Source organism: Rhizobium sp. RAF36, assembly GCF_052114105.1.
Lineage (GTDB): Bacteria > Pseudomonadota > Alphaproteobacteria > Rhizobiales > Rhizobiaceae > Rhizobium.
Genome location: NZ_JBFREC010000003.1, coordinates 391,809 through 447,608, shown reverse-complemented (window position 1 = coordinate 447,608; position 55,800 = coordinate 391,809). Strand labels below are relative to the sequence as shown.

Here is a 55,800-nt window from a genome sequence, read left to right as displayed (position 1 = left end):
TATCGATGACTTGATCAATTATCACCTTTGGTGCGACCTTGAGCGCACCCGCCGCCCGCTCGAACCTGCGTAATCCGACTAGATTTGGATCTTTCGTCCCTCCAAATTCCAGGGCCATCTTCGCATCACCATAAAGGAATGTCGGCACTATATCATAGGCGGGCGTCAGAGTTATTTCTCCGCTCCGGGGATACAAGAATGACCAGTTTTTCAAGTGAGCGTCGCCGTTTCCAAGCAGCAAATTGACCACGATACGCCGTACGCTCTCTAGAAGCTCACCCCTGCCGTCGTAGCAAAACCGCTGAACGATGTTCATGACGGTTGCCTCATTGGCCTTGGTGTATTTCTGATCCCCCATCGCGCCGACAATCTGGGCAAAGTCTTCGGACTGTATTCGTTGGCCCTCTGGTCCCCGGTCAAATCTCTCGAGGGAAAGGGAGTGCTGGCCTTTTAACAGATACTCGGCAGGGATTCCGTCTATCTTCTCCTGTGCAATCAAATCCGCGTTCGCGACGCGCACGCCGACGGCTGCAGCAAGTCTAAGCGCGGTCCACTCCGCTTCTGGAAGAAATGCGTGCTGGGGAGATGGGGTCTTGAGTATGAGATGGCCGTCTCCGGATTTCGCAGGGATTGTCAACGCAGCCCGATTTGTCGCTGAGAATTTCAGCTGCACACCTGCAAGAGAGAATCTGATCTCTTCAGAAGGAGCAGGTTTGGTCGCCGGTTGCTTGTCTACTCGCGCCGCAAGCGCTGGACTGCCTGCCTCCAGGCGAGCAATCAGCGCGCCGGGCAAGTCCTCGCCTAGTTTTGCCAACACATCGAAATTGTCAAACGCTCCAGCACCGAATTCCTTCTCGACGAGCTCCCGGAGCGCACCTTCTGGCAGAAGGTTTTGAAAGAAGGAAGGTAACGAGCCACCAAACATTACCTTATCTCCCGTCGCCCTCAAGCGAGCGACGGTTTCTTCCTCATTTGCACCTCGCCATGAGACACTGACAAGCGGACGCTCCTTGCCAAGAGCGATGTAACCATCGTCAACGAAGAATCTAACCGTCCCTGATGGCTCACGTATCAATGATCCAACTCGCAGCTCCTTCCCTGGCGCTACCGCGAACGTGATCCCTATCAACCCGGCCCGGTTAACGATCAGCATCGAGGCCTTCCTCGCCGGTTTCGCTGTCGTCGATGAATACTTCATCGAAAACAGTCGGCAGGTCGTAGGCCGGTGCTATCTGACGGTCACGAATACCAATTATTGCTTGCACATCGGCAAGTCTGTCATTTGGCACGAACATCAGCGTTAGCCCCAATGCTGCTCCGATCTCGTTGAGGAAGTCTACCGTGCTATTGGACTTACCATTTTCGAGCTCGCTGATACGAGCGGGGTTCTTTCCTGTTCTCTGTGCAAGATCGTGGATACGCAGCCCTCGCTTCCTGCGAAAACTCGATACCTGTCTTCCGATCTCAGTCTTGATACTCATTCGATAAGCCGAAAATATCATATAATATTTCTTTTTATCGAACACTCGTGTTTCTGTCAATTTCTATATAGAGAATCTTACGTGATATTTTTCTATAAAACGAAAAAATCTTCGCCGCATCGACCTGCTGCATCTTCGCGCGCCCCGCCCTACCCCTGCGGAGCACCTCTCTGTCAGATCGCCATCTTTAATCGAGGGAGGTCGTCGGGCAACACGTTCATCCCGGCCGCTTGAGCCGCTTCGACAAACGCCACCTGGATCACGAAGTTCGCATCGAGATCCGAGGCCGCCCATCAGTTCGCCTCCTCCGCGAGCGGCGCGGTCAGTTTCGGAGGCTCGCGGTGAACGACGTCTACTCGAAAGCGTCGCGAGTTCTCGACAGCGAAGAGCTGACGAAGGTCGAGCCAAACCACAAGAAGCGGACGGAGGTGAAGGCGATGATCGCGCTCGTCCAAGAGCAGCGATCACGCCTTGAGAAGTTGAGGCAGGAACAGGAGGACTACTCTGCCGCCCAAGACGAGTCGTGGGAGGCGGATCATTTTCCGGACGGCGTCTCGGCCTAGAGGCTAGGCCCCGAAGACGGCTCGATCCTAGACAGGTCAACCTGGCTTTGCATTGTTGATACCGCGCCGTGGCAGCTCATTTATTACAGCAAACTGCCTTGGCTCGGCTCGCTATCGACGTCAGCTACCGATGCTGCTCCTCGCCTAACCATCTCGGTTTCGGCGGTAAATCGGACATCTCGATCACGATCCATCAAGAACTGCTCGACGACCTTAGAGTCTATCAAATCCCAAGACTTACCGCGGTCAGGTCCGGATGGCACCCGGGGCAGAAGTCCCGGCTCAGCACTCCACGCGAGCAGCCGTTCAATTGACGACACGTTGAGCATGTCGCGAAGATGGTGCGCGGTGACGTAGGCGTCCGGCATAGCCCGATGAGCTGGAAGTCCTAGCTGGTGGATAAGGCCTTCAGGCATTCGCTGGTAGCGAAGCATCTGGTTCGAAAATCGTTGCAGATGCGGCCATAACCTCATCGCGCATTTCCACGTGCATATCCATTGCGCGCCGCCCGTCAGGCGTGGGGTGCAGTAACGCTGCTCGAAACTGGCGCGGTGGGCAGCCAACGCGACAACCGGTCGGGTGGGCTGAAGCACCGAAGCTGCGACTTCCTTCCATAGAGGCGCGCCCGCCACATCGCTATCACGGATATGGTGGACGGCCATCGTTTCGGCGGAAATCGGACGGCCTGGATTGACCAGGAGCGAACCGCGCTCGAGATCGAGCTGCCAGCGACCGTCGTCCGTTTGTATCACATCCTGCCAGCCGATTTCGCACACGTCATGCGGACCGTTGCCACTAGTCTCGAGGTCGATCACGCGGACAATGGTCTGTTTTGATATCTGGGCCATCCGCCATCCGAAGCACCTGCCGATCATAGCTGTTCTCATCGCACTCGAACCCAATCTTCGAGCGCGGTCGCCGCGTTCCTGAATTGAATTAGGGCCAGGCACGGTTTCCTACAAGTTCGGCTGCTAACCAATGTGGCCGCGCCAGGCATTGATGGCATCGCCGTCCTGTATGACTCGCCAGAAGTTGACGATGACTGACAAATGGTTCGGGATATTACTTCAGAGACTGGATGAAGAAAGCATGTGGGACGACACGGCTTTTATTGTCACCACCGACCAATGGGCACGACCTCGGCGAGCGTGGCGGTTATGGCAAGCAGTTTCCGCACTTCGATAGCCACGCCAACCTCCCGTTGATGGTCTGGCATCCCCATTTGAAATGCCATGAGGGCAGGATAGAAGCTTTAACGTCGACAGTCGATATCTTCGCTTCGGTCCTGGAGATGGGCGGCGTTACAGGACCAGCCAGGTCACACTTGCGATCATTTGTGCCGCTTCTTGGAGGCGACACTTCAAGCGCACGGGACGCTGTCATCTATGGCACATTCGGACAAGGGATTTGCTGCGGCGACGACCGCCGTCCCTGCCCTTGCCACGGCGACCGATCCGATGGCTGGCATGGAACGCGACATCCGCGACGCTGCTGTGGCATCGGTCCGCGCAGCGTTTACGGGCGACCAGACCAAGGCCACGGAAGCTAGCAATCCAGCCGCCGACGCGATCGCCAAGGCGCAGAACCACGAGCAGCATATAGAGGTGCTGTTTCCCAAGCAAAGCAGCAGGCTACCGAAGCTGCCCAAACGGTCACGACCGCAGTTTCGTCCGGTGCGGTCCTGGGGTTCATCGCCCTCGCAGTGCCGCGGCGGTTCGGTTGGCACCACCCACCTCACCCGCGACGACGACATATACGTCGCCCGTTGCTTGGTCGCAGCCCAATTCGCCGCTATTTCCAGGACAAATGTTTCGCTTTAACCAACTGCGCTTTCAATTTTGCTGTCTCAAGCCCGAGTTGGATGAAGGATCGTGCATGCTTCGAAAGTGCTACATTGTCGTCCCAAAGATTTCTCCAGATTGCAGTCTTCAACGAGAGATCTCTATCCACGATGCTGGTTGAAAAGGACTCGAACGTTACGTAGTCGTCCCAACCGATTGCCACGAGCGCATCGAAAATTGCCGGAAAATCGATGTTGCCTGTCCCAAGATACCCACGATGGCTTTCGCCAATGTGCATGTAGCCGATCTTGTCGGCTGCATTACGAATCGCGAGCCCAACGTCGGCTTCCTCAATGTTCATATGGAATGTGTCGAGATGCAGCAGAACATTCGACGCGCCGGTGTCAGCGATGTACGCCAATCCTTGCGCTGCGGTGTTTAGCATATTGCTTTCGAAGCGATTGACGATTTCCAGGTTCAACGTCACCCCCGACCGGCTGGCACGCTCGGCTACACGAGATAACGTCGTCACGCTTGTGTCCCAGCCCCGCTGTGTTAGCGCCTGTTCCTGTTTTCCATGAGCTGAGCTCAGAATCCCGGCGAGCTTGGATCCACCAAGTTCACTTACGAGTGCGACGGCGCGGTCAAGGATTGCTTCGCCGTTTGCGACGACAGACGGCTCTTCGCTGGATATGTCGCCATCAAGTGGAAGCCCCATGCTGACAGCTACGTCAAGGTCTAGTTCTTTGATGCGAGAAGCCAGCCATTTGACATCAACCTGCTCCGGGTCGAGATACGAGAACTCAACGAGCTTGAAACCCAATTCATGAGAGCGAACGAGCGTCTGCTCCAGCTCGTCTTTAGAGGACCCGGCACTCCAGACAAATGAGTGAACGCCTATTTTAGCCATCGAAACAATTCCTGTTCGTTCATGAATTCGTGACGATCCGCCGATGTCAAGCATCGGCGGATCGTCTGAAGGACGGGTTAGCGGGCTGCTGTCCAGCCCTTGTAGTCCTTGATGTTGTCAGCAGTGATGAGCTGCGGATCGAGAAGTACGGTGTCTTGGGCGGGCTTTTTGCCGTTCAGTACATCGACTGCCATCTTTAGCGAGTCACCGGCCATGGTGTACGGGTCCTGCGATGCAGATGCTTTGATCATCGAGTTACCGCTTGCGAGCGACTTTTCGATGTCAGGTGCGCCGTCCACGGCGGTGAAGAAGAATTCGTTGCGGTTCAGCTGCTTGGCTGCAAGTTCCGCACCGATAGCTGTCGGGTCGTTGATCGCAAAGACCGCGTCAATCTTGTCGAAGCGGGTGAGGAGACCCTGCATAACCGCAAGACCGCCATCGCGTGAGCCCTGAGCGTTCTGATCGTCCGACAGAATTTTAATATCAGGGCTTTTTGCAAGCACGTTCTTGCAGCCCTGGACGCGATCGATGATCGACGAGGAGGCCGGACCATTAATGATTACAACGTCACCCTTGCCCTTGAGCTGATCGACAATATAACCACAAGCCTCTTCACCGGCCTTGATATTGTTGGTCATGACCGTGACATCAGCGCCCGGCGCGGACACGTCGAAGGCGGCGACAATAACGCCGGCTGCCTGGGCCTTCTTGACAGCCGGGGCAATCGCCTTGGCGTCAACAGCGTTCAGCATGATGATGTCAACGCCGGCCGCAACGAAGCTGTCCATCTGCGAAACCTGTTTGTTGAGGTCATAGTCAGCGGAAACCGAGGTGACCTGAACATTTGGATTGATCTCCTTTGCGCGGTCTTCGATCCCCTTGATCGTTGCCACGAAGAACGGATTGCCAAGCAGACCGACGGAGATGCCGATCTTTTGGAGATCCTTTGCCGATGCCGGCATCGTAATCGCGGCCGCGATGGCAGTGCCCATGAGCAGTTTAGAGAACAAACGCATACTTTCCTCCATAATGGCGCTCCCTGCGCCCGTGATCCGGTAACCCCGGTCCCTCAAGCCGCACGTCATGTGCGGCTAAGTCCTTTCAGCCTGTAGCGGTCAAGTGCCACGGCAACGATGATGACAAGTCCCTTGATGATGTACTGCCAAATGTCCGAGACACCGACGAGGATGAGGCCGTTGGAGAGCACAGCGATGATCAGTGCTCCGATCAGCGTCCCCCAGATCGACCCGACACCCCCGACAAAGCTGGTTCCGCCGAGGATGACCGCAGCGATGGCATCGAGCTCATAGGCTTGCCCGAGCTGCAGGCCATTTGCGGCATAGAGGCGTGCAGCCGACATAACGCCGCCTACGCCCGACAGCAGGCCTGACATCGAATACACAAAAAGCAGAACTAGCGGAACTTTGATCCCGGTGAGCCGAGCAGCTTCGACATTGCCCCCCACGGCATAAATCCAGGTGCCAAGCACTGTCCGCTTCAGAATGAACCAGGAGATGACGATGGTTGCGAGGGCGATGATCGCCAGCCAGGGAATGCCGAGCAGCGAACCGTTCCCGATGAAGTCGAACGGAAGATCGGCGTTGAACACGGTTGTGTCATTGCCGAGAAGGCGCGCAATGCCGCGCATCGCGGTCAGCGACCCGAGCGTCACGATGAACGGTGGAAGCTTGAGAAACGAGATAATGACACCGTTGACGACGCCGCAGGCAAGTCCCACACCGATAGCGGCGGGAATGCCCAGCATACCGATATCGGGCCAAAGCGAAACGATGACGCCGACCATCGCCGACGCCGCCAGGATCGATCCGACGGACAAGTCGATGCCGCCAGTGAGGATGACGAACGTCATACCGGCTGCAAGCACCGTATTGATCGAAGCTTGCTGCGTGACGATGGACAAATTGTTGACGCTGAGAAACCGTCCGCTCAACAGATGAAAGCCGATCGCCAAGATCACTAGCACCGGCAGCATACCGAGCGCGGTCAATGTCGATCGAAACTTTGCCTTGTTGGCATTCGTCTGTTCAGTGGGTGTCGCGGTCATATTCTCATCCCGTCTTTTTGGTCTCAGGCAACTTTGGATACCGAACCGGTGGAGAAGGCCATGATAGCTTCCTGGCTGATTGGCTGGTCCCGCGTCGCCAAAACCTCTCCAGCGATGCGGCCCTCGCGCATAACGAGGACGCGGTCAGCAATGCCAAGGATTTCAGGCAAGTCGCTGGAGATCACGACGATGGCGATCCCGGTCTGTGCCAGTTCGTCGATGATCCGGTAGATTTCGGATTTGGCACCGACGTCGACACCACGTGTAGGCTCGTCGAAAATAATGACCTTTGGTTTGGTTTCCAACAACCGCGCGATCAGCGCCTTTTGCTGGTTGCCGCCGGAAAGCGCTCCGACGTTCACGCTTGCGCTCAGTGTGCGGATCGAAAGCGATTTTATTGCACGAGCAGCACGTTCCTTCGCAGCGGCAAAGTTCAAGATGCCTCCGCGGCCAGCATCCTTGCCAATGACACCGATATTGATGTTTTCGGTTATCGTCATGTCAAGGAAAAGGCCGAGACCTTTCCGGTCTTCCGTCAGATAGACAATACCCGCATCCATTGCGTCCCGCGGACCGCCGATTGCGAGTTCAACACCTTCGAGCGTGACCGTGCCTGTCGCCTTGCGATCGGCTCCAAAGATGAGGCGTGCAAGCTCAGTGCGTCCGGAACCGACAAGGCCGGCGATGCCAAGCACTTCGCCTGCCTTCGCGTCGAATGAGCAATCATGCACGCGGCGGCCGTCGCCCAAGCCCTTAACCGACAGAATGGTCTTGGCGGCTTGCTGTGGAGCGCCGTGCTCCTTCTTGTAAAACGAGGATAGGTCCCGGCCCACCATCATGGAAACGAGCTTTTCAGCCGAGAGATTCTCGCGCTCTAGCGTTCCGACATACGCGCTGTCCCGCAGGACGCTGACGCGATCGGCGAGTGCGTAGATTTCTTCCATTCGATGGCTAATATAAATGATGGCGATGCCGCGTGCCTTGAGCCCGCCGATGACTTCGAATAGCCGCTCCGTTTCCCTCGAGGTTAGGGAAGTCGTCGGCTCGTCCATGACAATGATTTTGGCATTCGTCGTCAAAGCACGGGCAATTTCCACCATCTGCCGCTCGCCAAGAGATAGCGTCGCGACGAGTTGAGACGGACCGAAGGAAATACCCAACTGCTTGAGGATCGGCGCAACCTTTGCGCGGGCGGCGGCCTTGTCGACAACGCCGTAACGAGAGGGCTCGGCCCCAAGAAACATATTTTGGGCAACCGTAAGATTGGGTGCGAGCGAAAGCTCCTGGTAAATGACAGAGATACCGTTGGCCTTGGCCTTGATCGGATCTCCAGCAACGATGGGCTTACCGTCCACCAGAACCGCGCCGCCGGGGTCGGCCGTATACGCGCCGGAAAGCACTTTCATCAACGTCGACTTGCCGGCGCCGTTTTCCCCCATGAGAGCGTGAACCTCACCTGGATATACTGTGAGCGAAACATTCGTCAGCGCCTTCGTGCTTGCGAAGGTCTTGCTGATGTTCCTCATCTCCAGCACAGGCCCAAGAGTTTTGGTGTCGGTTGCGCTCATGCGTGAAGCTCCTTCTTGGGCGTCGCCATATCGGGTCCTTCGATTTCCACCAAAGCGCGCCACGTGTCGGCATAAGCCTCAAGCCCGAAAAGTTGCAGCGGTTCAGCCATCTTCGTCTTGTTTGCGAACGGCTTTTTACTCATCGTTTCGAAGACCAGTGCAGCCGCACCGAACGCGCTGCCTTCGGCAGTCGCGCTGGTGAAAATGGCTTGGGAAGGCCGCAGTTGCGCGAGAAGCTCGGCATACAGACCTGTTTTTACAAGGCCGCCGTCGATAACGATCGGGTTAGTCGACCGGATCAGATCGAGTGAGAAATTGGTCATTAGTGCGACGTAGAGTAGCGCGGCGGCTGCACGTTCTTCACCGTCGATCTCAGGGCCGACAAATCGTCCCTCGCAACCTTGCATCGGGCCGCCAGGTGCAAACGATGGCAGTGCAAATACTCCCTTGGCGATAACCCGGGAGACCGCATCGATACTCACGGTCCTGTTCCAACCTCCGCTGGCAAGATCATACTCCCTGCCGCCCATGAACCTAATCGTTGGGGTAGGCTTGCCGTCTACAGTGACGTTGGCGAGCATGTCTCGATGTTCATCAAGCGCTTCTAGAGGACAAGCGGAATTGAATATGACCACCCAGGTGCCGGTCGATACCAGCGTGAAATCATCGAAGCCGATAGAGCGGTAGTAATAAAGAGCGGAGTTGCTGTCGTGGACGCCATTGTGGACCACTATTGAGCCGGCAGGTTCGCCTCTTTCAAGAGCGTCCCATTCGCCGAGCGCCGTCCCTGCCCGCTCGAAAGTCGGCATTTTTTCTCGCCAGCCTCGACTATCGACCAGACTGCTGAAGTCGTCCTTCAGCGGTGCCCACAGGTGGGAATGGCATCCGACGTAGGAAATTTCCGAGACCATCTTGCCGGAAAACTTCCAGGACCAGAATTGCGGATAAGGCAGGATAGCTTCTACGCGCCGGAAGTCGTCCGGGTTCCTAGCCTCCAACCAAAGCATATGTCGTCCGTAATTGAACCCAAGCGGCAACCGAGGAGAGTAGGTTTCGTTAAATGTTGGGACTAGCATGTCAATGCGACCTGCAAGCGGCTGTGGAGGTTCTTGCTCATAGTCGAGGATCGGGTGAACGAGACGACCCTGTTCCACGAGTGCAAATGTGCACCCGTGGCCCGAGAACATGACGTGCCCGACGCCATGGTCTTTAATCGCCTTCGATAGCGCTATCTTCATCCAGCTGAAAAGAGCATCGTCATCAAGCACGCGAAGGCCTGCATGCTCGATCCAAAGGGGTTTTGTGCGGTCTTCCGACAGCACTGACCCGTCCTCTCCGAAAATAAAGAGCTTGGAGTTCGTTTTGCCAAGATCGAATACCGCAACTGATCTGGAAGCCGTCATCACTGTCCTCCGAGAGTGGCGATCATGATCGTGACGCCGGCATCTTCAAGCATCTTCGCTCCGGCGTCGGAAAGTCCATCATCGATAACGATCGTACCAATCCTTGAAAGAGGGAGGACGATGTTGCGGGGCTGGATCGAAAGCTTCCTACTGTCGGCCAAAAGCACGATCTCGTCGGCGCAGCTGCTGAGCTCGCCGATGGCCTTGGTCAGGAGGGGATGCGATTCCAGAAGACCTTCGCTGCCAATGCCTTGCGTACCGAGAAAGAACCGCGAGGCAAAGAAGTCAGGCGCTCCGGCCGACGCGTCGTGGACGATGCCAGGTTCGCGGTACAGCACTCCGCCCGCCAGTGTCAGATTGCAGGTGCCGTGCTCGCCAAGGTAGGCCGCGAGCGGCATTGAATTGGTATAGAGCCGGACATTGCGGCGCGCCAACTGCAAGCCGAGTTGATAGCAAGTCGATCCCGCATGAACGATGATCGAGTCGCCGTCACGAACGAGGCTCGCGGCCTTCTCCGCAATCGCCCGCTTGGCATCGACTGCGATGTCCCGGTTCTCATCGTAGGGCCGCGCCGACAACCGTGCCGAAGCTGACGATTCATTCGCCGATATCCCACCATAAACTTTTCGAGCGACGCCGGTCTCATCCAGCTTGTCGATGTCACGGCGGATCGTCGCCGGAGAAACGCCAAGGCGCTCCTGCAAATCTCGGACAGACGCAAACGGCCTCTCGCGAAGTAGCTCCGTGATCAGACGATGTCGATCGGAATCGTTCAATTCAATCCTCCGTGACGCTTCTCCCTCAGCGTCAATGAGGAACATTAATCACAGCGTCGCTTACATCGCAATACCGAAGCTTACATTTCTTCACTGTTGACGACATTCAATCATATAAATAGGATCGCGAAAAAGTTTGCTCAAAAAAGCAGATGCCGGAGCGAGCATGTTTCAACTTGGGAGGAAAGAGACGTGTCAAAAACCGACTTGAGGGGTACAGCGCCTTTCAAAGCCTTCCTTCGCTTGTCGCGCGAGATTGGAAATGACATCCTCAAAACCCAAGGCGCGGGCGGGAACACGTCCATCAAGCAGGACGGCGTTATGTGGGTGAAGGCCTCCGGCACGTGGCTCTCCAAAGCCGAAGATCAAGACATAATGGTTCCCGTCGTCGTCGATCCGCTGGTGAGAGCCTTGCGCGATAGCGATCCGCGCGCGGAGAAATCCACCGATTTCATCGTTTCCGAGCTGAACTCGACCGGTTTACGACCATCGATCGAAACGAGTTTCCACGCTGCACTCGGCAGTCGGGTGGTCGCGCACTATCACTGCGTGAACGCGATAGCACTTTCTGTTCTAGAGGATCGCGAAGAAGAACTGAGTGCACGAATGAGCCTTCTCACGGACCTCAAATGGGGCATGATACCCTACCGGCGTCCGGGGACGCCGCTCGCACGCGAAATCGAGAAAGCCGCAGCGTCGAAGCCCGATGTTCTCATCCTTTTCAATCATGGCATAATCGTCTGCGGCGACTCGGTCGAAGACGTGGCGGCGAGAATCAAAAGGGTGACGGATGCTCTGACGTCTGAGCCACGTCAATCTGGTGGGTTGGATATCGAAGCGCTGACGACGATGGCGCAAGGATCGAACTTTCACCCTGCTCAAGACATTAGAAGTCACTCGATCGCTCTGTCGGAGACCAACCGATCGGCCGCGCTTGGCGGCTCCCTCTATCCTGATCACGTGATATTTCTCGGCACCGAAATTGGTGTGCTTGAAGACGGACAACGCGCGACGGACTATGAGGCCGCGTTGACACGAGAAGGACGCAATATTCCCAAAATGATCCTGGTTCCCGATAAGGGCGTCCTGCTCTCCAGCGCCCTTACCGCCGGTGGTGAAGTCATGGCCCGGTGCCTTGCCGAAGTCGTCAGCCGAATTCCGGAGGGCAAAGCCGTGGCCTATCTTTCCAAGAGTGACGAGCATGAGCTCACTCATTGGGAGGCCGAGCAGTATCGCCAAGCACTCGACCGCGACTCCGTGAGGCAGCCTGCGTGACCAAAAAATCGAGCCAGGCCGTTGCACTCGGCATCGACATCGGCACTTCGGGCGCCCGCGCCTGTGCCATCGACGGAGACGGCAATCAAGTCGCGTTCGCTTCATCACCCTTCAGATCGCCAGACGAACTTCGTCAACCAGAGGCATGGTGGATCCGGGTGCAGGAGGCGTTACAAGCCGTAGCCCAGAAGGTGGATTTCACCTCTCTAAAAGGTGTGGCCGTCGATGGCACCTCCGGGACCGTGCTGGCCCTCGACGCTTCGAACGAGCCCAACGGATCAGTGCTCATGTACAATGAGCCCTGCCCCGACATTGCGGTGGTTGAGCGGATCGCTGCAAACGCACCATCAGGGGCAACCGCGACCGGTGCGAATTCCGGTCTTGCACGCGCCGTCCACCTTTCGAAAGCTCCGGCTGTCGCAACCGTGGTGCACCAAGCCGACTGGATTTTGATGAAGCTCGGGTGCCCCGGGAGGATCAGCGACGAAAACAACGCTCTCAAGACGGGTTATGATCTGAACCGAGGCTTGTGGCCGGCTTGGCTTGAGGCCGCTGACATGGATATATCTAAACTTCCGACAGTTTATCGCGCAGGCGAGCCAATCGCATCGGTCGGAGGCTATCTTCACCAGCTTGGACTTCCGCAATCCGCCACATTCCACGCAGGAACGACGGACGGGTGCGCTTCATTTCTAGCCACGGGTGCGTCTAGTGTTGGCGATGCGGTGACCGCACTTGGATCTACGATCGTACTCAAACTCGCGTCTGACAAACCCATCAATGCCCCACAATACGGCATCTATTCCCATCGTGTTGGCGAGTTCTGGCTGGTTGGCGGCGCTTCGAATAGCGGCGGCAATGTCTTGCGCGCTCTGATCGGAGACGAACGCCTGGACGAGCTGACACGCACGATCGATCCTGAACGACGGTTGGGTCTGAATTTTTATCCGCTTCTGCGGCCCGGTGAGCGATTTCCGGTCAACGACCCGCACTACTTGCCGCGCCTCAGTCCTCGACCAGCCGACGAAGGTATGTTTTTTCAGGCTCTCCTGGAGGGGATGACGGAGATCGAGCGGCTCGGTTACGAACGGCTGCGCGAACTCGGTTCTCCTATTTTGGCAAGCCTCAGAACTGTTGGCGGCGGGGCGAAAAATCCGGCTTGGACAAGAATGAGGGAAAAAGCGCTGGGCATCGATATAGTGCCAGCCAAGTCAGTCGAAGCCGCGACAGGTACCGCCGCGATGGTTCTATCCCACCTGGACGACGAGAATGCGTGAACCGCTACCGATCACCCTGGAACAGCTATCGGACCGATACGATGTCTTTTTGGTCGACCAGTTCGGAGTACTAAGAGACGACACCGGTCCCTACGAAGGAGCTATCGAGGCGTTGTCTCGATTGGCTACCGCAGGCAAGATGATAGTCATCCTTTCTAATTCGGGAAGAAACGGCGAATACAACTCCGAACGCCTGGTCAAGCTAGGTTTTGCTGCGGACAGCTTCGACTTTTTTGTAACCTCGGGCGATGTCGCTTACGAGGTGCTTTCCTCCCCCGGATCGACGCTTGTTCGCGGTTCGACCTGCCTCACGATTTCAAGCGGTGGAGATCGAAATCTTGCCGATCGCCTTGGCCTAGTCTCCATGGACCACGCATCCGAAGCCCAGCTTATCATAATTTCGGGCAGCGAGTCTGAGCGCGTCGCGATGGATGACTACCGCGAAATGCTGCGTCCCGCTGCCGAGAAACACATTCCCTGCGTTTGTACCAATCCCGACATCCACAAGCTCCACAATGGAGCTACCCTCGCAGGAGCAGGGAGCATAGCCCGGCTTTACGAGGCATTGGGCGGAACGGTGACGTGGTTTGGCAAGCCACATCCCGAGATCTACGAGCATGCTGTACGCATCGCCGGGATTAACGATCGACGCCGCGTCGTCTGCGTTGGTGACAGCATCGAGCATGACATCCTCGGCGCGAAAAGGTCCGGCTTTGATTCCGCGCTTGTCCGTACCGGAATACTCGCGGAGAACACTGACGAGCAACTGGCGCATTTGTTCAATTCGGTTCGCGCGGACGCAACCTTTATAATGCCGGCTTTTAGGAACCTTGAGACATAGTCGGCAGCTAAGCGCTAATCAGGAGGTGCGAGCGCCTGTCCTGAGGAAAATTTCAGGCGGTTGATGGATCGGCAATTCCATACACCCTTACCGGCGACGCGAGGCCCCTAAGGGAATGCGACCCAAGCTCTACAAATGTTTCGGTCAGGCTAGCTGAATGCACGAAATCGGAAGATAGAAGGACGGGCCGCTCGAGCAATTTCGTAAGCTCCTCCAACCTGGATGCGACATTGACTGCAGGGCCAATCGCTGTGAAATCCAGCCGCTTTCGGGAACCGATGTTCCCATACATGACATCGCCGACGTGAACACCGATTCCATACCTTAGTGGCGTTTTCCCCCCACCTGTGAGCTTGAGATTTAAGTCGTCCATGCGCCTGCGACCGTCTTCGATGGATTGCAGGAGGTCTGCGCAGGCGTTCGGATTATCCAGTGGAAAGATAGCAAGGAGTCCGTCGCCCATGAATTTCAAGATTTCGCCGCCTCTGGCTTCTATGGGGTCGCATAAGGCATCGAAATAGCCATTGAGAATTTCGATAACGTCATCGCGCGGCCAAAGATCGGATAGCGCCGTGAAATCGCGGAGGTCGCAAATCATGATCGCGGCGCTCACAGTCTTGCCGCTGCCGCGCGTCGTGGCACCCGCAAGAATTTCGGCGCTCGCATGTGGGCCCACGTAAGTCTCCAACAAGGTGCGAGCCATAGCGTTTTTCATCCGGATTTCGCTGACCAAGGCGAGCGCGGGTAACAGATCCCGCAGGTAGTTCACCTCGTGTTCAGAGAACCCGCCAACTTGCCTGGTCGCGAAAGTTATGACATGGCGTTTGCCCAATGTGTGATCGATCGGCCAAGCGACATAGTCGGTGAACCCTTCTCGACGAAGCTCATCGAAGAGTTGAAACTGGCCCATGCCATCGTCATGCCGGTCGAGGCGTTGCCGAACTTCAGATGCTCCATTGTAAATTTCCGTGGCCGGTCTACGAAGGAACATCTCGGTAGTATCAACGTCGTAGTCGAACGTGTCGATATGGGCGTTTTGTACACCCGGCAGCCACAGGATCCTCGCACCTTGCCACTGCGGGTGCTGGATCCTGAGGTGAAGCGAAGACCTAGCGACCGGAACACCGCCAGCAACCAGACGCTCGCACAAATCGACGAGAAGATTGTCAAGAAATCGCTGGGAATAGGTCTCGTTTACGAGCCAGTCGAGAACCGCACGACGCTCTAAGGGCCATTTTCCGTCGGTCGTGCCTGGAGGGAAATGCGAAATATTGTACACCGAAATTCTCCTAAGACCACATTCTAGGCGCGTCACTTGATCGGGGAAAGAAAATTATGCCGGGCGTTTTGCTTCCGATCCTTTGCATACCAGCGTTGGCGCACGACTTTCGATCGGCAGCGCGCAGCTGCTAAGTTCGATACCGGATCGAGGATGGGGGCGCTGCATTGTTCGTTTGTCGGCGACACGAGCGAAGAAGCGCCGATTTCAACTGACGCGTGGAGCTCATGCTGCCGCGCGTCAATAAATCCAGGAAAATAGCGCCGGTGGAGGAGGCGCTAATGCTCGGAATTGAGCATAGGAGTGGACAGGAGGACGAAGACGGACCTGCGTCAAAAACCAATAGGTTGGTCTCGGCTCCTGGGCGCCGGCAGCGGTACCGGCTCCCTCGCTTGCCGGTGGAGCGGCCGTACCTTGCGTACGGGCCAGCAGCTGCTCTTGCCGTCGTTACACGAGACCGACGCCCCAGCATTTCGGCGTGAATCAATTTCCTAAGAAGATTCCATAAGCCATTGAAAAATGATTCGTTTTGAGGCGGAACGAATCACGCTCGCACGTCTTTGAGTCACGTATTAGTGATTCGGAGTATGGCGTATGGCATCGGGACATAGAGCGCAGTGGAAGGGATTTCTCAAGTTCGGCGAAGTAAGCTGTGGCGTCGCCCTCTATACCGCGGCCAGCACGTCAGAGCGCGTCACCTTCAATTCCATCAACAAGGTTACGGGCAACCGGGTCAACCGCGTCTTCATCGACAGCGAGACCGAAGAACGTGTCGAGCGCGAAGACCAGACTAAGGGGTTCGAGATTGAGAACGGCCAGTTCATCATCATAGACCCGGAGGAAGTTGCCGCAACAATCCCCGAGAGCAACAAGACGCTGGATGTTCAAGCCTTCATCCCGAGTTCGGAAGTCGATGATATCTATTTCGACAAGCCCTACTATCTGACGCCGGACAAGATGGGCGCTGACGCCTTCGCGGCCCTCAGAGACGGGATGAGGAAGTCGAAAGTCGCCGCTATCGCGAGGGCCGTGCTGTTTCGGCGGATGCGAACCGTCCTCATCCGGCCGCAAGGCAACGGTCTAGTGGCAACCACGCTAAACTACGACTACGAGGTCCGATCTTCCAGGAAGGCATTCGAGGATATGCCGAAGCTGAAGATCGAGGGCGAGATGCTCGCGCTCGCCAAGCACATTATCGGCACAAAGCGGGGCGAGTTCGATCCGGCGTCATTCGAAGACCGCTACGAGGCGGCGCTTGCCGAGTTGGTGAAGGCAAAGATCGAAGGAAAGGCGCTGCCGAAGCGCAAGAGCGTCGAGGTTTCCAAGCCGAGCGACCTGCTTGCCGCCCTTCGCGAGAGTGCGGGGTCAATGAAAACCGCCTCTCAAAAACCGAAACGCACTGCGGCCAATGCCAATGCTGGCACTGGCAGGCAGCGCGCCGCGCGCGGAGCAGCCGAGAAGGCCGCCTCCTCCAAGGCTGTTCCGCAGCGCAAAGCAAGTTAGGAGCTAAAAAATGGCACTCCGCCCCTACTGGAAAGGGTATTTGAAGCTCTCGCTGGTCACTTGCCCGGTGAACATGAGCCCGGCGACCTCGGAGTCGGAAAAGGTGCGATTCCACACGCTAAACAGGCTCACCGGAAACAGGGTAGTTTCGCAATATATCGACTCCGTCACTGGCAAGCCGGTCAAGGACGGGAACGATGCCAAAGGATACGCTCGAGGTGAAAATGACTACGTCATACTCACCGACGAAGACCTTGACGCGGTTGCACTCGAGACCGTCAAGACGATCGACATAGAAAAGTTCGTTCCCGCGGACAGTATTGCTTCCGTCTACCTCGAGAAGCCGCACTACCTTATGCCGGACAATTCGGTGGGCAACGAGGCTTTCGCCGTCATCCGCGACGCAATGAAAGCCGACAAGGTCGTCGGAATATCGAAGCTTGTTATCGGGCGGCGTGAGCGGGCCGTGATCCTCGAGCCCCGGGAAGACGGCATCGTCCTTTGGTCGTTGCGGTTCGGCGATGAAGTTCGCCCGGAAGAATCCTACTTCGAGGACATCGACAACGAGGCCGATCCCGATTTGATCCCACTCGTGCAGCAACTCATCAAGAAGAAATCCGCGCATTGGTCACCTGACATGGCCAGCGACCCCATACAGGATAGCCTTCTCAAGCTTATTGCCAAGAAGAAGAAAGCGATGAAGCCTTCCAACAAGACGGCAAGGGGCAAGCCGGATGCTTCGGCCAAGTCCAACGTCGTCAACATCATGGATGCACTTCGCAAATCAGTTGCGGCAGAATTGAAGTCAGGAAAGGCAAGGTGAGCGATGGACGACATCCTTGTGACGTCGATCAAGGAGATCGCCGTTGCCCTGCCCGGCAACCAGCATTTTGCGACCGCATCCACGATTTCAGGACTTTTGGGCATTCTGACTTCTGAGAAATGGCCGCGTCGAGTCAACGACATGTCATGGCGGCACGCATTCGCCGCCGGCTTGCGATCGCTACAAGGCGAGCTTGAGCCGGCGCAGGCCCGGAAGGCCTTCGTCGCTGCCGCTCGCGATGCACACCTCAAAGTCCTGCCTGACGACGAACAGCTAATCAGAAATCGGAGGGGTGCGAAGAGGAGACGTTCGCCGGTTAGCTGGAGACATCCTGAGGTAGGATAGGCAAGGCTGACAATTCTCGCCGTGATGAAAGGCGAACGAGAGGTATCTGACGGCCTTTCAGGCGGCAGACACCGAGGAGCGCGATCGCGAGCTGGCCAAGGAACCGCAACGCCGTTTCCGCCTCTTCCACCAAAATCATGTGTCCGACGCCCTTCACCACCTTCAAGGTCACATCAAACCCGGCCGCTTCCAGCTGGCGCGCGGCCGATGTCGAGGCGGTGGGTGGAATTGTTCGGTCCGCTGAGCCAGTAAGAGCACTGAGGTTCCGTGTTCGGAACGACCCAGATGGCGCGAGTGGCAAGTGTCCGGCGAAGTTCACCAAAGCGCCGATCTTCCACCGGCCAGACGCTACCGCATCGAGCGAAGGCGCCAGCGTTGAAGAGAACTCTTTGCCGCTGCGCTGGCCGAACTAGCACCCCACCCGGCTCAACGATCTTGACCCCGATGAGGAGAGCCGCGAGTTCGTAGAAATAGCGATTTTGAGAATCCCTCCAAGGCAAACTTTGAAGCGTTTTATAAGAAATCATAGGAAGGCCGACGACGCCAGCGCCCGAGCTTACGTTGATGTAGAGGCTTGAACGGTTTTCGCGAAAATGTGGAAGGGTTTCGCGAACAACGTCCATGACCCCGAACAAGTTGACGTCGGACTGCTCCTTCGCCCATCAATGCACGATCGTGATTACTCCCACGCCGACCTCTTCCGCGGCTTTGATGAGCGCCCGCCTCGCGAGTTCAGGGGCAACCTCACCGAGCTTAGCGTCTAGACACGCCTTGATCGCGATGACGTAGTCTTCACCGTCCTCGTCAGGCCATAGGTTAAGCAGCACTGTGGCCATGTCGTCGAGCGTCCTGATCTTGTACGCCTCGCGATCCTCCAGCACCAACATCAGCGTCGAAAACTCTTGCGAGCTGTACCGATTCATGACACTTGCGCTCCATCACCTTTACCGAATGGAAACCGTGCAAGAACCGTTCCCGTTGAGATCGACGCTGGACGAGATCGGTTTTGTGCCGGCGGCGAAACGGTGGTCATTCGCTCCCGCCGCAGTTCGAGCCATCGCAACCGGCCCCCGAAATCCTCTCCATTTGACAGCGAGTGTTGCCACTGCGCTATAGTCGATACGGTGACGGAAAGCTGGGGGAATGACATGGCGACGACCGATTGGCCGAGAGAGCCGTTGAATGCAGAAACGATGCTGATACTGGATCGCATCCTGTCCGATTGGTGCGCGGAGCGTTCTTGTGACAAGGGCAGCGACGAAGGTCAGGTCACAGCGAAGATGCTGGTCGACTGGTTCGAATTCGGCATCCACGATGAGCGGGAGTTGGCGCGGCTTGTTCGTGATGCCGCGATGCTGGACCTCAAGACGCCTGAGCGGCCTTGACGATGAGGGGCTTTTCCCTTTCATTCATTGCAGATCGCGATCACAACGCTGGCGGGACTTCCCGCACAAGCGCAATCGTCTCAACTCCATACCATGCTGGATAGGATCGCGGGCACTCTGGACGTGTCGAGCATGCTATACATGAAGGAAGGCAGTCTGTCGGGTTGCCAGCTCGTGTTCGATGCCATGATCCGCGACTACTCCTATCGACAGGGCCGCTTTATCAAAGTTTCCGGAGGTGTCGGCTTCATGCACAACGGCAGCCCCGAACCGCCGCTGAGATAGATCGTGAAGGTGGTCGTCACCGAGGTAGCGCAGGTGAATGGGGAAACTGGCAGCCGACCGCTTCGGCGGCGCGGCCGCCAAGGAGGCGTTTCGGAGCGGCAACCCGCTTCCTACGGCCCTTAGGAAATATCCTGAGGCCCATATCCGGATGAGAGACGAGTTCAGGCTGATGGCTTCAGGCATGTCAACATTCGACGTGCGAAAACGGGTAGATGCCACTTTGGGCGTCGAGTTTCGAAGGAAGGAACCAATTTGAGCAATCGCGCAAACGCCTCTGCGGACCTTTTTAAGCGGCGCGCTACCTTAGAGGCTCTAGCCCCTATTTTTTGCCATTCTAAAGGCTGCCTGTCCTGATCTACGTTGCCGACTGAGTAGATGGCAGCATCGAGGACACTGGCATGTCTCCGATGTAAGCGCTTGCGATGCGCGGCTTTTACGGTACCGATGCCCGTTTTCGGGCTGAGAAGGATTAAGCTTCGGGCTCTACGCCATTTCTGGGTCGATCCCTCATATCAGGATCGGGGGAACACAAATAGTTAGAGGTTTTCCCCGATTTTGCCACCCTCACCTTCACGCACCCTGGAGACTGAATGACCCTCGCACGCATTTTAACAGTTGACGACTCTGCTAGCATTCGCCCTACGATCAATGTCACACTTTCCAACGCAGGCTACTCCGTCGTCGAGGCCAGCGACGGCGCTGAAGGTCTAGCCGCAGCGCAACAGGACGTCTTCGACCTGATCATCACCGATCTAAACATGCCCGGCATGGACGGCTTGCAGATGATCGAAGCAATCCGGAAACAGCCAATCGGAGCGGGCGTCCCGATAATCTTCCTGTCGACGGAATCCGATGGCGATGTGAAGGCACAGGCCAAGGCGGCCGGAGCGACGGGGTGGTTGACAAAGCCTTTTGATCCCGAAACCCTGATCAAGATCGTGCGCAAGGTTATCGGTCGTTAGCGGCTAGCCGATTTCATCAAGTACGGAGTTAGCGTGCGACGCGTTCAGGTTTCAGGCCCGGCCACCGAATTGCGTATCCCGAAAATCGCCCTGACGGCCGTTGACGACTGAATCTTGCGTGCCTAAAAGGCCGGCGTTGCGCTTCGCTGAGAAGGCGACCACGGGGAGGTTCGGTTTTACGAGGAGACCGAACCTCTGCCGACCTTAGGCCGCTGGGCCACGGTTGCCGACCATCTCGGAACAGTGTCCAAGATAGCAGCGAAGGCCCTATCCAGAATGCTGGGCTAGCAGACACCCGCGCATGCTGGGCGAAGCGGTGGCGATGAAGGCACGCCGTTTACCAGCGCGCCTTCACCATTGTCAGAAATCGCCAAACTTCAGTGCGCGGTCGAGACTGAACGCTTGGCAGTCAAAAGGTTCAGAACGACGGCGATCAGGATATTGGCGGCAAGAGCGAGCAGGCCCGTGTACATCGTAAAGCTGACGTCCCCGATCGCGACCAAGTGGAGAGGCTTCCACCCCGCGTCCCAAACCAGATAAGTCCCCCCGAAGAACCCGACAAACCAACCTGCAAGCAAGGCCGGGGCACGGAACCAGTTCGTGTAAAGGCCGAAGACCAGCGCCGGGAGCGTCTGTAGTATCCAGATGCCACCGAGGAGCTGCAGGTCGAGAGCGAACTGCGTCGGCAGGAAGAGGATGACAAGCAGAGCGCCGATCTTGACGACCAACGAGGTAATCTTGGCGACCTTCGCCTCCCCCGCATCGCTGACATGGGGGTTGACGTAGGCCTTCCAGAAATTGCGGGTGAAGAGGTTGGCCGCCCCGATACTCATGACAGCCGCCGGTACAAGCGCGCCGATGGCGATTGCCGCAAAGGCGAAACCGGAGAACCATCCCGAAAAGAGGGTTTTGAACAGAGCCGGGACAACATCATTGGCGCTGTCAAGCTTGAGGCCGGCTGCGTGTCCCATATAACCGAGCAGGGCCAACAGTCCGAGCAGCAGGGTATAGGCGGGCAGCAGCACGGCGTTCTTTCGGATCGTATTGCCACTGTTGGAGGCGAAGATGCCGGTCAGCGTGTGGGGATACATGAAGGCGGCGAGCGCGGAACCTAGCGCCAGCGTCGCGTAGGCGACATATTGGTTGCCACCGAGCAGCAAATTGCCGGAACCCTTTGCCTGGAAGGCAGCGTCCGCCGAAGCGAAAACATTGGCATAGCCGCCGAGCTTCGAAGGAATGAGCGCAACGGCCGCGATCACCACGATATAGATCATGATGTCCTTGACGAAAGCAATCAACGCCGGAGCGCGCAGGCCTGCAGAATATGTATAGAGCGCCAGCACAATGAATGCGATCGCCAGCGGAAGCTCGCCGTGAAGGCCAAGCGCCTTAAGGACGGCGGTCATGCCGACGAGCTGAAGAGCGATGTAAGGCATCGTCGCGATAACGCCAGTGACGGCGACCGCAAGCTCAAGGCCTCGCGAGCCATACTGGCCGTGCACGACGTCACCTGCGGTCACATAGCCGAAGTCCTTGGCACGCTTCCAGAGAACCGGCATGACCATGAAGACGAAGGGGTAGACGATGATCGTGTAAGGCAGTGCGAAGAAGCCATAAGCACCGACCGTGTAAACGAGCGCCGGCACAGCGATCACGGTGTAGGCCGTGTAGAAGTCGCCGCCGACCAGGAACCAGGTGATCCAGGTGCCGAACGAGCGGCCGCCAAGGCCCCATTCGTCGATATGGGCAAGCGTTTCGGGCTTGCGCCAACGGGCTGCGACGAAGCCCATGACAGTGACCAGGATGAAGAAGAAGATGAAGACGGCCAGCGCCGTGGTGTCGATCTCAGTCGTCATGGCGCACGCTCCGATAGGCGATCCAGATCAGGAAAGCAGTGATCGGCACCCACGCGAGCTGGTACCAGTAGAAGAACGGAAAGCCGAAGAGCGACGGCTCACTGAAATTGTAGAAGGGCACCCATAGAAGCCCAATATACGGAATTACCAGCAGCCAGAGCGCTGCTTTACTGGTGGGTTTCGTGTCCACGTCATCGATCCTCTCGAAAACCGGCCCAAAATCAGCTTTGGCCGGAGAGGCACCGATCGTCAGCGTATCGGCCTATGGCCGCACGCAACGCGAGTTCCTCCCCAGGCACAGGTCCTCCCCCATGCGCATGTCATGGGCTAGCCCTTGGAGCGGTCAGATCGCAAGAGGCCGATCTGCCATTCTGCCCGGCGTCTACCCACTACTGGGTAGCGTAACCAGGCGCTCGGGATGTTCTAGGACGAAACGAACCAATTCTGCCGTGGACGAGACACCGAGTTTACGCTTGAGGTTTTTCCGATGTGTCTCGACGGTGGCCTCGGAAATTCCGAGCACCCCTGAAATGTCCCGGTTGCTTTTGCCGCTTGCGATAAGAATGGCAACCTCGTGTTCTCGTTGGGTGATCTTTTCCGGCTGCGCCTCTCTCCCCTGACTAAGCAAGGTTTCGCGAATAGCAGGCGAGAAGTAGGTCTCGCCACGGGCAACGGCTTCTATCGCCTCTACGATCTCTGCCGTTGGGACGTCCTTGAGGACGTAACCGGAGGCTCCGCGGAGGATCGACGACGAGATGTACTCGCGGGTGTCGTGCATCGACAGCATCACGACATGGGCAGCATGGTGGCGAGCCTTCACCATTGAGATGGCGTCAATCCCGCTGATCACGGGCATGTTGATGTCCAGCAGAACAACGGTCGGCCGTTTCTCGGCAACCAGGGGCAAGGCCGTCTCAACCTCGAACGCCACGCCAACCACCTCGATCCCGGAGTAAGTGTTCAGCACTCCGCGAAGGCCCTCGGCGACAACGGGGTGGTTGTCGATCAGGATAACCGATATTGGCCCAGTCACGCTGCTGCCCCGCTGTCAGCGACCGGCTGGCTGGCGGATCTAGGCAACATAAGAAGCAGGCGCATCCCATTTGCGTCTCCGTCGATCAACAGAACGCCGCCGAAGTGCCCTATCCGCTCACGCATGTTTTCCATTCCAAGCCCTCTCGCCTGTGGGGTTCGGCTGAAATCGACGCCCCGCCCATCGTCGGATATCTGCATGCGGGTTCTTCCACGCTCATTCCACAAGCGGAGAGCCACACGGCTCGCGCCGGCGTGTCGTTCGACGTTGCTCAATGCTTCCTGGGTCACCCTGAACAGTGCCGTGCGCGCATCGGGAACAAGATCATCGACGAAGCCGTCCGCATCCACCGAGATCGCGACTCCCGAACGAGCAGAAAACTTCTCGGAAAGGTTTTTGATCGCGGCAACGAGGCCGATGTCATCAAGGACTCGAGGCCGAAGGTCATGGGAGATGTTTCTGATCTCGCGGATGGTGGTATTGAGCGTCGAGATGGTTTCCTCGATCGCGCGGTTCAGCTCGGGCGAAACGTCGCCAGCACGCCTGCCTGCGAGTTCCATCGCGTACCGGACGCCCAGCAATTCCTGAGAAATGCCATCATGCAGCTCGCGGGCGAGCCTCGACCTTTCTCTTTCCTGGGTTTCGATCACCCGTTGCGTCAGCTGCTTTTGCACGGCGTTTGCGAGCTTTCGCTGGTCGAAAGTCACGAAAATGCAGGTGGCGAAGACGATGAACACAGCAGGCAACGCGAACAAGGCAACAAGAACGAAACTTTGCCGGGTTCGATCCTGGATCGCCAAGTTGGCAGCTCTGGCCTGTGCTGCCACGTCGTCTAGGTAAGCTCCCGTTCCGAGTATCCAATTCCATTTGGGCAACGCGACCACATACGAAATCTTGTCGGACAGCGCGCCCGTCGATGGTTGTTGCCACTTGTATCGATGATAACCGCCACCGGCCCGTGCTGTCTTTATCAATTCGCTGATGACCCGATCCCCATCGGGATCGACGAGGCTCATCCAGTTTTTGCCATTTCTGAAGAGCTGTCGGGGATGGACGACGCTGTTGCCATCGAAGTCATACACAAAGAAATAGCCGTCCTTGCCGTAGTCGAGAGACATGAGTATTTCCGATACGCGTACCTTGGCTTCCACGTCATCCTGCGCGGCATTGGAGTAGATCGAGTTGATCGAGGACAGGGCAACGTTTGTCAGGTTTGCGATCTCGGCTTGCTTTGAGCTCAGCATGCTTTGTTGAAACGCTTCGATGTTCGATCTTGCGAGGCGCGTGGACTGCCAAGTCAGGAACATCGTGACGGCTATCGTCACGACTATCAGTGGGGCAACGGCCAACGTCATCAGCTTCTGTCTAAAGGTCATCTAGCCTCCCGCGGGTCGACTGATGTTACCTCAGAGGCTGAAATCAGGCGAGTAGGATGCCAACCCCTTTTTGCGTCAAGCAGCCACTGAACGTCCGCCGACCTTGTCTGCTTTTTACGAATGATTGACACTTGGAAGATATCGTCCGCTGGCGCGATAGGTAGTGCGTTCGCGTTTCTCTATCCAAGGTTCAGCATGGCATCCCGTCTGGGTTCTTTGTCCGATGCGATCGTTGTCCTGACCCTTCAAGTGGCTGCAAACCCTTTTGGCCACGATCTTGCCGACCCACAGACGACAGCGAGCATTGGGTCACGCTGAAACTACCATCTTTGTTGTCCGATATGTCGCGCGGCGGCGAAAAACTGTTCGGCTGCCCGAACAAGCAATCATTCGACTTCTAAGGAATTTGCGCCCGATTTTTAGGGAGTATCGTCTCAAACTGAGTAACGTTGACGGCTCTGCACTTTGTGTTTCCTGCAGAATCAGGAGCTTGCCAGATGTTCGAAATTCTGGAACCTAGGAATACAAACCGACGGAGATCGCGCACGTATTTCACCTGGCACACGTGACCATATCCCTCCAGCCCACATCTGGGGATTGGACCGACTCAAAGAAAGGCGTAGCTTCCCCGGACGAACCTGGAGCGAGCGCGATTACATGAACTCGATAACTAGGACCGGCTGCACCCGTGCTCAGGCTGCGCGGAGCGCCATAACTAGCAAACTGGGATACCTGGCTATCGCCGCGCTGGCGATGTTGGTGTGGGCAAGCGAAGAAGCCCCGCTGTCTACAAGACACGTAGCCATGAGAGACCCCGCGGTCCATCAGACCATGCAGTGACTGCATCCCATGGATGTGGCCTCCGGGGCTTGCCTACATCCGTCCGCGCGCTACCATCAAGCTATGCCCCATCTTCGATACCAGGTCTCCAAGAACGCTGACGACTAGTACTGGTCAATCATCGACATATTCACAGGCTGGCCGGTCGATTTTCACGGTGTATTATTGGACACGCTGGAAGCCGAGGAGGCCGACAGGATGGTGGATGTTGTCAATCTGGGCGACTTCGCCCGGCGAGGCCAACTTCGACCTCTCCGGTAACAAATCAATCCATCCACCAGTCAGTCGTCGCTTTCTCCTTCGTCGCCTCCAGTGGCTTGAAGCAACTTGAAGACCGCGGTCTGAACCTTGTCCGGCGACGCCGCGAAAAATCTCAGTAGCCGTTGGCCCCGTTTGGTCATGGCCAAGTCTGTCGACTTTGGCCGCAGCGGCACCTCCGCGGACGCAACTTCCCCCGATTCTTCTTCCAAGAAATAAAGGATCGAAACCCCGAAGAGGGCAGCGACTTTGTTGAGCGTCGTGGCCGCAATGCGGTTTGCACCACGTTCATATTTCTGTACCTGTTGGAATGTAATCCCCAGATGGTCGGCGACGACCGTTTGACTCAATCCAGCGGAAACTCGGGCGACACGAAGACGCATTCCGATGAGGACATCCATGTCGGTCACGCGGCGTGGATTATGATCTGCATTGTTGACGCTGGTAATGTCGCTATCCTCCCTGATTGACAAGCGCCATCTGTATCAATGGGCGTTGACGAAGCGAATGGTTTTAGTCGGCGACAGTCGTTTTTTTGCTTTTCAGACTGCCATCGACTGGTCCCAGTCACCTCAGCCATCGCTCGGCCGCGTCGGCGCTGTTTTCAGGCGACGTATTGAATGCGATGGCGGTGCCCGGCGCAACCCGGATGACTGTGTTGACGACGAGTTCAAATAACTTAAGATTGCTCGGTGGAATGCGGATACCCCCGCCAATCACCACGCAATCCCAGTGCTCGGCGAGTGAGGCTTCGACATCTGCCTGAGCCGTCGCTGGCCGTAGAGCGCAGAAGCCGGCGTCCCAACCCCTACTCTGCATGTCGGAGAGGGTCAGCCTGATGCCCACGGCAATTTTCTCATTGGTAAGCCCAGCCGGCAGGGATGGATCGGAGGTATCGACCGCGTCAGGATGGATGCCGATCAAAAGAACCCGTTTCATTATTAAGCCCTCATGTTGGCCGGCTCTATTCGTGATGTTCGGCCTAATGCGGATAGGTTACATACGCCGTGAGAGCCCACTCGCCTTCCGTCGTAATCGTAACGGCCTCCCCCTTGGGCATGTAGACAATCTCACCTGGACCGGCCGTGACTGTGCCGGCCCCGGTAGAAACGGCGAGCCGCCCTTCGATGACGATCATGACATCGTCAACCGCCATCGTTTCGGTCAATGTTTGGTTGGGCGCGTAGCGGCCGTATCCAACGGTGATAGGTCCGCCGTGGCGCTCATCGACGAGGTTGCCCACAAAAATATCCGCATCTTGTCCGGGTGACTTGGTAAGGTCGCATCTGCGAGGCTGAATTTCTGGACCTTCATAATTCTCTCCATTTCTCTGCGAAGCAGGTAGAGCGGGCCAACCGATCGCCAAGACTCAACGCTCCCCCTTCCCACGATGGCTTTTTCCGAATAGAAGCGCTCCGCTAACCGGTCGCAGCCCACCCGGTTCATCAAAACAAGGGATCACAACATGAAAGTACTCGTCGTCTGCTCCGGCGGACTGGACTCCGTTTCGCTTGCACATAGGGTCGCAACGGAAAACCAACTTATCGGCCTCATCTCATTCAATTATGGCCAGCGCCACAACAAGGAGATCGGGTACGCGGCTCGCTGCGCGGAGCGGCTCGGCGTCCCACACCACGTCCTGGACATCCGTTCGATCGGCGCGCACCTGACGGGGTCGGCACTGACTGATGACGTCGAGGTGCCGGATGGCCACTACGCCGAAGAGACCATGAAGTCGACGGTCGTCCCGAACCGGAATGCCATCATGCTTTCGATCGCATTCGGTCTTGCGGCCGCGCAAAAGGCTGACGCTGTCGCAGTGGCCGTCCACGGCGGAGACCATTTCATCTACCCCGACTGCCGGCCCGGTTTCATCGACGCATTTCAAACTATGCAGGCGCGCGCGCTGGATGGATACGCAGACGTCAGTCTACTCGCCCCATACGTCAACCTCTCGAAGGCTGCTATCGTCGTTGATGGGGCAAATCACAGCACTCCCTTTGCCGAGACCTGGTCCTGCTACAAAGGGGGCGAACGCCACTGTGGCCGCTGCGGCACCTGTGTCGAGCGGCGCGAGGCGTTCCACCTCGCCGGGCACACCGATCCCACGGATTACGAGGACCCGAACTTCTGGTCCGAAGCCGTGTCGCGCTGTTCGGCGGAAGAGGTGCGTTGATGTACCGGATCACCAAGGAATTTCATTTCTCGGCGTCGCATCAGCTGAGCCACCTGCCCTCTGATCACCAGTGCTCCAGGCTCCATGGCCATAACTATATTGTGGTTGTCGAGCTTGCTGCTGCCGAGCTCGACGCCGACGGCTTTGTCCGGGACTACAGCGACCTCTCGGTCTTGAAGCGCCATATCGACGACACTTTAGATCACAGGCATCTCAACGATGTCTTCGGGCATGAAAAGGTGACGTCTGAATTCCTGGCCAGACACTTCTTCGAATGGTGCAGGGAGCGCTTTCCGGAGACTTCCTCGGTCAGGGTCAGCGAGACGCCAAAGACCTGGGCGGAGTATCGCCCGTGACCGCCGATATCCGAGTAAGCGAAATCTTCGGGCCAACCATCCAGGGCGAAGGGGCTCTGATCGGACTGCCCACCGTGTTCGTTCGGACTGGCGGCTGCGACTACCGATGTAGTTGGTGCGACAGCCTTCATGCCGTGGACAGCGAGTTCCGGCACGATTGGCGTCCGATGTCCGCAGCTGACGTTCTGGCAGAGGTCGACGATCTCGCGGGCGGAATACCTCTGACGATTTCGCTCTCGGGCGGCAATCCCGCCATCCAGCCTCTTGGACCGCTCATCGACCTCGGACATGAGCGAGGCTACCGGTTCGCCTTGGAAACGCAGGGCAGTATCCCAAAAGCCTGGTTCGGACGGCTTGATGCACTCGTTCTGAGCCCCAAGCCGCCCTCCAGCGGAATGGACCCCGACTGGGAGGCTTTCTCGTCTTGCCTCAGCTTGGCGGCGGACCGTCCGCAGACCGTGATCAAGATGGTGGTGTTCGACGATGCCGACTACGCGTTTGCTCGCGGCGTCGCCAATCGGTTTCCCGCCTACCCCATCTTTCTCCAACCAGGAAACCACACCCCACCGCCCCCGACAGAAGAAGAGGCTGTCGTCGACATCGATGGCGTGATGGACCGAATGCACTGGCTGGTCGGCAAGGTCACCGAGGATCGTTGGTTCGAAGCGAGGGTACTGCCGCAGCTGCATGTCCTCCTGTGGGGGAACAAGCGCGGCGTCTGACCACCTTCCCACCGAGCCGTTGAATATGACGACTAACGTTCAGGGTTGGGCTGCCAGCCCCGGGTCATTCCTCTACTCATTCATCTCGTCGCCGTGTCCAGCTGATCGCGCAGGTGCTGACGATCCGCAATCAACGTTTCGATCATGGCGCGGAGGTGTCCTCCGTGCCACGCGATGGCTCGCCAGGTTCTGGAGGGGTTTCGGAAATCTTTTCTGCGGCTGCCATGGCTTTACCCTTAGAGGATTTACGAAGACAGGTACGACGGCATGCTGACGGCCGAGATCGACAGGCTTGAACATCGAAAGGAAGTGCTCGCCCTTTCGGACGACGATGGAGGGGGTAATCCATGTGCAACGCCTACAACATCACGACCAACCAGCAAGCCATTCGATACTTTGTGGCAATAACACACGACATCATTGGCAACATGGAGCAGTCCATCGATGTGTTCCCGGACCGCTTTGCCCCAATCGTCAGGAACAACGAAGATCGGCGTTAGCTGGCGATGGTGCGCTGGGGCCTGCCTTCCTCCAGCAAGGCTCTCCTTGATGCAGCCGGCAAGCGGGCCGACAAGCTCCGGGCCAAGGGCAAGACCTTCGACTTCAACGAACTGCTCAAGATGGAGCCTGACGGCGGCGCGACCAACATTCGAAATACATCCAGCCAGCACTGGAAGCGATGGCTCGGCGTGCAGAACCGTTGTGTGGTCCCATCCACCCGGTTCGCCGAGCCTGACCCGGCAAGCAAGATCGAGGGAGGCCGGACACCGAATGCGTGGTTCGCCAGTACGGGTGACGATCCACTGATTTTCTTTGCCGGTCTATGGGTCAAGGACTGGACCAGCGTTCGCAAGGTCAAGGATGGTCTGGTGACCATCGATCTATTCGCCTTCTTGACCACCGAGCCGAATGGGGTCGTCGCTTCAATCCATCAGAAGGCAATGCCGGTCATCCTGACAGCCAAGGAGGATGTTGAAACCTGGCTGACAGCTCCCTGGGAGAAGGCAAAGGCGCTGCAACGGCCCCTGCCCGACGAGCTCCTGAAGATCGAGCCGGTTATGGATGCAGCATGATTGGACGTCGTAAGCCGGCAGCGAGTGTCCGGGCCTGGAACGATCTGGTACGACCGCCGTTGATATCTCATTGAAACAATTCAGTTTCTAAAAGGAGAAATTCGATGGGCAGCACAGCTGACAAGGTTTCCGGTAAGGCAAACGAATTCGCGGGCAAAGCCCGTCAGGGCGTAGGCAAAGCCACCGACGACCGTGAGATGCAGGCCAAGGGCATTGCGCAGGAAGCCAAGGGCGATGCGCAACAGGCTAAGGGCGAAGCCAAAGAAGCAGTCAAGAAGGTTGTCGACAAAGCGTAAGCTTCTGTTGATGTCGGAGGGCCCACCGCAATGCTACCCGGTGGGCCTTTTGCGTTGCCATCGTCGCAATTCGTAGTCTCTATGTTCCGATCGTCTTCAGCTGGCCCTTTTTTCTGGCACTGACTGCATGGACATCACCCTTTTCATGGCGCATCCGGTTCAGGTCGGCAATCGGCTTCGCGCCCGCGGTATCTCCGCAAGAAAACCGCCAACATTGATGACCGCAGTGAAGCTCCTCAAATATGGTCTAGGAGCCGGCGACGGTGAAGGCTTGGTCATCATGGCCTTTCACCTCGCGACCGCGAGCTAGATCCTTTCAGCCACATGTCAGCATTCACGCCCCGCCCTCGATCTCGCGGGTCAAACCATTCCCCGCCGAACTTCGAAATGAACGCTTCCGCTCCCGCTCGCGTCGCGAAGCAATTCACCTTGTAGGTTTGTCCCTCGAAGGTGATTGAGTTGATCATACTGCAACGGAGTAACCGATTGCAGTAAAGAGCCTGCTCATCCGCAAGGCTCCCTTCAGAATGGACGGCTAGGATGGCAACCTGATATGGCCATCCACGATCTATGGTCGTTTGCGTCAAGCGTTTGGCCATGAACGTTGGTCCCTGTGATCCTTATCAAAAGAGTTGACATTCTAAAGCAATCGGAACAAAAAGGGAACAAGTAATCTTGCCCTCTCCTCCAGACAGAGCTTGCCAAATGAGTGACATAGACCGCCCAACGCTCGAGCGTTCACCTGTTCTCCCCGCCCCCAAGTGCGAATGCGGGGATTGGGCAGGGTTCGGTTTTGGCAAAGGTGCGCAGCAAAACTACTGGTGCTGGAAACACTACCCTTATAAGACGTCTGCCAGGTTGGAAGCTACTGAAATTGCAGAGACGTTCGCCAGCAAGGTTGCTTGAGGGTCCCGATCGCTAGTCGGCCCTGATGTAGACCCGGTGGTCACGTCGGCAACTGCGGCGAGGACAGATCGCGCCCGAGGCCTGGATCGTCCAGGTCACAGATGTCCAGACGACAATGCCGAGCGGTTCAAACCCGCATCCGCCCGAAACGTGATTTAGCAGTTCGTCTCACGCTAGACAGGCTTGAGAGGCGGCCTTCCATTTCGATAAACGCAGAAAAACCCTCACAGCCACTGCGAGGGTTTTCCTTTGCTGATCTAAGGGAGGTCAGCGGTGAACGTTGCGTGCTTGGGTTAAAGCTGGATACGTTCCTCTATGGAACTAGCGGCGCTTCGCGGCGCGTCAAGAAATCCAGGCAAAAAAATAGCGCCGTGGAGGTGGCGCTAAAGGTGATGCTCAGGAATGAGCATAGGAGCGGACAGGATGACGAAGAGGATCAGTCATCAAGCCCATTCCCAATTTAACGCACCCGTCCCATAAGCCAATACGCCAGTCATGACTTTCCTTGGACGCCGAATTCCCGAAGAGGAACGAATCGGTTGCGAAACGATTGAGTCAAGAATTGAAGAGGCAATCCCGATCTTTCGATAAGGGCCCGATCTTATGCGTAGTCGATCCAAACCATTGTTGCGAGACGACCAAATTGCAAAGTCGGCTCCCCGGAAAACGCGAGACCCTGCTCAACCAAATTTGCCATTCGATGCGATCCCCGATCGAATCGAGCCAGCCCTCGCCTTGCTTCGGTCGAAGGCACCCAGCGGCTCTGACTGGACGTTCGAGGTCAAATTCGATGGCTACAGGGTAGCGGTCCATATCGAGCCTAACGGCATTCGCATTCTGACGCGCGGTGGCCATGACTGGACGTCTCGATTTCCCACGATCGCCGAGGCGGCAAGAGACTTGGGTGTCGGGTCGGCGATACTGGATGGCGAGGCCGTCGTGCTCGACAACCGGGGTCGCTCGGACTTCAGCGCATTGCAGCGATCGCTCGGCGGTCGGGGCGGTAAACGGGTCTCGACGGAAGCGGTCTTCTTCGCCTTCGACCTTCTATACTTTGACGGTCACCTGCTGACAAACACCGAGCTGTCGGTTCGTCGTCACTTGCTCACGGATTTCCTCGACGGCGCGACGGGTGCAATACAGCTCTCTGAAGAGGTCGATGGTGATGGCGACAAGCTCCTCGAAACGGCCCGCTCACACGGCCTGGAAGGCATCATTGCCAAGAACCGGGAGAGCAAATACCGATCTGGGCGAACTGGCGATTGGCTCAAGATCAAATGTGTCCAGAGCGAAAGCTTCATCGTCGTCGGGTATGAGCAAAGCAGCGTTGCGCGCGGTGGAATTGGCAGCCTCCTCTTAGCGGCGCGCCACGGGAATGAATGGAAGTACGTTGGCTCCGTCGGGACAGGGTTCAAAGAGCGTGATGCCATCGATCTGAAGCGGATGCTCGACAAGCTGGCAACAAAGAGCCCGGCGGTCCCAATGCAAGGAAAACGACTGGTTTTCTCTCAGCCGACACTGATTGCAGAAATTGACTTCAGGGGGTGGACCACAGACGGACATCTTCGACATGCGTCGTACAAAGGCCTGCGTGAGAAACAGGACAATGCTTCGGTCTATGAATTTCTGAACGAGGAATGAGAAAGCCGGCCAATCGGTCAATCCGCTACGCACTTGTTCTTCACTTCACGTCGTCCCCCAACTAGTCAGCTCGCTCGACTCATATGTGGACTGAACATGATGATGCAGAGATACCTCTGGACGTTGGACCGAAACGACCGGCAAACCCGTGGCGGTGTTTCCACGGAGGCCGAACTTATAGATGTCTTGGTCGCCGAAGACCTGCCATGCATCATGCCGCCCGACTGGCTCGTTGCGACGATGCAGATGGATGTTGATGGAAACGGTATCGCAATCCACGAGTCCACTGCGGCCGCAGGCAACATGTGGAAGCTTGAACTAAGGGTGGTCGCGTGATGGTCGGTGCGGCCCACTTGAGCCGCACCCCTTTGATGACAACTCGCCGTGCATATCGGCCTTCGCCAAACTCTTAAGAATTCGCTCGTCGGACAATGGCTTCCCGATGACCTCGACTGCGCGGTCCAGCCATGACAGACCTCTCAAGAGGGACGTTCACAAAGGTCACTCTATTCCATAGCGTCAACTAGCCGTCAGGCCAAAGCGGCTCCATTCGACCCATCTGCTATTTATCGCGTGCAGCCTGGAACAAATGTTCACGATGGGCATTCTTCCCGCGCGATTAGCGAGGGCCTTCATGTGAGCAACCATTTTCAAACAAAATCAATGATAAAGAGCGGAGCCCGACAGGTTTTTCGAGTCGACGATTTTGCTGACCGGTACAATCTGGACGAAAAGCAAAGACGCGATCTTGTGGCCCTTTTCGGGCAATTCGCCACGCTTCACGAGCTGCTGATAAACAGCCGCCTCCCCCGAGACAGCCGATAGTCGGCCTGGTGTCGCAACATCCATTTTCAGGAACCTGATGAGCAAACGTACCCTCTTCCAATTCTTTCATTGGTACTCTCCAGGAGATGGGCACCTCTGGAAAGAGGTAGCTGAAAAGGCTCCTTACCTCTCACAGATCGGAATCACCGACGTGTGGTTGCCGCCCGCCTATAAAGGCGCGTCTGGCGCTTCATCGGTCGGATATGACACCTACGATCTTTTCGACCTCGGGGAATTTGACCAGAAGGGCAGCGTGACCACCAAATATGGTGTCAAGGCAGCCTTTGAGAACGCTTGCAGGGCTCTTGTCGACCATGGCTTGCGGCCGATCCATGATGTCGTGCTGAACCACAAAATGGGAGCGGACGAAAAGGAAAGCGTGGTCGTGCGACGCGTGAACTCCGAAGATCGAACGCAGATCGAGGACGACGACCTGAAGGCCCTCGCCTACACCCGGTTCACTTTCCCCGGCAGAGCTGGCAAGTACTCCGAATTCATCTGGGACAAGCAGTGCTTCAGCGGCGTCGACGTGATTGAGCAGCCAGATGAGGCCGGCGTCTTCCGGCTTATGAACGAATATGGCGAAGGCCAGTGGAACGATGAGGTCGATGACGAGCTCGGCAATTTCGACTACCTGATGGGAGCCGATGTTGAGTTCCGTAATAACGCGGTCTACGAAGAACTGAAATATTGGGGGCGCTGGTTTTCCGAGCAGGTGCCTGTTGCAGGATTTCGCCTGGATGCGGCGAAACACATCCCGGCGTGGTTTTTTAAGGATTGGGTCGGCCATATGCGCGACGCGGTCGGGACCGATCTATTCGTCGTCGCCGAATACTGGCACCCCGATATGACGACGCTTACAAACTATCTGGAACTCGTCGACAAGCAACTGATGCTTTTCGACGTTGCGCTCCACCACCGATTCCATGATGCCTCAAAGGCCGGTGGAGAATTCGACATGCGGACTATCTTCGATGGATCGCTCGTGTCTTCAATTCCAGACCACGCCGTCACTCTCGTCGATAATCACGACACACAGCCCCTGCAATCGCTGGAAGCGACAGTCGAGCCCTGGTTCAAGCCCCTTGCCTACGCCTTGATCCTTTTGCGCGAACACGGCACGCCCTGCGTTTTCTATCCGGATCTGTATGGCGCGGAATACAGTGACAAGGCCGTAGACGGCAGCCAGCAGACGGTGAACATGCCGGCAATCACCTGCTTGTCCAAGCTGATAGAAGCGCGCAAGCGGTTCGGCAATGGCCCGCAGAGTGAACATTTCGACGACGCGCGTGTGATCGGTTTCGTCCGTCACGGAACCGAGCGCAAGCCGGGTTGCGTGGTTGTTATGTCCAATGGCGGGGAAGGACAAATATCCGTTGATCTTGGCCTAGGCCATTCGAGCACCTCCTTTGTTGACTTTCTGGGTCATCGTGAAGGCGAGATAACAACTGATGACAGCGGTCGCGCCGATTTCCCAACCAACGGAGGAAGTGTCAGCGTTTGGGTTCGACAAGATGCTTTATAGTAAGCGTCAGGAAGACTTTACCCAGCCGATGTCGTCCGTCGCCGAATTCGAAGTACGGCTGTGATCAGATCTTTGATCAGTAAAACGCCCTCACCAATCGGATACGAAAATTCATCAAGTCCTGATCTGGCTGTAATCTTCTCGTCTCGACCCTTGGATGTCCAGTGGGTCGCATTGCTTCGGCGAGATGGCTGCACAAAGCGTGCGGATATTCCGCGACGCTTCAAACCCGGGGTCCGGGATTTTACTGCCAATTTTCACGAAAAAACCGACAGGCTCACCACGCAGGCTCTACAGCGCATCAGGTCAAACCGAGCTGCACTTAGACCACCTCAGTCCGGTCATCGAGCTCGCCTGCCAGCGTGTCGTCGATACTGACCCCTTCGCCTGGTACACTCGGCGAAAGATTGTCCCCACCAAATGATGCGACCTGTACCATCATCTCTTTCGCGCGCAATATCGCCGCGCTCTCACCTCCAGCCGCGTCGGAAGCCATACGGACAGAGATCATCTCATTTCCCTCACCGTGAAATTCGACAGTCAGGGTTCCTTCGGTGGTTTTGGCAACATTCGTATTGAGCAACTGCATGTGAATTTCTCCTGTTATATTGCCGCATCGGTGGACCCGTGCAGCCAGCGTCTTGTGCAGGGCTGCGACAGCTGCACCTTTAATCAGAGATCGTCGGGAGCGGTCTCGCGTTCGACCAACGCCTCCCTCGCCTGCCTCAGTCTTTTGGTCTTGACGGCGCGGAGCCGCCGCTCCTCTTCCAGTGTCTGCATTGCAATGCGATCCGTTTGTTCTCGGGCGTCGATACGCGCCTGCTGTGAACTCGCCTGTCGCCGTTTCGATACGTGTTCGTCCATGGAAATCACACTTTCTTACGCGCCAGAGGCGCATGTCCAAGTTCTCTTCGGACGCGTTTGGTTAGGATGAAATCGCGCCGGACGGGTGGGGCGCTCGACTGCCGTTTCGTTGGCCATAGGAAGAAATCGGAAAAATTCCCATGTTCACCATCCCCGTCACGTCCGATTGACACGGTCGCGATCTCGCAAGGGTAATGCCGGTCAAACGACGATGTTCCGACGATTGTTTGCTACGTCCGTTGCCGTACAGTGCACTTGCGACCACCACGCTCTTTCGTTCAGTGGTATGCCGACGATGACGGAGCGGTTGCCTTCGTCGCCATCGGTCCATTGTAGTTCTGGATCAAATGATCGGTGATCTGCCGTTCGTCAAAACCAAGGGTGTACAGCGCGATAGCGGCTGTACAGAGAGCGTCGGCCACCTTGTGGTCGAACGCAACTTGGTGGACGCGAAACCAGGTCACGACCGCGTTCAACAGGATCGGACCGCTTCTGCCAGCTTCGACATGGTCTTCTTGATGCCGCGACATTTCTTCCCCTCGATCATGGCTAGGAACGAAAGCATGAACAGGGAGTTGAGCAAAAGGTTCCAGAGGGAGTTACGACATGGCCGCTCATCGCGCTCAGTGGAAGGGTCACATCAAGATCGGCGAGCTCAGCTGTGGTGTCGGTCTCTATACGGCGGCTTCCACGTCGGATCGCATCACCTTCCATACCGTGAACGCGGCCACGGGTAACCGGGTCCGCCGGGAGTTCATCGACAGCGAAACCGAAGAAACTGTCGAGCGTGACGAACAGGTCAAGGGTTTCGACGTCGGAGACGACCAGTACATCATGATCGACCCGGAAGAAGTGACGGCTGTAATTCCGGATTCTGACAAGATGCTGGAAATTGAAGCCTTTCTGCCCTGCTCCGACATTGACGATGTCTATTTTGACAAGCCCTATTATCTCGTGCCTACGGATGATGTCTCTGAGGATGTGTTCGCCGGACTTCGTGAAGCGCTCAAGGAAGCGAGCGTCACGGCAATCGCGAGGACTGTTCTGTTCCGTCGGATGCGGACTGTTTTGATACGAGCCCACGGACGGGGCCTCATCGCCACCACCCTCAATTTCGATTACGAGGTCCGTTCCTCTGAAGAGGCATTCAAAGAGATGCCGTCGATCAAGGTCGACGGTGAAATGCTTGATCTCGCCAAACACATCATCGGCACCAAGAAGGGCGATTTCGACCCTGCCCAGTTCGAGGACCGATATGAGAAAGCGCTCGCAGACCTGGTGAAGGCAAAGGCCGAGGGCAAGACGCTTCCCAAGCCGAAGCCCGTCAAGGTTTCAAAGCCAAACGATCTTCTCAAGGCATTTCGCGAAAGCGCCGGCATGGGAAAAGCCAAGCCTAAGAAGGCTGCCAACGCCAACGCCCGGAGGTCCAAAAAGGCGGTCGCGGACAAATCGAACGGCAAAACCCCACAGAAGAAAGCCAGCTAGGAGGAAGATCACCCATGGCCCCGCGTCGCCCCTACTGGAGAGGCTATCTCAAACTTTCGCTGGTCACCTGCCCTGTCGCCATGAGCCCCGCGACTTCCGATAGCGAGAAGGTCCGTTTCCATACGCTCAACAAACAGACCGGAAACCGTGTCGTGGCACAATACGTGGATTCGGTGACCGGAAAGTCCGTCAAGGAGGAGAACGAGGCGAAGGGGTACGAACGCGGCGAGAACGATTATGTTTTGCTCACCGATGAGGAGTTGGAATCAGTCGAGCTGGAGACGGTTCGCACAATCGATATCGAGAAGTTCGTTCCCCGTGAAAGCATCGAGTGGGTGTATCTTGAGACGCCGCACTATCTGATGCCAAACGACAAGATCGGGAATGAGGCGTTTGCGGTGATCCGGGATGCCATGGAAGCCGACGACGTCCTCGGTATCTCCAGGGTTGTCATCGGCAGGCGAGAACGCGCCGTCGTGCTGGAGCCTCGCGGCAAGGGCATTGTTGTCTGGACACTCCGTTTTGGCGACGAGGTCCGTCCTGAGAAAGAATACTTCCAGGAAATTGAGAAGAAAGCCGACCCTAAGACCGTCGAGGTCATCAAGAAGATGATTAAGCCGCGGATGGAGAAATGGTCGCCGTCGATAGTGACTGATCCAATACAGGAAAGTCTGCTGAAGCTTATCGCCTCGAAGAAGAAAGGGTTGAAACCCACTCGGAAGACCGACAGCAAAAAGGACAAGTCGGAGAAGCCGTCCAATGTCATCAACATCATGGATGCGTTGAAGAAGAGCGTTGAAGCCGACCTGAAAGGTCGCAGGAAAAGTGGATGACGGTCCCGCTGCAGGAGGTGCGCGATAGTCGCTTGAGTGTCGGCATGTGAATGCGACGTCACGCAACCCCACACCCGCTCCTTAGTAGACGATCCCTGCTCGCAGTGCCGCGGCTACGAGCGCCGTATCCTTGTAGACGGAAAAGGTCTCCTTCAACCTGTCGATATGCGTTCGCACGGTGTGAACCGAAATCCCGAGAATGTCGGCGATTTCTTGCGCGCTCTTCCCGTCACACATCAAGACGAGGACTTCACGTTCACGCGCGGACACAAGGTACTCCATCCAACTGATATGGGAATAGATCCCCGGATTTCACGGTCGTGCCACCAAAAACGACAGCTTGGATCGCCTTAGCGCTACATTTGAAACGTCTAATTAAATGAATGCGCGCATTCTCATGACACTCGCAACACACGGCCATGGTCATGGATGGACAGCCCGAGATACCTAGCGCGGCCAGCCTCGTGATTGGCGCGGTCGCCGGCACGATCGCAGTGAAAATCGCCATCCTCTACAGCCTGACGGGAATTCCGTACGTTTTGGGCGTCCTCGTTCTTATCATCGCCCTGACGCAGTTTGGGTTGCGGTTCGTTAGCCAATTCTGGCGCGATTCGATCTAGAAACTTTTGGGGAACCAACACAGGCGCAGCCGCGTTCACGGTGCGCTGGCATGTTCCTATCCCAGCTATGTCACTCTCGCGACTCGCCCCGCCCTCAAGCGGGGCTTTCTTTTGCTTGGTCATACAGGCAAATCATTGGAGGCTGACCTTAAGAGGACGAACGTTAAAGGCTCGTCTCGGCTTGAGAAACGAGCCTTCCACCTTACGGCGGCTGCGCAACTGGCTGAGCATTGCAGCGGACCCTAACTTCTATGATCATCGATGGTTCCCCTCGACAGAACGCCACAGCTTCGTCGACGGGGATCAACGTGCCCACAAGCGCACCGGAATTGAACCATTCACTGCGCCTGTCGTCACATCAACTCCTTCAACGCATTGAAGATGGAGTTGCAAAACGAAGTTCCGAGATAAGCATGGTGTAACGTGAGCTTTAGTTTCGGAGGCACTGGAACGAGTTGCGGGTCGCACCGTTGTCTTCGGAACCTACGGGTTCCGCGCGCCTCGCATGGACTTCCCCGGCGTCTGACCGGATAGCAACTGTGAGGCGCGGCCAGAATTCACGAAAGCTCCGGCAAGTCTGCCGTATCGATTTCTAAACCAGTTTCTCTGCCCCGATCCTCGACACGATCGATTCGTGAGAGAAGATCGGCGAAGGGATCGTGACCGGAATTTTCAGGTCCATACAACGATTGAAGCCGTCGGCGGAGATTTGCATCGCCGGCATGGAGGTCGAAACTCGGGCGTGCGCTGATATGATTGCGCTGAATCATGTGTCTCGCTTCAGTTGATGAGAATTTGAAACGCGTCAACCAGAGATCGGTTCCAGTCGCCGCTCATTTTCCCTCAGCGCCGTCAATCTCCGCAAAAATTACTGAGCCTTGCCAATAGAGTTGCTGCCAATTGAGTCTGATCTCCACGTTAGCCCGGAGTCCGCCGGTCCGCTCGACTGTCCTGATCCGATTCGACGCTTGGTAGCGAGCTATCGACGGCCGAGCCATCGGTCACGCTTTCGTTCAAGCTGTCAAGCCGAACCGTAACGAGCAAGGCCGTACAACCTATCCAGTCCGCCGAGAAGCAAATGGGCGGCCGGAAAGGATGGGTCGGAGGTATCGACCGCGTCAAGATGGATGCCGATCAAAGGATCTAGCTCCATTGCCGAGCCTTCATGTGGGTCCGCTCTAGCCTCTGGAGTCTAAGTCAATCTCCCCTAAAATCTCAGTTTCTTGTAATGTCTGATAGTCCGGTAGCTTGTACCTAGACAGGGAGCTACCAATCGGACTTAATTGTGCTGAAGGAAGAGCCCGACGCAATGAAAACCGTGCCCATCCTGGAAGGTCGCTCATGACCCCTGCTCCGACGTCGAGAAGATCCATGGCCATATTCGCCGCCGACGTCGTAGGCTACTCACGCATGATGTCCGACGATGAAGACGGCGCGCTTGCGAGCGTCAGGTTACTGCATACCGAAGTCCTTAGCCCGCGCATCGCATCAGGCGGCGGAAGTACGATCAAGCTCATGGGTGACGGACTGCTCGCAACGTTTGATGATGCAGGTTCCGCAGTCTCGATCGCTTTGCAGATCCAGCATCTGATCGCGAGTGGGGCAACGCCTCCCGGGATGAAGCCGTTGAAAGTCCGCATAGGCGTCAACTTTGCAGACGTGATGACAGTTGACGACGACGTCTTCGGAGATGGTGTTAACATCGCTGCTCGTCTGGAAGCCGGGGCCATATCTGGGGGAATCTGCATTTCGCATTCGGCCTATTTGGAATCTCCGGCAGACCTGCGCGAGCAGTTCGTCGACGGTGGAGCAATCCAGCTCAAGAATATCCCTAATCCTGTTCGGGTCTGGCACTGGCCGAAAGCGCCGGACCGAGAGCGCTCACTTCGCAGCGTCGTGGCGATCCTGCCCTTCCGGCGCGCGAGCGCCGACACTGAAGAACTCCTAGTCGATGGTTTCACCGAAGATGTCATATCCGGGCTTGCAAGATTCAGAAGTCTTTCTGTGATTGCCGCATCGTCCGCATTTGCCGTTCGCGACGAGCCTCAGGATCTGAAGAATCTTGGGCGCAAACTCGGTGCCAACTATCTGGTTTCCGGAGACATCCGTCGGATCGGCACCGAGCTAGCCGTATCCGTGCGCATCGTCCAATCCGATACCGAACGGCTGGTTTGGTCGGAAAAGTACCGCCAAACGGCTGACGACGTATTCGCCATCCAGGACGACATCGTGAGGATGATCATCGCCAGCCTCGTCGGCCAAATCGAAAGTGCCGACTATCGAGAATCCGCCCGGCGGCCTCCCGATAATCTCGCGGCCTATGAGTTCTATCTGCGTGGCCTTGTGCACCTGAGAGGGTATGAGCCCGACGACAATGAAAAGGCAGTGGAGATGTTCGAAGCGGCGGTTATTGGTGACAGTGGTTTTGCGCTGGCGCATGCTTATCTTGCGCTTGCTCGTATTGCCGTTGGCGGGTACGCGAATGCTCCGGCCGACGTACTTCACGACAGCGTCGCCCTGGCGAGACACGCTGTAAAACTGGATGAGGGAGAGTCCGGCGCCCACCGAGTCCTGGGGCTTGCCCATCTGTACCTGAAGGACTTCGAGAACTCAGAACGTGAATTCCGTCTGGCCTGCAAACTCAATCCTAGTGATGCGAGCGCGCTGGTGCAGCTCGGCGGATTGCTCGCGCGCCGCAATCGTATCGAGGAGGCCTTGCCTTGGGTCCAGGAAGGTATGCGTCTCAACCCTTACCCTCCGCATTGGTATCATGCGGTACTCGGCAATCTTTTGTATTTCAAAAATGATTATCTCGGCGCGATGTCCGCGCTACACCAACTGCCCAATCCTGGAAAGTATACGAAAGCCAGGATCTTGGCCTGCCTCTCAATGGCGGGTCGGGTAGACGAAGCGTCTTCGTATGCGGCAGGCTTGATCGAAGAGTATCCGGACCTGACAATAAGCGAGTTTCTGAGCCGAGGCCTGGTCGTGGAGACGCCCGAGCAAATTCAGCATTTTCGGCGCGGCTTGGAGGGGACAGGGTTGCCGGGCTGATTTTCGCAATCAGTAGCGAAGCAGTGTCTTTCCGGGAAACTCTGGCAGATTGATTAAACACTAGATCATAAAATCTCGTGATATCAACCCCTTGAGATCGAACTAACTGAACGTCAGCGGCAGTTGCAGTCGCTAGGGCTTGCCTGTCACTCACCCTGAACCGGTCTTCGCAGGGGATCCCGTCACTGCCGCCTGTCGAACAATAGGTTTCACTCAATTGATCTCGGGTTGCTCCGGCGATCGACAAACCGCCAATTGAAGGCATGACTACACTCCTGTGATGAACCGATATCGATGGACGCGGGAGCCGCAGGCCTTAGCTAAGTCAATAACCTCGCCAAGTTGGTGTGTCATGATCACCTGTGTCAGGTTTTGTGTCGCGAAGACCCTCTAACTAATTGATTCTCTGTGCACGCTGATGTCAAATCCCGTGACGCGCGACACTGTGGCACCTGTGTCGAGCGGCGCGTCATCTCGCCGGGCACATCGACCCTATTGAACAAGAAGGGCCCGAACTTCTGGTCCGAAGCGGTCAGGCGTTACTCCGTGGAAGAGGTGCGCTGGTGCACCGGATCACCAAGGAGTTCCATTTCTCGGCGTCGCATCAGCTGTGCCACCTGCCCGCTGATCACCATTGTGCCAGGCTCCATGGGCACAGTTACATCGTGGTTGTAGAGCTTGCGGCTGCCGACCTCGACGCCGACGGCTTTGTCCGGGACTTCAGCGACCTCTCGGTCTTGGAGCACCTGACACACCCTATTCAGGAAAAGTGGCTCTCACTCGGGCATTTAGCCGGCCGGCCGCAGCCTCGATTTGATCTGTGCATTCGAGGACTGTATCGAAAGCGCGCGCCAGTCCCCACGAGCGCCCTCGCGCTCGCGAATATGCGCAATGTACTGAGCCCGCGCCTCCCGCATCGTGATGTGACCGGCGGCCCACTCCTCAACGAGTTCGGCAAATTTCGGATCGCTGTCAACTGCTATGCCCATGCTGGCAGCCCTCGCCAATGCTTTGGCGGCTGCGGCGCGCCGATGTTCAATCATGTTCGGATCCAAGATTCGCTGAAGCCGGAAGATGCCAGAAGTGATCGCCTCTTGCAGTAGCAGGATGGCAACACCCGCGATGGTGCTCGACCGCATTGGAAACGGCCAGACAGTGGCGATACTAGATCAAACCACTGCCCTGGCGTTTATGAAAGCGCCCCGTCAGATCTGGCGGACAAGCCATCTGACCATGTTCGCCATCAGCACGTCATACCCGTCCCATTCCATAAACTCTGTCGATAGCCAATGAGGACCGATATCGCTCATCCACGCCAGTGATCGGCCTTTGCCAAAGTCCCGGACAGCCAAAAGAGGCAGCCCTTCTCCGCGCCGGTCACAATGAACAAGGGTCGTTGAACCATCTTGCGGGCGTTCTGCCACCCTGTTCATGCCCAAAAGGTAGGGTATCGGCGTTGTGATGCCACGCAGGATTGGGTGGTCTGGCTCCGTGATGCGGGGATCCAAACCCTCAGGCGCCTCGAGGCCATCCGGTCCGGCATAGATCTTGACGGGAAGCGCATCGTCCACTGCCGTATCATGAAACAGAGCTAGTCCGTCGATGCCCTGAAAACTGCAATAGCCTCCCGCCATCATCAACGACCCGCCCTCCAGAACCCACTGGCGCAGCAGCTCGAGGCGATTGACCGAGCGGCGGCCTTTCCTGGTCTCCGGCGTATAGAGCAACGAGAGCGCCCCGACGTCCGAAAGTACGACGGCTGCGTATTCCGAAAGCTGTTCTTTTGTCGTGGGGAACTCGCTTTCGCACCGCTCTCCACCGATCTGGGTCACGTCAAACCCATGTCGTGTCAGGGCTTCGATCCAGCGAAGTCCTCCATTGGAAAAGCGAGCTGACGCGCTGACCTCATAGCCTTTCGACGCAAATGAGGTCACCTGGAAAGTCTCGCCAGCGAGAAGGACCGGCTTCATTTCGTTCTCCGATTTTTGTTGGAGGTGGAGCGCTGGTAGCGCTCCACCGGTCAGAATTCAGAACTTGAATTCATCGACGTTCTTCGGGGTGACGATCTCGGCTGGCCCAAGAAGCACTTCGCCCTTCGCACCGACCTTGTAGGACCCCAGGCGTCCGGCCTCGAAGCTCTCGCCCTCCTTGCCCGTCACCTTGCAAGACGCCACCGCCTGCGCTGCGTAATAGGTCAGGTAGCCGAGATCCTTGACGTTCCACCAGATGTCCTGGACCGATCCGTTCTGGATGTATTTCTTGATGAGCGTCGCCGGTGCCAATCCCGTCAGCTTGACCTTGCCAAGTAGGCCCGCCTGATCCATGGCGCGTGCGGCTGCGGGCAGGCCTATGCCAGCGGGAATGATGATACCTTTCAGGTTGGGAAAGGCCTGTGCAAGCGCCAGCGCCTGTTGCTGGTTGACCTGCTCGCTTTCCTGGCCGTAGGCGACCTGGACCAGCTTCATCTTCTCGTATTTCTTGTCGCCCGCCATGCGCTTCTTCATGAAGTCGATCCAGGCGTTCTGGTTGGTTGCTGTCGGCGTCGATGACAGGATTGCAAACTCTCCGTCGTAGTTGATCATCTGACCCATCGATTCCAGCATCATCTCAGCCAGGCTGTCGCCGGCGGCCTGGTTCAGGAAGAGTGTTCTTGCTGCCTGCGAAACGTCTGAATCGTATGAGACGACCTTGACGCCCTGCTTTTCGGCGCGGCGCAATGCGGGTGCGACCGCATTCGCGTCATTGGCAGAGATTGCGATCACACCAACCTTCTGGGAAACCAGATTATTGATGAAATCGATCTGGGCTTCAGCGGTCGCTTGCGACGGCGCCTGCTTGACCGCCTTGCCACCGATCTCCTTGGCCGCCTCTTCGGCACCGGTCTGGGCGACCTGGAAATAGGGATCTGTATCGAGCTTCGGCAGGAACCCGACGGTCACTGGCTCCTTGGCGCATTCGGCGGCCTGCGCTGCGGCAAACGGCGCAACCAGGCACGACGCAACAAGAAGCGATCGAATAAGTTGGGATGTCATGCTGTTTCCTCCTCCAATGGATCCGGTACGATGTGGACAGGCCAGTCCCGGAAACTACTTGCCTGGTTTGATGTCGAACTTGCGAAGTCTGGCTCTTGCAAAGACGCGTTCGGCCGCGTTGCTGGCGACGAGCGACAGGATCAGAAGCAGGCCGATGACAGTTCCCTGTGCATCCCCGCCGATCTGCAGAAGGCCGAGCACGTTTCTGATGGTGGCAACCAATAAGAGCGCCCACAGCACGCCCGTCAGTTTGCCCCGCCCGCCAAAGACACTGATGCCTCCGAGCAGTGCGATGGTGATCACATCGAGCTCGATGCCGAGCGCGTTGTTTGCCCGCGCATTGGCCAGGCGTGCCGTGTAGACCATGCCGGCTGCGGCACAGACGACGCCTGATGTCACAAAAAGACCGAAGACCAACCGTGCGAGGCGAATGCCGGAGTAACGGGCCGCATCCGGGCTGCCGCCGACCGCATAGATGCGTCGTCCAAGCGGCATTTTTTGCAGGATCACGGCAAAGATCGGGGCAAGGATCAGGAATGGGACGATCGTTTCCGGGATCGGCGAGTTGCCAAGCGTGTCTATTCCGAAATCAAGGAAGCTATCCGGAAATTCGTTGATCGATCGTGACCCCAGGAGAATATAGCCGATGCCTCGAAAGAGAGCCATCGTGCCAAGGGTCACCACCAGCGATGGCAGCCCGAGCGCCGTCACCAGAATGCCGTTGAAAGCCCCGCAGAGCCCGCCGGCAATCAGTGTCAACGGAATTGCAAAAACGAGAGGCATGCCTGATTGGACCAGAAGGCCGAACAGAACGCTTGTCAGCGCCAGGATGCTTCCGACGGACAGATCGATTTCGCGCGCAATGATCAAAAGTACCATTGGCAAGACGATGAGGGCGCGTTCGGAAATGCCAGCAATCGCTTGCGAAATATTGAATTCGGACGCGAAATTGTCGACACCTGCTACGGCATAGACAACGACGATCACCGTCAGTACTGCGAGGAAATTATCCCAGTTTGCAAAGCGGCTGATAAAGTCAGGTCCCTGCGTGCGGTTCTCGCTCATTGCCCAACCCCCTGATGTTTCCCGGTTGCCCGGCGTGCCACATAGGCGTCGATGCCGATGGCAATCAGGATGACAAGACCGTAGACACCCTGAAGCCAAAGCGGATCGACACGCACCAGCGTCAATCCATTGTTGATGACCAGAAGCATCAAGGCTCCTGCAGCCACGCCCAGGACCGTGCCCGAGCCGCCGCGAACGGCAACCCCGCCAACGACAACGGCGGCAATGACCGTCAGCTCAAATCCATATGCGACGCGCGCATCGACAGTGGCATAGCGCGATGCCCAGAGCGCGCCATCGAAACCGGAAAGCAGACCTGACATGCAAAAGGCAAGCAGCACACGTGATCGCGCCGGAATGCCGATCAGTTTCGCACCATCCGGGTTGGATCCAATCGCGTAGAACTCACGCCCGATCGAGGTCGATCTCAGGAAATAGCCGACTGCACCAAGGGTCAGGACGGCGATGATGAGAACAGCCGGAATGCCGAGGATTTCGGTTGCCGTCATGTCGAGCCATGACTGCGGCACCTGGTCTGCACTGACCTGCGTGCCGGCTGCCCATAGACTGTTAATACCCCTGAAGATGGACATCGTCCCAAGGGTGACGACGATTGCAGGAACCCGTCCGTAGGTGACGATCAGCCCGTTCAACAGCCCTGCCGCCAGGCCGATCGCGCATGCCAGCAAGACGCCGCCAAAAACACCGATCTCTGGATGGGCATGAAGCGTCGAGGCCGCGCCATAGGCAGCCAGACCGATGATCGCCGCGACCGAAAGGTCAATGCTGCGGGTCACGATCACAAGCATCTGCGCCAGTGCCACGATCATCAGCAGGCCGGCATCCATGGCAAGTGCGGAAAGATTGGCTCCGCTCAGCATTCGCACGTTCAGGATCGAGACCGGTAGGACAACGGCTGCAATAGCCGCCAGAAGGCCAAGCTCGCGGTGCGCAAGCATGCTCTTTGCGGACGAAGGCTCGCGATGGTCCGGCTGTGAGGTGCTGCCTTGAGACGGACGCGCAACGACGCCACCATCGACCTTGCTGACGACAGCGTCAGTTGCGGCGGCGATAATCTTTTCTTGGCTCGCGTCCTGCCTGGAAAACTCGGCCGTGATGGCACCTTCCCTGAGGACCACGATCCTGTCCGACATTCCAAGGAGTTCGGGAAGTTCCGAAGATATCAGGATGATCGCCATGCCCTGGCTGGCAAGATCTGCTATCATGGCGTGGACGTCTGCCTTCGTCTGGACGTCGATACCCTGGGTCGGCTCGTCGAGAATGAGCAGGCGCGGCTTGGTCGCCAGCCATTTGGATAGCACCACCTTCTGCTGGTTACCGCCAGACAGGGCGCTGACCGGCTGATCGTAGGAGCTGAACCTGAGTCGCAGGCGCGAAAGAAATGGCTCGGCGATCCCGATCTCCTTTCGCCGGGATATCAGGCGTGTCGAGGTGGTTTCGTCCAGAACCGTCAGCGTCGCATTGGTCAGGATCGGGAAATCCATGACCAGGCTTTGACCGATCCGGTCCTCGGAGACATAGGCAATCCCGTGTTCCATCGCATCCTTCGGCGAGGAAAACTGCCTCGGATGTCCGTCGATCTGGATTGATCCTGCGCTCGGCTGGTCGATACCGAAGAGAACACGGGCGATTTCGGTCCGGCCGCTGCCGACAAGGCCGCCAAGACCCAGGATTTCGCCTGCCCGGACATCGAACGTCGCGCCACGAAATGCGCCATCCCTGGCAAGATCCTTGATGCTGATGACGACTGCGCCCGGCGCCTTTGCGTGGTGAGGGTAAAGACCATCGAGCGACCGGCCGACCATCATCTGTACGGCCCGCTCGCGCGACAAGTCCGATGCCGGTTCTGTACCGACATGCTTGCCGTCGCGCAAAACGGCGATCCTGTCGGCGATCCGGTAGATCTCGTCCATGCGATGGCCAACAAACATCATGGCGACGCCGCGCGCTCGCAAGCTGTCGACCACGGAAAACAGCCGCTCGACTTCCCTTTGCGACAGCGCTGCCGTCGGCTCGTCCATGATCAGCACCGACGCGTCGAGAGATAGCGCTCTGGCAATTTCGACCAGTTGCTGTTCCGATGTCCTGAGGCTGGACAGAGGGCCCGTCACATCGACGTTGAGACCAACGATTGCCAGCAGCCGGCGGGCGTCTGCCTCAATCTGCCGGCGATTGAGCCTCAAGCGAAGTCCGGTCTGCCCGATGAACAGGTTCTCGGCGATGCTGAGATCAGGAAACAATCCGGGATGCTGGTGCATCACCGCGATGCCGGCTTTCTGCGCCTCCAGCGGCGAAGAGAATGCCTGGGGCTCTCCCCGCATCAGAACGCGGCCATGGTCAGGATGATGGACGCCAGCCAGAAGTTTGACGCAAGTGCTTTTGCCTGCACCGTTCTCGCCCAGAAGCGCCAGCACTTCGCCGGCGCGCAGCTTGATCGAAACGTTGGAGACGGCTGCCGTTCCCCCGAAAACCTTGGTTACGTTTTCGAGTGATGCGACAACCGTCCCAGCGGCTTGGGAAGCAGTCATGTTTGCCACGTCAAGCATTGCCGCCGGCCAGTCCGTTCAGACCATGGAATGGATAGCGATCATGCATCTCGTGGCGTCTCCTCTCAGCCGTCAAAAGAAGTCCCAACTCCCACTGGGAATAATTAAAGCAATTTACTATAATTGTAATGCGAACACGTCAAGGGGCAATCTGTCGGAGGTCACCCGCGCGGGCTAACGGTCAAGGCCTTGTGCAAATCAAGGGTGGCGGATAGGGCTTCTTCGATAAAGCAGACTGCATTTTTTGAAACATCGATACTGGTGGGAACATGGCGGGCAAAGGCAGCAACTCTGTACAGTTACGGCACTACAACGAGCGTGTTGTTCTGGACGCGGTGCGCCGCTTCGGCCAGGCTTCCAAGGCAGAAATTGCCCGCTTTGCCCATCTGACACCTCCTGCTGTCGCCGGCATCGTCGATGCGCTGGTTCTTGGTGGCTATCTCGTGGAAAACGGGAGGCGCTACGGCGGCAAAGGGCAGCCATCTGCCATGTACGCTTTGGCAAGCGATGGTGCCTATTCAATCGGCTTTCACATCGGCAGGCGGTCGATGGATGCCATCCTGATCGATTTTGCCGGCAAAAGCGTAGCCTATGAGACACATGACTACGACCATCCGGATCCGGACACGGTCAAGCGGCTGGCAGCCAGTGCAGTCAACAGGTTCAAGAAGCAGCTGGGGCCGCAACCAAGCTTCCGCCTCACGGGTATCGGCGTCTCGGCGCCATATTTCATCGGTGGCTGGGATGAAGAACTTGGCTTTCCAGGCGACGTTCAGCTGGCCTGGCGCCAGTTTGACCTGAAGGCGCATTTCGTCGAAACCTATGCACTGCCCGTGATGATCGAGAACGATGCGTCGGCGGCGGCCGTCGCCGAACTCGTCTTCGGGCTCGGAAAGCAGTTCACCGACTTCCTGCATATCTCGCTTAGCACCTTCGTCGGAGCCGGGCTCGTTCTTGACGGTACGCTGCAGACCGGGCCGAACGGCAACACTGCTGCTTTTGGGCCATTTCCGGTAACCCATTCAAACCTGAGTTCCGTTCCAAAGCCCGCTGGTAGGTTTGAGGTGCTCCTCCACCGCGCTTCAATCTACACGCTGATCCATCACCTGAAGACCAATGGCATCGACATCAGCCGCGTCCGTGATCTGGAGCCGATGCCGGCACACGCTCGAAGGTTCGTCGAAGAATGGCAGGACGACTGTGCCGACGCGCTTGCCCAGGCCATCATCGGCAGTATCGCCGTTGTCGATGTCGAAGCCATTGTGATTGACGGGTTACTCCCCTCACCTCTCCTTCTTGACACGGTCAATCGCGTGCGAGGCTGTTTCACCCAGATGCTCCCCCCCGGGCTCATTGCGCCGAAGATTACAGCCGGCAATCTCGGTGCGCGTGGCTCGGCGCTCGGTGCCAGCATCATGCCAATCTATGCCCAATTCGGGCCGGATACCGGGGTGCTGATGAAAAAGGGCCTCGACAAGAAACCGCTGATGATCGGATCGCCGTCATGATGGTCGCAACGGCTTGGTACGAAGACTGCGCCGCGCAGGCGATCCGTCTTCGAGCCGAGAAGACCTGACGAGGTTTGGCGTCAGTGCCTGCGCCCAACGACCTCTTCCATGGCGCCGTCGCGATGACGCCTGCTCCCAGCTTTTTCCTTTACACCACATGTGAGACAGTCAGTTACTTCCTACCGCCTTTCGGATAGCTGATGGGCACGTTCTCAAACCCATGGGACTTGAATGCGCAAGGCACTGACAGTCACGGTACTCGCGTCCGCCATCTTATACGCAGGCATGGTGATTGCCGTCGTTGCGTTTTCCGATCAGTTCTGGCTCCTCGATCTGCTGACATTTGCGTGGCAATATGTCGTGGTGGCAGGACTGGTGCTTCTCGTTGCCGCGTCTTTAACGAGAGCAAAGCCCGCGGTTGCGATAACTCTTTCAGCTCTCCTGATATCGATCTACCCCTATGCTGCTGTCCCGGTCGCCCAAACGGCCGCTCGATGCAGTTTTCGTGTTCTGACGGCCAACCTTTTCATCGAAAATACAAACGGTCCGGATCAGTTTCTCGAGTTCATAAGAAACGAACAACCGGACCTTCTGGTGCTGCAGGAGACGCTGGACACTTGGCAGGACCCAATCCGAAATCTTGGCCTTTTTCCATATGAAACGACCCGGGACCTTATGACCTATGACCGGGTAAAGGTGTTTTCGAGGTTTCCGATCCTGCGTGAGAGCATGGTATCGGACCCCGCGATTGATGAGCAGTTCCATAAGCACCCGGTGCGCCTCGAGCTCGGTGGCTGGAACCGCCCTCTCGTCCTTTACGCGATCCATCCGGACACACCGCGATCTCTTCAGCAATGGCGTGAGCGGAATCTCCATCTGGAAACATTGACAAGCAGCGTTAGATCAGACCTTTCTGCTTCCGACGTCGTCGTCGCAGGCGACTGGAACACACCACGCGCCTCCGGTTTCTACAGGGATGTCCTGAAGAAGACGGGCCTTGGTGTTGCAGGTGACGGTGATCCTTGGATAACAAGCCGCTTCAGCGTGAAACTGTATCCTTATTTCTACCTCGGTTCGACGATCGACCATGTCGCGGTTTCCGCTGCGTTAGCCGTCAGTGATCGACGGACGGGTCCAATGTATGGATCAAACCATCTTCCGGTCATTGCCGATATTGGACGTTCGGCGCCGGATGACGCGCAAGATCCGCGTCCCGACGGGGCGACAGATCGATCATCAGCCTGCGCATCGGCGCGCTAAGGAAAAAGGCGCTAATGGAAGCCCGGGTGAGGATTTTCTGCAATTCAACTGCCCTGACATCATCGCCACACGCGCAAGCGGGCACATGGACCAGGGAACAACATCTGTGACGCATTTTCGGGCCGTGGCCGTTGCACACCTGGCCCGGCTCAAGTATCCGCGTTTGATTTGCAGGATCTGCGGAGCGACTGCCGGGATTGTGCTAAAAATAGCGCCAGTGGAGATGGCGCTAAGGTGATGCTCGGGAGTGAGCACAAGGGAACTGAGCATCGAAGAGGTTGTCCCTCCGCTCAACCATAGCGATATTTTGCCTTGATCAAAGGCTAAGCCCGAAAGCGCATATTTCTCCGAGCCTTGCGCCACGCTTTCCAGTCGCCGTCGGTCGACATCAGCGTATCCACCAGCGGAGGACTTGGCGCGGGGTGTTTCCACCAGCTGGTTTGTCTTGGAAGCGGCGCTCAGCGCAGCGTGGCCACAGTCGCATTCGTGCTGCAGGTCCGGAACCCATCTGGAGACCCGTCGTTATCATCGAAAGGAGATCTTTGATGACCAAGAGAACCATGACAATCGCCGGAATACCTGACAATGCGCCAGCCAGGGAGCAGCCAAGGATTGAGCCTCTTGTCGGAAGCACCGAAACGTCCGAAACCAAAACGGATATTCAGGCTCCACGCCCGCCCGGAGAAATCGACGCGCCTGTAGAGCACGCTAACGAAACCTTCCCTGACGATCACCCGAGCCTTGAAGCACTGCGGGAGGCGTCACGCCAACATACCGACGCCTTTGTCGTCGCAACCGATCTTGAGGATGCTGATCAGCGCGAAGCTGCGCCGGGGACACGCGAGCAACCCTAGTTGACGGCCATATATCTGCCGCATAAAAGTCCGGGGCTGCAGGGGCGGCCAGGCTGAGGCTATTCCCCGGCGCGAATCCACCATTGACAACGTAGCGGTGTTGGGCAGTCCAAATCGCGGATCGCGTCTACCTGATGCTGAAAGGAAAATACTTCGCATTGATTGTGTCGTAGACATCGCTCGCCTGGATTTTCTCAAGGGCGCCATTCAGCTTTCCAAGCAAATCCTTATCATCGGGACGCACCGCTATCCCCGCACCGTCGCCGAAATACTCAGCATTCTTGATGTCCTCGCCCTTGAACTCGCAGCAGCTTCCTGCCTTGGTGTTGGTCAGCCAGTCATAAACCGCAAGCTTGTCTTCAAAGATGATATCAACACTTCCTTCAGCCAGTTCCTTGTAAAGGTCGGGCGAGGCCTGAACCACGGCCGTCGATACATTGCCATAGTATTTCTTTGCGTATGCCTCCTGCGCCGTTGATGCAGTGACGCCAAGCCTCTTGTCTTTCAGGTCGTCCGGCGACGTACCTGCGATATCGGAGCCTTTGCGCACGATGAACACCGAGGGACTGTCATAATATTTTGCCGAGAACGCCACTTTCTCACGTCTCTCGGCGCTCATGGACATTGACGAAACGATGGCGTCATACTTGTTTGCGAGCAGGTTGGGGATCATGCCGGTCCACTCCTGGATGACGAATTCGCATTTGAGCGCGGCCGCCTCACAGAGGGCTTTGGCGACATCGACGTCAAAGCCCTGGAGCTGGTTCTCGGAATCTAGGTAGTTGAACGGTGGAAAGCCGCCTTCGACCGCCACGCGGACGGTATCGTGTTCGGCTGCCAGCAACGGAAACGGCGCCCCTGCAGCCATGGCCATCACCGAACCCAACACCAGCATCCGTCGCCTAATGAGCATCTTCATTTCTCGCATGTTGCGACCCCACCGTTCGTTGCCCCTATCAGGCTGTTTGATGATGCCAATCAAACCATCAAAGGTTTAAGATGCTTACCCTTTCCAAGCACTAAATTTGCGGATCCTTGACAAGCTTTTCGTAATGAATGCGCGCCAGAATTGAAGGCGCCCCGGGAGAGAAGCGCTTTGTCTGCATATGATCTGCCTCAACGTCTTGCCCAGAAAGCTGCCCGCTCTTCTGGAGCCACACTTGTGCTGCTCGCGATCAGCGGTGTTGCCATTCTCGGCCTCGTGTTCGTCGCGGCACTTTGGGCGGGGAAAGAAAGTGACGCTGCGGCGTTGGACCATCAGCGCAAACTCGTCAACGGCCGCCTTCAGGACCAGGTGGACCGGGTTTCGAAAGACATGCGCTTGATGGCTGCAGGCTTCTCGTCACTCCTGTCGGGAAATGCGGTGGCCGCGGATGGCGGATACGACAGTAGCACCGCCGAAGCTTTCGCCACGGTCGCAAAGACCGTGTTTGGTTACAACGGCACTTATCTGGTCACATCGACCGGCGATCTTGCGCTGGAGGCCGACGCCGAAACCGCCCGCCGGTACAAATGGATCCGCCCGCTCCTGTTGCCGATGATAAAGCAATCCGATCTCGAGGGCCCTGGGCAGAGCGAGACTAACCCAGAGCGGATCCATGTTGCGCTGATGAAACTGGAGGGGCGGCCGTCTATTTCGGGCGTCGCGAAAGTGACAGGGTCAATCGAATCCAATGGCGTCAAGATAACACCAGTGCAGCCCTTGTATCTCGCTGCTTTCCGCTTTCTCGATGGGGCCACTCTTGATGCGCTCAGCCGTGAGCAAGGCCTTGCCGGCGCCCGGTACGCGCGGACCGCAGACGCTGATGCAAACGAGGTCGCCTTCCAGATCGAGGCAACTGCTACGAACGAACCCATCGGTTTTATCATATGGACGCCGGATCTTCCCGGCTCACGCGTCGTTGCCCGTCTCGTGCCCCTCCTCTCGATCGCAGGACTGTTGATCGGCGGTCTGTTCTTCGCTCTGATGGGACGCCTGAGAAAAAGTCTGAAGGAACTCGGCCGCAGCGAGGACCATGCTCGTCATCTATCCTATCATGACGTGTTGACGGGATTGCCCAACAGAGCGCTCTTTGCGGAGCGCTTTCAGCATTGTCTCGGCACCCTGGATGCTTCTGCCGGCGACGCCATCGTGGCACTCATTGACCTGGATCGCTTTAAAGAGGTTAACGACACCTACGGACACCCGGCTGGAGACGAGCTTCTCCGCAGCGTTGTGATCCGGCTGAGCCGTCTGTTCGGAGAACGGGATATGCTTGCCAGGATGGGCGGCGACGAATTCGCCTTGCTCCTGCCCCCTGGGAGCGCAGCGGCGCGAGCGCTCCCGGAATTATGGGACGAGGTCGTCTCCGAGCTCGCCAAGCCATTCAACCTGCGCAACGGCGACATCGTTGTCAGGATTGGCGGCTCGATTGGTGCTGTTATTGTCAACGACCGGACCTTAGCCCGCAGCGAATACCTTCGCCGCGCTGACGTGGCGCTTTACGAGGCCAAAAGCCATGGAAGGGGTCGGTGTGTCGAGTATCACGAATTTCTCGATACTCGAAATGTCGAAAAGGACAACCTGACTCGGGATCTTCGTCTTCTTCTGGGCTCCGCCAGCGATTCCATCACCCAAGAACATAAGGGCGAACTGGAAGTATTCTTCCAATCGGTCCACCTGGCTTCCGAAGAAATGCCGCTGTCGGGTGCAGAGGCTTTGGTACGGTGGAGGCATCCGCATCTAGGGTTGCTCACGCCCGACATGTTTATTCCGATTGCCGAGGAGGCCGGTCTTATCGATCAACTCGGGGAATGGGTGTTGAGAACTGCCGCGCTCAGAGCGGCATCATGGCCTATGGGCATCACGCTGGCCGTCAACGTTTCGCCCTCCCAAGTCCGGCGCCGCGGATTTGGCGACCGCGTTCTTTCGATTATCAAGGAGGCTGGCCTCAGCCCCTCGCGTCTCGAACTCGAACTCACCGAGGCTGCGCTTTTCAATCTGGACCACGGCGCTCAGGAGACGCTTGCGATCCTTCGGGCGCATGGAATTCGCATTGCCTTGGATGATTTCGGAACCGGCTTCTCCTCCCTTAGCCATCTAATCCAATTCAATATCGACAGGATCAAGATCGATCGCTCATTTGTCAACTTGCTTGGAAGCCAGGCCGAGGGAGCTGCCATCATTTCGTCGATCATCGGATTGAGCAGAACGCTCGGAAAAACCACTACAGCTGAAGGTATCGAAACCCAAGGGCAACGCGACTTCCTGATC

At 57.1% G+C, this 55,800-nt stretch carries 54 protein-coding genes and 4 pseudogenes (2 of these 58 running past the window's edge); 30 read left to right on the top strand and 28 right to left on the bottom strand.

The features are described from left to right. Together AB4Z25_RS13615 and AB4Z25_RS13610 are read right to left on the bottom strand one after the other, a co-directional pair. Positions 1-1,153, bottom strand: the 5' portion of a protein-coding gene (locus AB4Z25_RS13615) for a type II toxin-antitoxin system HipA family toxin (RefSeq protein ID WP_162698712.1). The gene continues 128 nt to the left of window position 1, outside the view; only the first 1,153 of its 1,281 coding nucleotides appear in the window; it begins with the start codon at positions 1,151-1,153; the stop codon falls past the left edge of the window. Then, on the bottom strand, positions 1,140-1,481 hold the full coding sequence (locus tag AB4Z25_RS13610) for a helix-turn-helix domain-containing protein (RefSeq protein WP_162698711.1): 342 nt from the start codon (positions 1,479-1,481) through the stop codon (positions 1,140-1,142). The genes AB4Z25_RS13615 and AB4Z25_RS13610 overlap by 14 nt, the downstream gene beginning before the upstream one ends. A 341-nt stretch (positions 1,482-1,822) precedes the next feature. Between AB4Z25_RS13610 and AB4Z25_RS13605 the strand changes: the two genes are divergently transcribed. After that, on the top strand, positions 1,823-2,044 hold the full coding sequence (locus tag AB4Z25_RS13605; protein WP_148194363.1) for a hypothetical protein: 222 nt from the start codon (positions 1,823-1,825) through the stop codon (positions 2,042-2,044). An 83-nt stretch (positions 2,045-2,127) separates the two neighbouring features. On the opposite strand, the gene AB4Z25_RS13600 is transcribed toward AB4Z25_RS13605, so the two are convergent. Continuing rightward, on the bottom strand, positions 2,128-2,892 hold the full coding sequence (locus AB4Z25_RS13600; RefSeq protein WP_112444335.1) for an exonuclease domain-containing protein: 765 nt from the start codon (positions 2,890-2,892) through the stop codon (positions 2,128-2,130). Between the two features lie 230 nt (positions 2,893-3,122). Between AB4Z25_RS13600 and AB4Z25_RS13595 the strand changes: the two are divergent. Continuing rightward, a pseudogene (locus AB4Z25_RS13595) lies at positions 3,123-3,374 on the top strand (hypothetical protein); the annotation flags it as partial. Between the two features lie 55 nt (positions 3,375-3,429). After that, positions 3,430-3,864 carry a hypothetical protein gene (locus AB4Z25_RS13590; protein WP_442208363.1) on the top strand — a complete coding sequence of 145 codons (435 nt, stop codon included), beginning with the start codon at positions 3,430-3,432 and terminating at the stop codon, positions 3,862-3,864. Here the strand turns inward: AB4Z25_RS13590 and AB4Z25_RS13585 are convergent. The 6 genes from AB4Z25_RS13585 to AB4Z25_RS13560 all read right to left on the bottom strand — a co-directional run bounded on the left by AB4Z25_RS13585 (position 3,836) and on the right by AB4Z25_RS13560 (position 10,547). Beyond that, complete coding sequence (locus tag AB4Z25_RS13585; RefSeq protein WP_112389158.1) at positions 3,836-4,735, bottom strand: sugar phosphate isomerase/epimerase family protein; 900 nt, start codon at positions 4,733-4,735, stop codon at positions 3,836-3,838. The two genes, AB4Z25_RS13590 and AB4Z25_RS13585, sit on opposite strands and share 29 nt — an antisense overlap. A 77-nt stretch (positions 4,736-4,812) precedes the next feature. Beyond that, on the bottom strand, positions 4,813-5,751 hold the full coding sequence (locus AB4Z25_RS13580) for an ABC transporter substrate-binding protein (protein ID WP_112389159.1): 939 nt from the start codon (positions 5,749-5,751) through the stop codon (positions 4,813-4,815). 65 nt (positions 5,752-5,816) lie between these two features. Next, positions 5,817-6,800, bottom strand: a complete 984-nt coding sequence (locus tag AB4Z25_RS13575; protein WP_112389160.1) for an ABC transporter permease subunit — start codon at positions 6,798-6,800, stop codon at positions 5,817-5,819. A gap of 23 nt (positions 6,801-6,823) precedes the next feature. Then, entirely contained in the window at positions 6,824-8,368 is a 1,545-nt protein-coding gene (locus AB4Z25_RS13570; RefSeq protein WP_442208227.1) for a sugar ABC transporter ATP-binding protein, read from the bottom strand. Continuing rightward, complete coding sequence (locus tag AB4Z25_RS13565; RefSeq protein ID WP_442208226.1) at positions 8,365-9,771, bottom strand: FGGY-family carbohydrate kinase; 1,407 nt, start codon at positions 9,769-9,771, stop codon at positions 8,365-8,367. The genes AB4Z25_RS13570 and AB4Z25_RS13565 overlap by 4 nt, the downstream gene beginning before the upstream one ends. Further along, complete coding sequence (locus AB4Z25_RS13560; RefSeq protein WP_112389163.1) at positions 9,771-10,547, bottom strand: DeoR/GlpR family DNA-binding transcription regulator; 777 nt, start codon at positions 10,545-10,547, stop codon at positions 9,771-9,773. The genes AB4Z25_RS13565 and AB4Z25_RS13560 overlap by 1 nt, the downstream gene beginning before the upstream one ends. Before the next feature lie 192 nt (positions 10,548-10,739). Here AB4Z25_RS13560 and AB4Z25_RS13555 point away from each other — a divergent pair, with 192 nt between their 5' ends. Genes AB4Z25_RS13555 through AB4Z25_RS13545 form a run of 3 tightly spaced genes read left to right on the top strand, consistent with a single transcriptional unit; the run spans position 10,740 to position 13,940 of the window. Continuing rightward, entirely contained in the window at positions 10,740-11,822 is a 1,083-nt protein-coding gene (locus AB4Z25_RS13555; RefSeq protein WP_442208225.1) for a class II aldolase/adducin family protein, read from the top strand. Further along, positions 11,819-13,099 carry an FGGY-family carbohydrate kinase gene (locus tag AB4Z25_RS13550; protein ID WP_310295641.1) on the top strand — a complete coding sequence of 427 codons (1,281 nt, stop codon included), beginning with the start codon at positions 11,819-11,821 and terminating at the stop codon, positions 13,097-13,099. Before AB4Z25_RS13555 ends, AB4Z25_RS13550 begins: the two co-directional genes overlap by 4 nt. After that, positions 13,092-13,940 carry a TIGR01459 family HAD-type hydrolase gene (locus AB4Z25_RS13545; RefSeq protein ID WP_442208224.1) on the top strand — a complete coding sequence of 283 codons (849 nt, stop codon included), beginning with the start codon at positions 13,092-13,094 and terminating at the stop codon, positions 13,938-13,940. Before AB4Z25_RS13550 ends, AB4Z25_RS13545 begins: the two co-directional genes overlap by 8 nt. A 52-nt stretch (positions 13,941-13,992) precedes the next feature. Here the strand turns inward: AB4Z25_RS13545 and AB4Z25_RS13540 are convergent, their stop codons facing one another. Then, complete coding sequence (locus AB4Z25_RS13540) at positions 13,993-15,219, bottom strand: adenylate/guanylate cyclase domain-containing protein (RefSeq protein ID WP_442208223.1); 1,227 nt, start codon at positions 15,217-15,219, stop codon at positions 13,993-13,995. Positions 15,220-15,813: 594 nt separating this feature from the next. Here AB4Z25_RS13540 and ku (AB4Z25_RS13535) point away from each other — a divergent pair. The 3 genes from ku (AB4Z25_RS13535) to AB4Z25_RS13525 are packed head-to-tail and all read left to right on the top strand — an operon-like array spanning position 15,814 to position 17,890. Then, positions 15,814-16,722, top strand: coding sequence for a non-homologous end joining protein Ku (gene ku, locus AB4Z25_RS13535; RefSeq protein ID WP_442208222.1), 909 nt, complete (start codon positions 15,814-15,816; stop codon positions 16,720-16,722). 10 nt (positions 16,723-16,732) lie between these two features. Next, positions 16,733-17,545 carry a non-homologous end joining protein Ku gene (ku, locus tag AB4Z25_RS13530; RefSeq protein WP_442208221.1) on the top strand — a complete coding sequence of 271 codons (813 nt, stop codon included), beginning with the start codon at positions 16,733-16,735 and terminating at the stop codon, positions 17,543-17,545. Between the two features lie 3 nt (positions 17,546-17,548). After that, a complete protein-coding gene (locus tag AB4Z25_RS13525) occupies positions 17,549-17,890 on the top strand; it encodes a DUF982 domain-containing protein (RefSeq protein ID WP_442208220.1) in 342 nt (113 codons plus the stop codon). Positions 17,891-18,552: 662 nt separating this feature from the next. Here AB4Z25_RS13525 and AB4Z25_RS13520 read toward each other — a convergent pair. Beyond that, positions 18,553-18,813, bottom strand: coding sequence for a DUF982 domain-containing protein (locus AB4Z25_RS13520; RefSeq protein WP_112389171.1), 261 nt, complete (start codon positions 18,811-18,813; stop codon positions 18,553-18,555). Between the two features lie 225 nt (positions 18,814-19,038). Here AB4Z25_RS13520 and AB4Z25_RS13515 point away from each other — a divergent pair, with 225 nt between their 5' ends. The 3 genes from AB4Z25_RS13515 (at position 19,039) to AB4Z25_RS13505 (ending at position 20,522) form a co-directional block, all read left to right on the top strand. Further along, entirely contained in the window at positions 19,039-19,275 is a 237-nt protein-coding gene (locus AB4Z25_RS13515; protein WP_442208219.1) for a hypothetical protein, read from the top strand. A gap of 132 nt (positions 19,276-19,407) precedes the next feature. Beyond that, a complete protein-coding gene (locus AB4Z25_RS13510) occupies positions 19,408-19,560 on the top strand; it encodes a hypothetical protein (RefSeq protein WP_442208218.1) in 153 nt (50 codons plus the stop codon). A gap of 590 nt (positions 19,561-20,150) precedes the next feature. Further along, complete coding sequence (locus AB4Z25_RS13505; protein WP_442208217.1) at positions 20,151-20,522, top strand: response regulator; 372 nt, start codon at positions 20,151-20,153, stop codon at positions 20,520-20,522. A gap of 377 nt (positions 20,523-20,899) precedes the next feature. Here the strand turns inward: AB4Z25_RS13505 and mctP are convergent, their stop codons facing one another. The 7 genes and pseudogenes from mctP to AB4Z25_RS13470 form a co-directional block, all read right to left on the bottom strand. Beyond that, the gene (gene mctP / locus AB4Z25_RS13500) at positions 20,900-22,378 is read right to left on the bottom strand and encodes a monocarboxylate uptake permease MctP (protein WP_442208216.1); all 1,479 of its coding nucleotides are present in this window, start codon (positions 22,376-22,378) and stop codon (positions 20,900-20,902) included. After that, entirely contained in the window at positions 22,368-22,568 is a 201-nt protein-coding gene (locus AB4Z25_RS13495) for a DUF3311 domain-containing protein (RefSeq protein ID WP_112444283.1), read from the bottom strand. The genes mctP and AB4Z25_RS13495 overlap by 11 nt, the downstream gene beginning before the upstream one ends. A 192-nt stretch (positions 22,569-22,760) precedes the next feature. Beyond that, on the bottom strand, positions 22,761-23,411 hold the full coding sequence (locus AB4Z25_RS13490) for a response regulator (RefSeq protein ID WP_442208215.1): 651 nt from the start codon (positions 23,409-23,411) through the stop codon (positions 22,761-22,763). Beyond that, positions 23,408-24,787 (bottom strand): cache domain-containing protein, encoded by a 1,380-nt coding sequence (locus tag AB4Z25_RS13485; protein ID WP_442208214.1) that lies wholly within the window; start codon positions 24,785-24,787, stop codon positions 23,408-23,410. Before AB4Z25_RS13485 ends, AB4Z25_RS13490 begins: the two co-directional genes overlap by 4 nt. A gap of 1,121 nt (positions 24,788-25,908) precedes the next feature. Beyond that, positions 25,909-26,358, bottom strand: coding sequence for a helix-turn-helix domain-containing protein (locus AB4Z25_RS13480; RefSeq protein ID WP_442208213.1), 450 nt, complete (start codon positions 26,356-26,358; stop codon positions 25,909-25,911). A 94-nt stretch (positions 26,359-26,452) separates the two neighbouring features. Next, on the bottom strand, positions 26,453-26,824 hold the full coding sequence (locus AB4Z25_RS13475) for a hypothetical protein (protein WP_112389183.1): 372 nt from the start codon (positions 26,822-26,824) through the stop codon (positions 26,453-26,455). A 43-nt stretch (positions 26,825-26,867) separates the two neighbouring features. Continuing rightward, positions 26,868-27,199, bottom strand: a pseudogene (locus AB4Z25_RS13470) (ethanolamine utilization protein). Positions 27,200-27,350: 151 nt separating this feature from the next. Between AB4Z25_RS13470 and queC the strand changes: the two are divergent. From queC to AB4Z25_RS13430, 8 genes and pseudogenes are all read left to right on the top strand, one after another. Beyond that, positions 27,351-28,061: a 7-cyano-7-deazaguanine synthase QueC gene (queC, locus tag AB4Z25_RS13465; protein ID WP_442208212.1), complete on the top strand. Its 711-nt coding sequence runs from the start codon at positions 27,351-27,353 to the stop codon at positions 28,059-28,061. After that, a complete protein-coding gene (gene queD, locus AB4Z25_RS13460) occupies positions 28,061-28,417 on the top strand; it encodes a 6-carboxytetrahydropterin synthase QueD (protein WP_112444297.1) in 357 nt (118 codons plus the stop codon). The genes queC and queD overlap by 1 nt, the downstream gene beginning before the upstream one ends. After that, positions 28,414-29,139 carry a 7-carboxy-7-deazaguanine synthase QueE gene (queE, locus tag AB4Z25_RS13455; protein ID WP_112444298.1) on the top strand — a complete coding sequence of 242 codons (726 nt, stop codon included), beginning with the start codon at positions 28,414-28,416 and terminating at the stop codon, positions 29,137-29,139. Before queD ends, queE begins: the two co-directional genes overlap by 4 nt. A gap of 347 nt (positions 29,140-29,486) precedes the next feature. Continuing rightward, positions 29,487-30,212, top strand: a pseudogene (locus AB4Z25_RS13450) (SOS response-associated peptidase). 104 nt (positions 30,213-30,316) lie between these two features. Then, the gene (locus tag AB4Z25_RS13445; protein ID WP_112517488.1) at positions 30,317-30,508 is read left to right on the top strand and encodes a CsbD family protein; all 192 of its coding nucleotides are present in this window, start codon (positions 30,317-30,319) and stop codon (positions 30,506-30,508) included. Positions 30,509-30,635: 127 nt separating this feature from the next. Next, entirely contained in the window at positions 30,636-30,818 is a 183-nt protein-coding gene (locus AB4Z25_RS13440; RefSeq protein ID WP_442208211.1) for a hypothetical protein, read from the top strand. Between the two features lie 1,199 nt (positions 30,819-32,017). Beyond that, positions 32,018-33,055 (top strand): non-homologous end-joining DNA ligase, encoded by a 1,038-nt coding sequence (ligD, locus tag AB4Z25_RS13435; protein ID WP_112517484.1) that lies wholly within the window; start codon positions 32,018-32,020, stop codon positions 33,053-33,055. Between the two features lie 96 nt (positions 33,056-33,151). Continuing rightward, positions 33,152-33,391 carry a hypothetical protein gene (locus AB4Z25_RS13430; RefSeq protein WP_442208210.1) on the top strand — a complete coding sequence of 80 codons (240 nt, stop codon included), beginning with the start codon at positions 33,152-33,154 and terminating at the stop codon, positions 33,389-33,391. A 324-nt stretch (positions 33,392-33,715) separates the two neighbouring features. Here AB4Z25_RS13430 and AB4Z25_RS13425 read toward each other — a convergent pair whose 3' ends face one another. After that, positions 33,716-33,904 carry a hypothetical protein gene (locus AB4Z25_RS13425; protein ID WP_162702850.1) on the bottom strand — a complete coding sequence of 63 codons (189 nt, stop codon included), beginning with the start codon at positions 33,902-33,904 and terminating at the stop codon, positions 33,716-33,718. A gap of 13 nt (positions 33,905-33,917) precedes the next feature. Between AB4Z25_RS13425 and amyA the strand changes: the two genes are divergently transcribed. Continuing rightward, the gene (gene amyA / locus AB4Z25_RS13420; protein ID WP_442208209.1) at positions 33,918-35,405 is read left to right on the top strand and encodes an alpha-amylase; all 1,488 of its coding nucleotides are present in this window, start codon (positions 33,918-33,920) and stop codon (positions 35,403-35,405) included. 322 nt (positions 35,406-35,727) lie between these two features. Here amyA and AB4Z25_RS13415 read toward each other — a convergent pair whose 3' ends face one another. Next, positions 35,728-35,994: a hypothetical protein gene (locus tag AB4Z25_RS13415; protein ID WP_112517481.1), complete on the bottom strand. Its 267-nt coding sequence runs from the start codon at positions 35,992-35,994 to the stop codon at positions 35,728-35,730. Positions 35,995-36,547: 553 nt separating this feature from the next. Further along, positions 36,548-36,799 carry a hypothetical protein gene (locus tag AB4Z25_RS13410; RefSeq protein WP_442208208.1) on the bottom strand — a complete coding sequence of 84 codons (252 nt, stop codon included), beginning with the start codon at positions 36,797-36,799 and terminating at the stop codon, positions 36,548-36,550. 76 nt (positions 36,800-36,875) lie between these two features. Here AB4Z25_RS13410 and ku (AB4Z25_RS13405) point away from each other — a divergent pair, with 76 nt between their 5' ends. Further along, positions 36,876-37,754, top strand: a complete 879-nt coding sequence (ku, locus tag AB4Z25_RS13405; protein ID WP_442208207.1) for a non-homologous end joining protein Ku — start codon at positions 36,876-36,878, stop codon at positions 37,752-37,754. A 14-nt stretch (positions 37,755-37,768) separates the two neighbouring features. Continuing rightward, the gene (gene ku, locus AB4Z25_RS13400; protein ID WP_442208206.1) at positions 37,769-38,587 is read left to right on the top strand and encodes a non-homologous end joining protein Ku; all 819 of its coding nucleotides are present in this window, start codon (positions 37,769-37,771) and stop codon (positions 38,585-38,587) included. An 81-nt stretch (positions 38,588-38,668) separates the two neighbouring features. On the opposite strand, the gene AB4Z25_RS13395 is transcribed toward ku (AB4Z25_RS13400), so the two are convergent. Beyond that, positions 38,669-38,857 carry a response regulator transcription factor gene (locus AB4Z25_RS13395; RefSeq protein ID WP_310295588.1) on the bottom strand — a complete coding sequence of 63 codons (189 nt, stop codon included), beginning with the start codon at positions 38,855-38,857 and terminating at the stop codon, positions 38,669-38,671. 155 nt (positions 38,858-39,012) lie between these two features. Here AB4Z25_RS13395 and AB4Z25_RS13390 point away from each other — a divergent pair, with 155 nt between their 5' ends. The 3 genes and pseudogenes from AB4Z25_RS13390 to AB4Z25_RS13380 form a co-directional block, all read left to right on the top strand. Further along, positions 39,013-39,207 (top strand): hypothetical protein, encoded by a 195-nt coding sequence (locus AB4Z25_RS13390; RefSeq protein WP_442208205.1) that lies wholly within the window; start codon positions 39,013-39,015, stop codon positions 39,205-39,207. Between the two features lie 1,371 nt (positions 39,208-40,578). Further along, positions 40,579-42,261 carry an adenylate/guanylate cyclase domain-containing protein gene (locus AB4Z25_RS13385; RefSeq protein WP_442208204.1) on the top strand — a complete coding sequence of 561 codons (1,683 nt, stop codon included), beginning with the start codon at positions 40,579-40,581 and terminating at the stop codon, positions 42,259-42,261. Between the two features lie 563 nt (positions 42,262-42,824). Beyond that, positions 42,825-43,007, top strand: a pseudogene (locus tag AB4Z25_RS13380) (6-pyruvoyl trahydropterin synthase family protein); the annotation flags it as partial. Between the two features lie 42 nt (positions 43,008-43,049). On the opposite strand, the gene AB4Z25_RS13375 reads toward AB4Z25_RS13380, so the two are convergent. The 5 genes from AB4Z25_RS13375 to AB4Z25_RS13355 all read right to left on the bottom strand — a co-directional run bounded on the left by AB4Z25_RS13375 (position 43,050) and on the right by AB4Z25_RS13355 (position 48,907). Further along, positions 43,050-43,400: a hypothetical protein gene (locus tag AB4Z25_RS13375; protein ID WP_442208362.1), complete on the bottom strand. Its 351-nt coding sequence runs from the start codon at positions 43,398-43,400 to the stop codon at positions 43,050-43,052. Positions 43,401-43,466: 66 nt separating this feature from the next. After that, positions 43,467-44,231: a glutamine amidotransferase gene (locus AB4Z25_RS13370; protein ID WP_112517472.1), complete on the bottom strand. Its 765-nt coding sequence runs from the start codon at positions 44,229-44,231 to the stop codon at positions 43,467-43,469. A 57-nt stretch (positions 44,232-44,288) separates the two neighbouring features. Beyond that, positions 44,289-45,293: a rhamnose ABC transporter substrate-binding protein gene (locus AB4Z25_RS13365; RefSeq protein ID WP_442208203.1), complete on the bottom strand. Its 1,005-nt coding sequence runs from the start codon at positions 45,291-45,293 to the stop codon at positions 44,289-44,291. A 54-nt stretch (positions 45,294-45,347) separates the two neighbouring features. Next, positions 45,348-46,358, bottom strand: coding sequence for an ABC transporter permease (locus AB4Z25_RS13360; protein WP_442208202.1), 1,011 nt, complete (start codon positions 46,356-46,358; stop codon positions 45,348-45,350). Further along, positions 46,355-48,907 (bottom strand): ATP-binding cassette domain-containing protein, encoded by a 2,553-nt coding sequence (locus tag AB4Z25_RS13355; RefSeq protein WP_442208201.1) that lies wholly within the window; start codon positions 48,905-48,907, stop codon positions 46,355-46,357. The genes AB4Z25_RS13360 and AB4Z25_RS13355 overlap by 4 nt, the downstream gene beginning before the upstream one ends. A gap of 287 nt (positions 48,908-49,194) precedes the next feature. Between AB4Z25_RS13355 and AB4Z25_RS13350 the strand changes: the two genes are divergently transcribed. From AB4Z25_RS13350 to AB4Z25_RS13340, 3 genes are all read left to right on the top strand, one after another. Then, positions 49,195-50,433 (top strand): ROK family protein, encoded by a 1,239-nt coding sequence (locus AB4Z25_RS13350; RefSeq protein ID WP_442208200.1) that lies wholly within the window; start codon positions 49,195-49,197, stop codon positions 50,431-50,433. A gap of 231 nt (positions 50,434-50,664) precedes the next feature. Then, positions 50,665-51,693, top strand: coding sequence for an endonuclease/exonuclease/phosphatase family protein (locus tag AB4Z25_RS13345; protein ID WP_442208199.1), 1,029 nt, complete (start codon positions 50,665-50,667; stop codon positions 51,691-51,693). Positions 51,694-52,238: 545 nt separating this feature from the next. Beyond that, complete coding sequence (locus AB4Z25_RS13340) at positions 52,239-52,547, top strand: hypothetical protein (protein WP_442208198.1); 309 nt, start codon at positions 52,239-52,241, stop codon at positions 52,545-52,547. A gap of 127 nt (positions 52,548-52,674) precedes the next feature. Here AB4Z25_RS13340 and AB4Z25_RS13335 read toward each other — a convergent pair whose 3' ends face one another. After that, a complete protein-coding gene (locus AB4Z25_RS13335; RefSeq protein WP_442208197.1) occupies positions 52,675-53,475 on the bottom strand; it encodes a transporter substrate-binding domain-containing protein in 801 nt (266 codons plus the stop codon). 234 nt (positions 53,476-53,709) lie between these two features. Between AB4Z25_RS13335 and AB4Z25_RS13330 the strand changes: the two genes are divergently transcribed. Continuing rightward, positions 53,710-55,800, top strand: the 5' portion of a protein-coding gene (locus AB4Z25_RS13330; protein ID WP_442208196.1) for a putative bifunctional diguanylate cyclase/phosphodiesterase. The gene runs 120 nt beyond the window's last position; the window shows 2,091 of its 2,211 coding nt (coding positions 1-2,091); its start codon is at positions 53,710-53,712; the stop codon falls past the right edge of the window.

Excerpts from the sequence above, each read along its gene's own strand:
- AB4Z25_RS13390 (WP_442208205.1), top strand. The coding sequence starts at position 39,013 with ATGGATGGACAGCCCGAGATACCTAGCGCGGCCAGCCTCGTGATTGGC.
- queD (WP_112444297.1), top strand. The coding sequence starts at position 28,061 with ATGTACCGGATCACCAAGGAATTTCATTTCTCGGCGTCGCATCAGCTG.
- AB4Z25_RS13575 (WP_112389160.1), bottom strand. The coding sequence starts at position 6,800 with ATGACCGCGACACCCACTGAACAGACGAATGCCAACAAGGCAAAGTTT.
- AB4Z25_RS13585 (WP_112389158.1), bottom strand. The coding sequence starts at position 4,735 with ATGGCTAAAATAGGCGTTCACTCATTTGTCTGGAGTGCCGGGTCCTCT.
- AB4Z25_RS13335 (WP_442208197.1), bottom strand. The coding sequence starts at position 53,475 with ATGCGAGAAATGAAGATGCTCATTAGGCGACGGATGCTGGTGTTGGGT.
- AB4Z25_RS13430 (WP_442208210.1), top strand. The coding sequence starts at position 33,152 with ATGATGATGCAGAGATACCTCTGGACGTTGGACCGAAACGACCGGCAA.
- AB4Z25_RS13570 (WP_442208227.1), bottom strand. The coding sequence starts at position 8,368 with ATGAGCGCAACCGACACCAAAACTCTTGGGCCTGTGCTGGAGATGAGG.
- mctP (WP_442208216.1), bottom strand. The coding sequence starts at position 22,378 with ATGACGACTGAGATCGACACCACGGCGCTGGCCGTCTTCATCTTCTTC.
- AB4Z25_RS13370 (WP_112517472.1), bottom strand. The coding sequence starts at position 44,231 with ATGAAGCCGGTCCTTCTCGCTGGCGAGACTTTCCAGGTGACCTCATTT.
- ku (WP_442208206.1), top strand. The coding sequence starts at position 37,769 with ATGGCCCCGCGTCGCCCCTACTGGAGAGGCTATCTCAAACTTTCGCTG.
- AB4Z25_RS13375 (WP_442208362.1), bottom strand. The coding sequence starts at position 43,400 with ATGCGGTCGAGCACCATCGCGGGTGTTGCCATCCTGCTACTGCAAGAG.
- ku (WP_442208222.1), top strand. The coding sequence starts at position 15,814 with ATGGCATCGGGACATAGAGCGCAGTGGAAGGGATTTCTCAAGTTCGGC.
- AB4Z25_RS13510 (WP_442208218.1), top strand. The coding sequence starts at position 19,408 with ATGCTATACATGAAGGAAGGCAGTCTGTCGGGTTGCCAGCTCGTGTTC.
- AB4Z25_RS13365 (WP_442208203.1), bottom strand. The coding sequence starts at position 45,293 with ATGACATCCCAACTTATTCGATCGCTTCTTGTTGCGTCGTGCCTGGTT.
- AB4Z25_RS13515 (WP_442208219.1), top strand. The coding sequence starts at position 19,039 with ATGGCGACGACCGATTGGCCGAGAGAGCCGTTGAATGCAGAAACGATG.
- AB4Z25_RS13440 (WP_442208211.1), top strand. The coding sequence starts at position 30,636 with ATGGACATCACCCTTTTCATGGCGCATCCGGTTCAGGTCGGCAATCGG.
- ku (WP_442208221.1), top strand. The coding sequence starts at position 16,733 with ATGGCACTCCGCCCCTACTGGAAAGGGTATTTGAAGCTCTCGCTGGTC.
- AB4Z25_RS13415 (WP_112517481.1), bottom strand. The coding sequence starts at position 35,994 with ATGCAGTTGCTCAATACGAATGTTGCCAAAACCACCGAAGGAACCCTG.
- AB4Z25_RS13520 (WP_112389171.1), bottom strand. The coding sequence starts at position 18,813 with ATGAATCGGTACAGCTCGCAAGAGTTTTCGACGCTGATGTTGGTGCTG.
- AB4Z25_RS13610 (WP_162698711.1), bottom strand. The coding sequence starts at position 1,481 with ATGAGTATCAAGACTGAGATCGGAAGACAGGTATCGAGTTTTCGCAGG.
- ligD (WP_112517484.1), top strand. The coding sequence starts at position 32,018 with ATGCGTAGTCGATCCAAACCATTGTTGCGAGACGACCAAATTGCAAAG.
- AB4Z25_RS13475 (WP_112389183.1), bottom strand. The coding sequence starts at position 26,824 with ATGAAACGGGTTCTTTTGATCGGCATCCATCCTGACGCGGTCGATACC.
- AB4Z25_RS13505 (WP_442208217.1), top strand. The coding sequence starts at position 20,151 with ATGACCCTCGCACGCATTTTAACAGTTGACGACTCTGCTAGCATTCGC.
- AB4Z25_RS13350 (WP_442208200.1), top strand. The coding sequence starts at position 49,195 with ATGGCGGGCAAAGGCAGCAACTCTGTACAGTTACGGCACTACAACGAG.
- AB4Z25_RS13345 (WP_442208199.1), top strand. The coding sequence starts at position 50,665 with ATGCGCAAGGCACTGACAGTCACGGTACTCGCGTCCGCCATCTTATAC.
- AB4Z25_RS13425 (WP_162702850.1), bottom strand. The coding sequence starts at position 33,904 with ATGGATGTTGCGACACCAGGCCGACTATCGGCTGTCTCGGGGGAGGCG.
- AB4Z25_RS13410 (WP_442208208.1), bottom strand. The coding sequence starts at position 36,799 with ATGTCGCGGCATCAAGAAGACCATGTCGAAGCTGGCAGAAGCGGTCCG.
- queC (WP_442208212.1), top strand. The coding sequence starts at position 27,351 with ATGAAAGTACTCGTCGTCTGCTCCGGCGGACTGGACTCCGTTTCGCTT.
- ku (WP_442208207.1), top strand. The coding sequence starts at position 36,876 with ATGGCCGCTCATCGCGCTCAGTGGAAGGGTCACATCAAGATCGGCGAG.
- AB4Z25_RS13485 (WP_442208214.1), bottom strand. The coding sequence starts at position 24,787 with ATGACCTTTAGACAGAAGCTGATGACGTTGGCCGTTGCCCCACTGATA.
- AB4Z25_RS13355 (WP_442208201.1), bottom strand. The coding sequence starts at position 48,907 with ATGACTGCTTCCCAAGCCGCTGGGACGGTTGTCGCATCACTCGAAAAC.
- AB4Z25_RS13590 (WP_442208363.1), top strand. The coding sequence starts at position 3,430 with ATGGCACATTCGGACAAGGGATTTGCTGCGGCGACGACCGCCGTCCCT.
- AB4Z25_RS13340 (WP_442208198.1), top strand. The coding sequence starts at position 52,239 with ATGACCAAGAGAACCATGACAATCGCCGGAATACCTGACAATGCGCCA.
- AB4Z25_RS13600 (WP_112444335.1), bottom strand. The coding sequence starts at position 2,892 with ATGGCCCAGATATCAAAACAGACCATTGTCCGCGTGATCGACCTCGAG.
- AB4Z25_RS13360 (WP_442208202.1), bottom strand. The coding sequence starts at position 46,358 with ATGAGCGAGAACCGCACGCAGGGACCTGACTTTATCAGCCGCTTTGCA.
- AB4Z25_RS13545 (WP_442208224.1), top strand. The coding sequence starts at position 13,092 with ATGCGTGAACCGCTACCGATCACCCTGGAACAGCTATCGGACCGATAC.
- AB4Z25_RS13580 (WP_112389159.1), bottom strand. The coding sequence starts at position 5,751 with ATGCGTTTGTTCTCTAAACTGCTCATGGGCACTGCCATCGCGGCCGCG.
- amyA (WP_442208209.1), top strand. The coding sequence starts at position 33,918 with ATGAGCAAACGTACCCTCTTCCAATTCTTTCATTGGTACTCTCCAGGA.
- AB4Z25_RS13445 (WP_112517488.1), top strand. The coding sequence starts at position 30,317 with ATGGGCAGCACAGCTGACAAGGTTTCCGGTAAGGCAAACGAATTCGCG.
- AB4Z25_RS13565 (WP_442208226.1), bottom strand. The coding sequence starts at position 9,771 with ATGACGGCTTCCAGATCAGTTGCGGTATTCGATCTTGGCAAAACGAAC.
- AB4Z25_RS13525 (WP_442208220.1), top strand. The coding sequence starts at position 17,549 with ATGGACGACATCCTTGTGACGTCGATCAAGGAGATCGCCGTTGCCCTG.
- AB4Z25_RS13385 (WP_442208204.1), top strand. The coding sequence starts at position 40,579 with ATGGCCATATTCGCCGCCGACGTCGTAGGCTACTCACGCATGATGTCC.